Below are 57,671 nucleotides of genomic sequence, written 5' to 3' on the forward strand. Positions count from 1 at the left end.
CCATCTGTTCACTGAAGGTCAGCTTGCCATTTTCCAGGGCAACGTACCCATCTGCCAGCTTGGAGAGCAGGTCCCAGTCATGGGAAATGATGATCATCGGGATTTCCAGAGCTTGCAGGGTTGTGAGCAACCTGTTTTTGGCTGTCCTGTCCAGGTCATTGGTAGGTTCATCAAGCAATAGAACCTTGGGATTCATAGCCAGCACAGTAGCCAGAGCGATCATCCGTTTTTCCCCACCTGAGAGGGTATGGGTTATCCTCTCTATGTAATTTTCCATCCTTAGCAGCTGCAGAACTTCAAGGGCGGTAGCTTTGGCCTGTCTACTGGTTTGTCCTAGATTCAGAGGGCCAAAAGCCACATCCTCCAGGACTGTAGGGCAGAAGAGCTGGTCGTCGGCCTGTTGAAAGACCATACCGACGGAACGACGCAACTGCACCAGGTCTGTATCCGATTGTATGGGGTTTCCCTGGAAGTATACCATGCCGGTTGTAGGTTTTAAAAGGCCGACCAGAAGGTGGAGGAGGGTGGTTTTCCCACTCCCGTTGTCACCTATCAATCCCATACGGTTGCCGGGAAAAGAGAAATCAAGCTGCTCAAACACGGGTTTGGCACGTTGTTCATAGGAAAATGTGACCTTGCGCAACTCAAGAAGAGGGGCTTGTGTGGGGTTTTGCATAGGGATTACCAGAAGAAGGAAAGCAGTGTAAGGAGCAGGAAAGTACTGCTGAATAAGAGCAGTGACAAAGGCGTTGCCCCGGGAGGGGCCGGTGAGTCAGGGGACAGCATGGGATAGATTCCGGTAAACCCTCGCATAAGCATGGCCTTGTGGACCCTTTCAGCCCGTATTTTACTACGGAGAAGGGTCATGGCTATCAGGTATCCGTAGGTACGGTACGTATGGAGGTTCGTACCTGGAACAAACCCACGTAAAAGAGCTGCCTGATAAAGACGTTGGTATTCTTCCTTGATTACAGCTATGTAACGATAGGTAGCTCCCAGTAGCTGGACAAAGCGGCTTGGTACACGGAGCTGCTGAAGTCCTCTGCACAGTTCCGGTATGGAAAGAGTGCCGATGAGTGACATGAGGAACAGCATAATACCATTGCTTTTCATGGTGATGATCATGGCTAAAAACAATCCCTCTTTGTATAGGGACACCCACCCCAGGGTTATGACAGGCGGGCTGGGTGTCTTTGCAAGGGGCAGGGTCAGCCAGAGAAAGAGGATGAACAGGTTCAGAGAAAGCAGCCGTTTCAGAACCCACCACGTGTTAAGCCTTCCAAGTATACAATATACAACTGCCAGTATCAGGCCAGCCAGCAGACAGGACAGGGACTGGGAAGACGCTAGAACCAGACTGAGTAAACCTGCAGTTACTATCTTCAGGCGCGCATCTACGCGCTCCATCAATGGTGAGTTCAACAACTTGCTCTGGCTATTTCCACTGGTCAAAGTATAACCAGAGTACTGCACCCTGTTCCACCTCTTTGGGTGTTTTATCTGGTCCTGGAAGGGTGTAATCAGCTGTGGTCAGTGCTGCAAAACCCCACCAGCCGGCCTGTGGACAACTGAATGTGAAAACTCCCTGCTCATCGGTTTGTATAACCTGGGTCTCGTGATACTCTGATGGAAGGGAGAACTGCGCTTCCTGATTATACAATTCCACCTCTACTTCGGTGTTGGCAACGGGTTTGCCGTCTACCAGAACTTTACCGACAAAAGTGTTGCCCGCGTAATTGCCAAATGGCCTGAGCAGGGGGACAATCTCTGTTTTGAGTCCTATCGGGGTGTCCCAATCGGAGTCATCACCAAAGGCAGCCACCACTGTTTTTGTGTAATGTATGATATAGACGTCTTCCGCCGGTTCCCAGTAAGGTTCTGGTTCCACGACAAAAGAGTATACTCCGGGTCTGGAGAAAGAATACTCGCTTTGCCAGCCTTTGTGCTCCATGACTGTGGTTGGTTGCAAGGTACTGAGCAGATCTGTCTGTTCTCCGTTCACAAAAGAAAAAAACTGCCTGGGTTTTTCCATATCCATCCCGATGCCGGCGAAGGGATGGGAAAAGGATATCTGCAGCGAGGTTGATCGATGTTCCTGGGTGACATGGTTAGTGTCTGGGATGAGCATACCAAAATGAGCACATGCTGGATCTGTCTGAAACAGTAAACCTGCAAAAGATAACACACAGAGTGCATGCAAGGTTCCTGAACCAAGGTAACCGGTTACATGTTTGTTGCTTTTTGAGTTTGATGTCACTTTATTCACCCTTTTTTCTTTTTTTCGATTGGATAATGAATAACAGGGAAACTATGCCTATAATCCAGCCAATTCCACCGATAATTTCCTGTATTCCCGGGCCTTTGTCTTTTTCTTCCATGATCATGCGTTTGAGTGGTTCTATTTCTCTTGAAACCACCTCTTCTACAGCACGTATCAGAATTTCGTGGTTGTCATCGTCATGCATCTGTACCGAATCTGTTTGTTCTGCAGGTTGTGCTACAGAGGCAGCTGGCGGTGTGGGGCTTGCCGTTACTTTTGTTTGCGGCTCCAACAGCCATTTTGCCTGATGGCCCTGACCGGCTTTGAGAATGACCTCGAGTGCAACATGTTGCAGCTCTTCCGGGATGGGACAACGGTATTCACCTTTGCTGTCAGTTTGTCCCTTGCAGAGTACCTGTTGGTCAGATGGTTGAATAATGACGACTTCAGTGTTTTTGGCCGGACGATCCTTGCCGAAGTTCCCTTCGACAACGATTTCCTGTCCACTGGTAAAGGCAAATACCCGGACGCGATGTGCGTACGAGTTCTGACTGAATGCACACAAAAGAAACAGAGCCATGCAGAAGAAAATTCTTAAATACATTACTTTTATCCCAGGGAAGTTGCTTTTTTATAAACGTTCTGAACAGGGCGGATCAGGAGCAGGGAGAATGCAGCATGTCTGGTTGGACTTTTTCGAGAAATGAGACCGCAAACAGGGTAACACAGCCTTCAACGAGCATCAGCGGAACATGCAGCCAGAAAAGTGTTGTTGCACTGTGAATGTATGATTGTCCTGAGGCAAATAAAAAGACGCTGGCCAGGAGAGCTGAGCCGAAAATGGATCCTGCGCCGGCAAGAAAAGCACATATCATTTGTTTTTTTCCCGTCTGCTCAATGGCGTTGCGAAACAGATAGTAGACAAGTAAAGCAGGCCCGGCCATAATGACGGTATTGGCCCCCAGGGCAGTAATCCCGCCAAAACCGAAAAGCACGGCCTGGAGGACGAGAGCAGTCAGTATTACCGGAAACGCAGCCCACCCGAGAAGTAATCCCACCATACCATTCAAAATGAGGTGAATATTTCCCGGTCCTATGGGCACATGAATGAGTGAAGCTACAAAAAAAGCAGCGGAAAAAAGACCTGCAGTAATAATTTTTTCCTGGTTGAGTTGCTGTAGGCCTATGGCTGTTCCTATGCAGGCGATAACACCGCTGCCTGCGAGAATAGGAAGGGAGAGAACACCTTCTGTGATATGCATGGGAACTCCGAAATACAGTATTACTATAGCTTGGTTCGTAACACTGTATCCGTAGGCTTTGTACCAGTCAAGCATAAAAACGTATAGCAGGGAGCAGTCAATGTATCCTCCTGCACTTGTCTGTTTGACGGAAAAAAACGAAAAGCCTATACTATAAGTGTGGCTGTAGAGCACAATAAACGTCTGTTTGGCTTCAATAACATGTTTTAACAACAAGAGGAGGTCTTATATGGCAGTAAAAGTGCTTATCCGTAGAAATGTATCTCAAGACGTCGAGGGAAAACTGGCTGGTCTTCTTCGTGAGATGAGAACCCTTACCATGCAGAGAAAGGGCTATATTTCCGGAGAAACTTTTTCACGTTTTGATAAACCGGGAGAAAGTTTGGTTATCAGCACCTGGCAGTCTGCCGATGATTGGCGGGAATGGGTACTATCACCTGAACGTCAGGCTGTCCAGAAAAAGATTGATGAACTCGTCGGCACGGAAACAACATATGAAATCTTTACATATGCCTGATGGTGTACCCGTATAGAAGTAGGTTATGATTAAGTCTGTTGTATGATAAATGAAGATAAGTACCGGTTATACTGGTACTTATCTCGTTTGTGCATGCCCCATGAAACACACACTGTATCCTGTTCTGGTATCTCACAAATTACAGCGAGAGTTCCCCCAAAAGTGTTAGTAAGCTCAACTTTCTGCCAACCTTTTCTTAGACTCAAGTCTTTTCAATTGAGACAAGCATTCTTATTATTTATAGCAAGTCTGGACTTTTACGAACTATAATGTTTGTATGGTCTGAGGTGGATTTTCTGTGGATAGATCTGGTTGTTTTTGGATGTACAATGTCCGAAGCGTGCGTTGGAATATCCTGCAAATTTCCCGGAAGCTTTCAGTCTGGGTTTTCAAATTGTTACTGAAAATGCGGAGAATTACATGGCAGAAGAAAAACGTGTGAAAAACACAGGCCTTAGAGGGGTAGCTATTGCAGATTCAGCCGTCAGCTTCATCGATGGAGAAAAAGGTGTTTTGATCTATCGTGGATATCGCATAGAGGATCTTGCCGATCGTTCCACGTTTATGGAAACAGCTTATCTGTTGATTTATGGATATTTGCCATCTTCCAGTGAGCTGGAGGATTTTGATATGCGTGTTCGCTCCCAGAGGTCTCTTCCCGGACATGTAATAGAAAGCATGAAAAAAATGCCTGTGGAAGCTCATCCCATGGATGTGCTGCAGGCGGCTGTGCCCATGTTAGCCATGGCAGATGCTGATATTACTGATGTCTCCAGGGAACGGTATTATGAACGATCCATAAGTTTGCTGGCCAAATTTCCCACAATGGCGGCAGCGTGGCATCGAATTCGGAATGGGCTTGAGCCTCTGCAGCCAGATAACGATCTGGAGCACGCAGCAAATTTTCTCTACATGCTGCAAGGAGAAAAACCGGATCAGGAAACCGCGAAGGATCTGGATACCTGTCTGATTCTTCATGCAGACCACACCTTTAATGCCTCTACCTTTGCTGCCCGGGAAGTAGTCTCAACGCAGGCTTCCATTTATGCGGGGGTAAGTGCGGCCATTGGTGCTCTATCAGGAGGTCTGCATGGCGGAGCCAATGCCAGGGTGATGTCCATGTTGCTGGAATTGGAGCATACGGAGGATGTAGAAGGCTGGGTCAAAGACCGACTGGAACAGAAAAAGAAAATAATGGGACTGGGACACGCTATCTATAAAACAGGTGATCCGCGCGCAGTGTATCTCAAGCGTATGGGAGAGCGACTCCAGAAGAAAACCGGGCAACCCTGGTTTGCAATTTCTCAAAAAATAGAAGAGACGGCACTGGCCATTTTTTCAGCCCAGGGAAAAAATACCATTCTGCCGAATGTCGACTTCAATAGTGCCCCTGTTTACTATCTCATGGGTATTCCTATTGATTTCATGACCCCGGTGTTTGCCATAGCCAGGGTATCAGGCTGGTGCTCCCACATCATAGAAGAGTCTTTTGGTGATGCCCAGGGCAAACCTGCCCTGTATCGTCCAAAGGCGGAGTATGTTGGGAATTACTGCGGTTTGTTCGGTTGTACCTATATGCCGATGTCTGATCGCAAGAAAGAATAACCTCGCTGACAGACACCATGTGAGACCTGACATTGCAGGTTGGCTTTATTGTATTGGCCTTTTTGTTTTCCCTGCGGCATGCTTAGCCCGCCGCAGGGAGTGAAAACGTGTTTCACCAGGTTTGGGCAGTAAAATCAATGACCCTGCGGGTGATTATCTCTATGCAGGCATCAACGGCTTCTGCATAATATTTGATCTCCCGCCCTTCCCGAATGGTTTCCAGAGCCTTTTCCATTCCCAGGGCGGGGCGATACGGCCTGTGGGAAGACATTGCTTCCACCACATCTGCCACAGTTAGTATTTTTGCTTCCAGCAGTATTTCTTCATCATGCAATCCCCTGGGGTAACCGCTGCCATCAAGGTGTTCGTGATGCTGGTAAACTATTTCTGCAATTGGCCAGGGAAAATCAATATTCTTTAAAATTTCGTATCCCACTTCAGTGTGACACTGGATCACAGCCCATTCCTGTCTTGAAAGAGCCGAGGGCTTGGCGAGGTACTCGGCAGGCAGGGAAATTTTACCGATATCATGAAGAATTGCAGCGAAATGCAACCCTTCAATACGTTCTTCATCCAGGCCAAGTGCTCGTCCGATGGCGCAGGCTAACTGGTCCACCCGCTGTTGATGACCTGCGGTATAAGGATCACGTTTTTCAGCAGCAGAGGCCAGTGATTTCACTGTTGCCTCAAGACTTGCATGTAATTTATCACGGCTGTTTCGCAGTTCCTGAATAAACGCTATACGTTCGGTGACATCTCGGGCTACACCACGAAAAACCAGATATTTCCCGTTATCGCCGGTCACTGGAACAGCGTTGATATCAAGGATTACCTGTTGGTCGTCTTTACTACAGCAGGTAATTTCGAGCCCGGAAATAGGTGTATGAGCCTGGGTGTGATGGTGCAGGGTGCGCTCGATAATTGGTTTATCCCTTTTCAAGCAGAGAGTGTGTAAGCTCATGCCTGTAATCTCTTCAGGTTTATAGCAGAGTATATGCTCAATTCTAGGGCTGGAATAGGTGATGGTTCCCTGATGGTTGAACTCTAGAATCCAGTCGCTGGTGGCTTCAACCAGGCTACGGTAATGTTCACGACTTTTCTCAAGATCCTTTATCAGGTGGCCACGTTCTTCCCAGATACGCACACGTACCCGGTCTGCAAGGATGGTATGACGAATACTGTACAGAGCCAGGCCGATTGCTGCAGCCAGGAAAAGGGCTGAAACAGCGGTAAGTTTTTTTCGTATCTGTGCCACCTGGGCATAGACTTCTTCCAGGTAAATACCTGTACCGAGAACCCAATCCCATGGTTCAAAAAAACGAATATAACCAACCTTACGTGCAAAGCTTTCAGGCTTGTCCATATATTGCCACATGTACTCTACATAGCCAGTGCCTTGCTCCTTGGCGATGCGGACAAATTCACGGAAGATATATTTTCCTGTTGGATCCTGGAAAGAAAAACTGTTTGTCCCTTCCAGGTCCGGACGATATGGGTGAACCACCAGGGCATGGTTTAAATCGTTAATCCAGAAATAGTCTCTGCCGGAGTCACCGTAACGAAAATTTCGGATATGGGCAATGGCTTGCCGTTGTGCTTCTTCTCGGGTCAAGCGTCCCTGCAGTTCCCAGTTATGGTAGGTGTTGAGAACGTTCCAGGCAGTTCCGGTCAATTCTTTTATCATGGTTCGTTTACCGGCCATGAAGTTACGTTCAATGGAAGGCAGAATAACCATGAACACAGACACGATAAAAAGAATAAGAGTGAGCAGAGCTGGCAAGGCTATACGAATGGAAATAGCCCTGGATAATCGTCGCATCCCTCTACTTTCCATTGAGCGGCCTCAATACAGGGGAGAGGTGTAATGAAAGAGATAACATATCAAGACTCATGGTAATTGATCACTGGTTTAACAATACTGACATTTCGATTAGTTACGATTCATGATGTGTGTGCTTCAACTGCGTTATTGCAGATAGAATTCGGTAATACTACTTCCAGTATACAGTATATTGTTATGGAACCACACTGCACGGCTGATTTGTGAGTGTAAAAATGTCTTCTGCTTATAACTATATCATGAAAATAAACCGGTTCGTGCGAGTTGTTTTTTGCAGTGATTGTTATGGAGTTCCTGGAACATGGAAGGTTTTACTTCCATGTAACATAACAGCTCACCGTGCATCTGGTCTTTCCGCGATCAGCCTGGAGTACGTAGGCCCAATACGCTGAACCCGCCTGCTTGCGAAAATCTCAAGTATCCTGTAACCACTTACAAATACGGGTGTTGTTGCTTTAATAGTTTCACCCATGGGGAGTTGCCATGTAACGTTGTATTGTGTTTAGGGTCACGGAAAAAATAAATTATTCAATCTCGCTTGTCTCTCAACTCAGTAACGTCGTAGCGTCAATGGCTCAATACGACCAGTATGGAACCATTGACGCTACGACGTTACCAAACCGATATCCTATGCAATTTTTGGATATTTACTATTTTTCGCGACCCTTAATGTGTTTAACAACCTGTAATCCCCGCGAAATTATTGGTACAGGCAGTCCGGAGCAAAAAGCCTGTTTTTGCTTGACAAGAGTAAGATCTTATTGTTTTCTTGTAATAAGTTTTCAGGTTCCTTGCGAAGGAATAATATGGGAACTCCGTGAAAATCGGAGACGGGCCCGCCGCTGTGACCGGGGACGGACACTGCACAAGTCACTGATCAGTAACTGCTGATCGGGAAGACGCAGTCAGTAGGATGATCCGGAAGTCAGAATACCTGCCTGAAAAGCTGAGCTGTCTTCTCGAGGAATAGAAGGGCAGTGTCGATACGAGGAATACAGGGCATCCCCGGATCATCCAGTTGGTCCGGGGATTTTTTATTTCCGGACAGGACGAAACACCTTTAATGAACATGTCTGACCGATGGTGCATGTGCTGCTGTCGTATCGGTGAGATATTTAAAGCTGATTTCGATTTTTCTCCGTTATCTTTATTGCAGAGAAAAAGACTGGGCTCAACAAGCCACCTGCTTGTTCAGTCAGCACCAGGTTGCAGCCATGTCCGAACGGGTTGTGTTCGATTGCCGGCGAATATAGCCTCCCCCCCAAAATGCACCTGTGAAGAGCGATGGTGGTGTTTGTGTTATCCTGCGTAGTTTCTTGCATTTTTCAACAGGCTGTGTCTCTTTGTATTATCTCAAGATGTGGAGACTTCATCTCTTTGGCCATTTACGGCATGTAACCGTTTTGCGCACAGGTGACATGCCGGTGAACGATCACTCTACAGTATTTTGAATTGACCGGTTGAGCAGGTCCTCTGTGATATGATCCTTTCCCTTACTGTTGCACTGGAGAATGCTTCTGAATGACTTTCTGCTTTGATGCCCATATTCATCTTGAAGACAACTGGTGGGCGCCCGAAGAAATTATCCGCTTGATGGACAAAGGACGAATGTTTTGTGATAATACTGTGCGGGAGAAGGACTGGACAGCTGTCCTGAAACGGGCAGAGGCATCTTCTTCCCTGGTGCCGTTTATAGGTTTGCATCCCTGGTACGCTGATACGACTTCGTCAGACTGGGAGCACACCATGAGGTTTTTGCTGCATGAGTATCCCCACGCCGGTGTCGGGGAGATAGGTTTGGACAGGTGCTGTAAGATACCCTTTACCAAACAACTGGAGGTTTTTCGCCTTCAATTGCGGTTGGCTGTGGAAAATAACCGTCCGGTGTCTGTACACTGTGTCCGGGCTTGGGGAAAATTGCTGGAAGAACTTGAAAAACTGCCATTGCGCGGTGCCAGAATAATGATTCATGGTTTTGCCGGATCTGTAGAGACAATGCACAGATTGGTGAGGCATGGCATGTACTGCTCCTTTTCTCCCATGCTCTGCACAGAAAGAGGACAAAAAATTTTTCCAGCCATTGAACAGATACCGGAAGAGTATCTCTTGCTTGAAAGTGATGCTCCGGGACAGCTTCTTGCAAAACAGGAAGTTGAGGATCATATACTTACCTATGCGAATACCATGGATGCGCTCTATCAGCAGGTCGCATCCATACGCAGAATTTCTCAAGAAAAACTCAGGGAACAGATAGAAATAAATGGAGCGGTTTTTACGAACGCAACGATTACTGGGTGAAGAACGGTTTCTTCGGTTGCAGCAAGCCTTTGTCACAGTAGTGGGGATTGGCGCAGTCGGAGGGTATGTAGTGGAGGGCCTCGCCCGTGCCGGGGTAGGCCGCCTTCGTCTGGTGGACTTTGACCTGGTTCAGCCAAGCAACATAAATAGACAGATACTGGCCACAGAAAATACCCTGCATCGTCCCAAGGTGACAGTTGCAAAAGAACGTGTCCTGTCCATTAATCCCCAGGCTGAAGTTGAGGCTCTTGAGGTCTTTGCTGCAGAGGAAACTCTGGAGCACATTCTCTCTCCAAGGCCGGATCTTGTGATCGATGCCATTGATTCTTTGAACCCCAAGGTACATCTGCTCATGGAATCCTGGAAAAAGAATATACCTACGATTTCTTCCATGGGGGCTGCCCTGCGGACAGATCCAGGTAGAATATGCAGCGGTGATCTCAGTGAAACCAGAAACTGCCCTTTGGCAAGGCGAGTGCGTAAACGATTACGAAAAGAAGGGATCACCAATGGCATTGATTGTGTTTTTTCCACAGAAGAGGTGAATTTCACGTATACAGAGCCTGAGCATGACCATACAGAAGCAGTGGTAAGTGTCCATGACGACCGGGGTCGTACCCGTCGTGTTTTGGGCAGTCTGCCTACCCTTACCGGGATCTTTGGTTTGATTATCGCCAACAGGGCTATTCTACGATTATCACAGTAATCTGTTGTTTTATAGAGGTTTGCGACAGGTTGTCTTGTATGTGTACACTGAAATTACTTGCAAGCATGATGAACACGAAATCAAGGAATTACATATACCTTGATCAGTTAGGAATGAGGAGATTTCCATGCGCCAGCTGAAAACAGTTTCCGGGACTCTGGTGGATATACCCAACCGAAATATGTTTGGGGCCAGAATAGATGTGTCTGAGCAGGGAGACATTGAATCTATTACAGCTGATTCAAATCCGGAGCCAGGTTTTATCCTCCCTGGCTTTGTTGATGCCCACGTACATGTGGAAAGTTCCATGCTCGGGCCTGTTGCTTTTGCCAGGGAAGCTGTACGGCATGGTACACTAGGAGTGGTTCAGGATCCCCATGAAATAGCCAATGTTCTGGGAATTAAAGGTGTGGACTTCATGCTTGCAGAGGCCGCTCGTACGCCCCTGTTTTTTGCAACCGGCGCACCATCATGTGTTCCGGCAACTCCCTTTGAAACAGCAGGCGCTGAGTTGGACCACAATGATATTACTCAGTTACTGGCACGAAACGAGGTGACCCATCTTTCTGAAATGATGAATGTTCCAGGCGTCCTGAACCGGGAAAGTGGCGTGATGGCTAAGCTGGAAGCAGCCAGACAACATGGAAAACCCGTTGACGGCCATGCTCCAGGGCTTAGAGGAGCTGACCTGTCAACCTATGTCCAGGCAGGTATCAGTACTGACCATGAATGTCTGGACTTGGATGAGGCACTGGAAAAGGCTGCGGCCGGTCTCTCCATCCAGTTGCGTTATGGTTCGGCAGCCAGAATTTTTACTCCTCTTCTCCCTCTGATTGATCGATTTCCGCAATCCTGTATGTTTTGTTCCGATGATAAACATCCTGATGATCTGATGCGGGGGCACATTGATGAAATGGTGCGTATTGCCGTTCAGGAGGGGATAGATATTTTCCATGTTCTGCAGGCAGCATGTGTCAATCCTGTTCTGCATTATAGTTTACCGCTCGGCCTGCTGCGTGAGGGTGACCGGGCAGATTGGATTGAGGTAGAAGATCTTCAAACGTTTCACGTGAAGCGTTCCGTGCTCAAGGGGAAAGTGGTGGCAGAAAAAGGTGTTTCCGTTTTACCGATGGAAGAGCCTTTAGATCAACCGAATCAGTTTCTTCTGCAGCCAATTACATCTGGCAGTCTCCGTGTTCCTGCCAAACAGGGTGCGTGTAGACTCATCACTGTCACCGACGGAGACCTGATAACTGGTTCGGTAACCTGTTTTCCAACCATTGTTGATGGAACTGTAGTTGCTGACGCGAGTCGCGATATATTGAAACTTGTTGTCTGTAACCGATATGCAGAATATCCTGAACCTGCCGTTGCCATGGTCAGCGGTATAGGATTACAGCGTGGAGCTTTTGCTGCCAGTATAGCCCATGATTCACATCATCTTGTGGCTGTGGGATGTGATGATACAGCTCTTGAACGGGCTATAAATATGGTTATTGGCAGTAAGGGCGGCCTTGCAGCCGTAGACGGGCAAGGCAGGGAAGAACTGATGCCGTTACCTGTGGCCGGTCTCATGACTACCATGAACTGTGAACAGGCTGCTGAAAGCTATATCAGACTGAATGCACTTGTCAGAGCCTGCGGTTGTCCACTACATGCTCCTTTCATGACCTTGTCGTTTTTATCTCTGCCTGTGATTCCAAACCTGAAACTTACAGATCAGGGGTTGTTTGATGGCATCCAGTTTAGACGCGTTGGATTCTGGGTATGAGAGCAGAAAAGATAAACCCTTCCTGAAAAAGTATCTCGATATCAACACTTTCGACCTAACATTGCAACAATCATGAGAGTGAGCCGATGTGCTGTACAATTCGGTATCCCGGCCAGTATATTTACAGATACCTCGCAAAAGCACGAGCAGATCTGTTCGCAGCACTTTTGGAAACGCTTCACACCCTGAACGTCAGTATAATAGCCATTTCCGGAGGTGGCTACTAAGTATTGCACTGTGCATTACGTTATCCAGAACAGTATATTACCTTCTTGGCAATGTTTCCGGATATACTTTTTTATTGGTAAAAAAATATTATACCGAGGTGATCTGCTCTTTGAGTCAATTCCTGTGAACCAATAGAGCAATGAGTCTCGCAAATTTCAGCCTTTGGAGGCAATAGAGACCATTATGGACATTTTTGAAGCCCTGCATACGAGGAGGAGTATCCGGAAATATAAGAAACAGGAAGTTCCCGAGGGTATTGTTCAAAAGATACTTGCCGCAGCCATGATGGCACCAAGTGCCGGTAATCAACAGCCTTGGCAGTTTATAGTCATCACTGATGATGGCCAGAAAGAGAAGATGGCAACCGTACATCCCTATGTCAACATGGTTCGAACTGCACCGCTGGCTATTCTGGTCTGCGGTGATTTAACGAAGGAAAAATATGAAGGCTATTGGCCCCAGGACTGCTCTGCAGCCATGGAAAATATGTTGCTCGCTGCTCATGGTTCTGGATTGGGGGCGGTCTGGACCGGCATTTATCCCTTGGATGATCGAGTGGCCAAGTTCAGCGAGATATGCAAACTTCCCAAACATGTTATTCCCTTAGGGCTGGCTATTCTGGGATGGCCGGATCACAGTCCATCTGCAACGGATCGGTTTAATCCGGAATGTATTCATTACAATAACTGGGAGGGAAAGTAATAGCCGGGGCACGTTTCTCCCTGATTATAACGTAACGTTACATCCTTAAATGGTAACTGCTCTTGGATGATTAAATTTTGGGCATAACACAAAAAACGAGCAAAAAGACAATTTGTGGAAAGGCATTGTCAAAAAAGTGTGCGAAGATAATTGGCAAATGGAACAATATTGCTAAGCAATACAGCTACTACCCTCAGGTCTCCATCCATGTCAGTGGAACCTGAGGGGCTCTGTTGTATTTGTTATGCTGCTTCCCTACTTAATTTCTTTTGCTTTGCAGCTTTCCGGAGCTGAATAGCACCATTTTCAGCAGCAAGCATGATGTGGTAAAAGAGGGGAGAAGCTGTGAGAAGTGGATGGGTAGCATATTGCATGGTCGCAAGTTCTTCAGCGGTTGCCCCGGTTTGAATGGCAACGGCAATGGCATTCACCATATCTGCGGAGGATTCACCACCAAGAATGTGCCCGCCCACTATTTTACCGTTATCCTTTTGAAAGAGGAGTTTAGCTTTCATTTCCGTGATACAGTCCGGCAGGCTTGCAGGGTGTCTGTTAGGAGTTGTTGCTTCTCCTATGACAACCTCAATACCTTCATCGGCAGCTGCTTTTGAGGTGAGCCCTGCTGCTGCTATGGATTGACTCCCTACCTTGGTCGCAAAAGCACCTAGCGCACCAAGGTTTCTTCGTTTTGTCTCATCATACAGGTTACTGGCGGCTATCATACCCTCACTGCAGGCAACGGAAGCGAGTCTGATCCCGCTGGTTTTTCCTGTAATAAATGATGTTTTACTTGCGCAATCTCCAGCAGCAAGAATGTCAGGATCCTGGGTTTGCATGTATTCGTCTACCAAAATTCCCTTACGTGGGTCTGCAGAAAGGCCGCATTGGTTTGCAAGGTCTATGTTGGGCACAGCACCAATACTAACCAATACTAAATCTGTTTCCAGCTCAGTGCCATCAGCGAGCCGTACAGAGGTCACCTTACCTTGCCCAGCAATCTCTTTGACACCACTGTTTGTTTTGACTGTAACGCCAAGTTTTGTCAGTTCGTTTTCCGCTTGAATACAAAATTCTTCTTCACAGGCCATCATCAGGCAGTGGGGTAGCATTTCGATGAGACTCACAGTTATGCGGCTTTCCTTCATGGCCTCCTTGCCTGCCATGAGAGCTATTTGCTCAGCCATTTCGACACCTATAAACCCTCCGCCAACAACGACAACATTTTTAGCAGATTCCAATGCCGTATGAAGTTTCTGTAATTTTAGAGGATCTTTTTCAATAACAAAAACATTCTCCTGATCAACGCCTGGAAGAGGTGGGACAAATGGTTTGGAGCCACTGCTGAGAATAAGCTTATCGTAACTTAGAGATGTGCCATCCACGAAAGAAATGCTCTTATTCTCACGATCAACCGCATTTACTTCCATGTATTTGATATCAACTCCCATCTTGATAAAATTTTCATCAGGGATAATGTTTTTTTCAACTCGTTTGAGGGTTCCATAAATATAGGGAATACCACATGGAACAGGTGTTTTAACTACGTGGCGAATAACAGTAACGGATTTTTCTGGATTCCGTTTTCGCAAGGTAACAGCAGCCATGAGACCAGCAGCAGAAGCACCTACAATTGCTACGTCAGTTTTCTTCATTGTACATTCTCCAAAGGTGTGTAGTGAGTGTCCTGGCAGAAACGATTGCTATTCAGCGTACAAATCGGTGCTCGTAAATCCAAATTGTTAAATATTGTTTGAGCTTCATTGCGCTGGTGATTCTGCAAGGGCAGAAGGTAAAATATTGTTAATTGCCAAAATATAAAATGAATGTTCGTTCTATTTTGTACTGCACAATTTTACGTAGTACCTTTTTAGTTAAGGTTATACTAAAACTTTAGAATGAACATTCGTTCAAATATGTCTCAAAAAAATACTCTCACATCATTTTTTCACTGAAGCCCAGGCACAATCCCAGATTTCATCCACATAGCTGGAAAGTGGCCGTTCCAAAAAACAATCCAGATCGAGGCGTATAAGACGAAGTGCTCCTCCAATAAGACTGGCACTGGCGACAACCTGATCCATGTTGCGAATTTCTTCATTCTCAATCCCTTCCCGCACCATCTCCCTGATGATCTCAAATGGAGGGGAAGCACAGATGGATTTTTCTTCCGGCATAAATTCCTTATGCGTTGCGTAAAGCAGATAATGCATTGCATTGGGCTCATTTTCTGCCAGATCAAAGAAGTAATCGATCACTGCCCGACCACGATCATGGAGTGTGTGCCTGGAATCCTTAATCTCTTTTATGGCAGTTTCCATCTCTGTAATCAGATTGCTATAGATGGCTGTTGCAATGGCCTCTTTGTTTTTAAAATAATGATATATACTACCAATACTTACCTGCGCTTCTTTTTGGATGTCATGGACAGACGTATTAAAGTATCCTTTTTCCGTGAACAGTTTGAGTGCTGTTTCGAAAACCAGGGCTTCAATATCTTGTGATCGTTTTTTTCCAGGTGACATGGTACATCCAGTAAATAAGTAGACGTTACTTTTTAGAATGAATATTCGTTCTGGACTGGTGTGTCAAGTTTTTTTGAAAAATTTATCTGCGTTTCAGAAATAATATTTTTATAACATTTTGATATATTTTGTTTATTTTGAGATTGTTCCCTCTCGGGGAGGTTCGGATAAAGTGTCCCCATTCAAAGGGATATAATGAAAAGGCGGTTCATGCGGAATTTTATACCGAGTGTAGATATCATTATCATCATCGTTGGCCTGTATCTTTGTTTTAAAAGCATACAACCTTGGGGCGGATATATTGTGCTTGTCGGTGTTGTTCTTCTTGTTATTCGAATATTTCGAAATGGCGGCTTCACCGGCGGTGGATGGTCTGGCTTTGGTTGCGGAGGATGCTCTGGTTGCAGCGGCTGCTCGTCTGGTGATGGAGGAGGTTGCGGAGGCTGTGGCGGTGATTAAGCACAGTGGGCGCCTTTACCATGCCTATGTATCGCGGTTTATGAGAGATGCTGTCTTGTAACCCGGTTTATTCCAGGAAACATCGATATATTCTGCAATGGCATATTACGGATATCTGCAATCTACGCTGCACTCATTGTTATCAGAATGGGGAGGCTGCTCAAACCATGTCCAGGGTTGGGTTGGAAAAGGTCCTTGAAAAATTCAGCAGCTATATAGGCAACAGAGCAAATGCGTGGGGCCAGATCAATATAGCCGGCGGAGAACCGTTTCTCTGTAAGGAGCTCGAATGGTTGCTACAGCAGATCCACAGCCAGGGGAGGTCCCTTCGATATAGTATTCTCTCCAATGGTACCATTCTTTCATGGGAACATGTCGAAATGTTGCAACGCTATCCTCCTCTATTTATACAGGTAAGTATTGACGGTACAGAGAAAAAACATGACAGCATACGAGGAAAAGGCGCATATCGCAAAGCTGTTCTGGGAATGCAGAAGCTGGTTGCCAACGGTATTCGTACCATCATTTCGTTTACAGCACACCGGACGAATTATAAAGAGTTTGCAGATGTAGTTCAGCTGGGAAAAGATATAGGCGTTGCTAAAGTTTGGGCAGATAGAGTAATTCCCAGTGGAAGGGGACGGGCGTTTGCCGATACTCTTCTCTCACCGGACGAAACCCGTTGGTTTACTTACCTTATCAAATATGAGCAACTCAAGGCAAGGATGAGCCCCTGGTGTTCGACAGAAATAACCAGTAACAGGGCCTTGCAGTTTCTTTCCTTTGTTGATCCTCCATATTCGTGCTCAGCAGGAAAAAATCTTGTCGCCCTGCTACCAAACGGAAATCTGCTCGCCTGTCGAAGACTGCCCATTGTGCTGGGCAATATACACAGGCATTCTTTTGCAGAAATTTTCGAGAATAACCCTCTGGTCAGTGCATTACATGAGACGCAGGAACCTTCTGCTGGGTGTGAACAGTGCTTTTTTGCGAAGTTTTGCAGAGGAGGCTTACGTTGTTTGTCCTATGCCGTGTATGGCTCTCCAAACAGAGCTGATCCAGGATGTTGGAGAGCTCGAAATAAAAAATAAACATACAGAGTTACTGTTTAAGCGCTTCCCGCGCGGCAATGACCATTGGATCCCAGACATTTGCAAATGGAGGAGCATAGCTCAGGTCCAGATTGAGCATGTCTTCCAGGGTAAATTCGGCATGCAGGGCCACAACCAGTGTATCGATGCGTTTTGCCGATCCCGGGCCGCCAACTATCTGACCACCTAGAATTCTTGCCGTTTTTCTGTCAGCCAGAAGTTTGACGGTAAGCGGAGCTGTTTCCGGATAGTAGCCTGGCAAAGTACGGGCATCTATTTCACTGCTGACAAAATCAATGCCTGTTTTTTCAAGCGTACGTGTATTCAGCCCTGTACAGGCGCATTCCGTATCCTGAAATTTGGTGATGGCTGTCCCCAGAACACCAGGAAAAGTGGCATCCCCTCCACCAATGTTAATCCCGGCTGTACGTCCCTGTTTATTTGCTGTTGTTCCCAGAGGGATGTACACGGGCTGTCGGTTTATAAGGTGAATGGATTGACAGCAGTCGCCTGCAGCCCAGATATCAGGAGCACTGGTCTGCATGTGCTCGTTGACTTGGATACTGTCTGCTGGGCCGAGTTGCAGCCCGGCGTTCTGCGCAAGTTCTGTGTTGGGGGTAACCCCCATGCCAAGGATAAACAGGTCAGCCGGGATGGTCTGCCCACCGGCAATCACGGCGCGGGCCTTGCCTTTGTCTATTTCGAACCCTTTAACACCTGCTCCTGTCATCACTGTAACGCCATGACGCCGGATGCCGTCGGCAATTCTCTTGGACATGGAAGGATCAAAGGCATGCATGATGTATGCGCTACGCTGCAGCATGGTTACCTGAATGCCTCGCAGAAGCAGGGCTTCGGCAATCTCAATGCCTATGTATCCTCCTCCAACTATGACAGCGTGTCTGACCTGTTCCCTGTCCAGATATTGTTTGAGCGCTATACCGGAAGCAAGGCTCTTGATTATATGCAGGTTATCGAGTCCTTTTGCTTCAGCAAAAGGTTGTACAGGTCGTGATCCTGTTGCCAGGAGCAGGTGGTCGTAGGATTCTGTCCTTTCAGTTCCTGTATCCAGGTCAACGACACAAATGGATCTATTATGGGGATCTACAGATGTCACACGGTGTCGAAGATGGACATCGATAGCATAACGTTCTTTAAAGGTCTTCGGGTCCCTGGCAATCAGTTTGTTGTGATCATCGACCAACCTGCCGATGTAATAGGGGAGTCCTCAGGCAGCATAAGAGACATGCTGCCCCTGTTCAAAGACCGTAATTGCCAGATCTGGATTACCTTTTCTTGCCTGGGAGGCGCCACTCATTCCTGCAGCGTCGCCACCAACAACGACTAAATGTTTACCGGACATTGGATACCTCGTGGATGCAAAGAATATTATGTTATTGTGTAGAGTATAATCATAATAATGCGGAAATAAATATTTGTAACACTATTTTATGATTGAGGATGGTAAGTTGACATGGAGCTATAAATCTTCTTGTTGGTCTCTATACCAATTATTCAGGATGGGTATCTTGTCAAAAATTAGCTTGATTGTGAACTTGCATCTTTTGTCTTAATATCAATTAACTATAATTATTATCAGTGATATAGTGCTGTAATTCGTAGCCTGCAAACATAATCATGCTTTCAACTCTTTTAACGAGGTTTTATGAAAAAACGAATAGAGGATCTACTTACTAGAATAAGAGAGTTGGAAAATGAACTATCCATCGAACTTGAAAATGAATTAAGTGAAATTCAAAAACGATTCGAATACACTGTAGAGCGAGGCAGAGTTCGTTTTCGTAATGGTGCTCTCGCCACCCAAAAAGCTTTTAAGAAGAATCTGTATCGTTTTTTTCTTGATTCAAAAATCAGCTTTATTCTCACATCCCCAATTATATACTCGGTTCTCATCCCGCTATTATTCTTAGACTTGTTCCTGACAATTTACCAAGCTCTCTGTTTCCCTGTTTACCAAATTAAAAAAGTCAACAGAAATGACTATGTCACAATTGACAGGCAACACCTTGCTTATCTGAATTTTGTGGAAAAAGTAAATTGTATGTACTGCGGATATGCTAATGGGCTTCTTTCATACGCTTTAGAAATTGGTTCAAGAACAGAAGAATACTGGTGCCCGATCAAGCATGCTAAAAAAGTACGGGATACGCATTCCAGATATCATGGATTCTTGGAATACGGAGACGCAGAAGGGTATAAAAACAAATTAGACGAATTCAGGAAGCCCAAAAAAGAGCAAGAAGCATAAGACCGTTGGCATAAATATATTTGTAGATGATCACGGGGTTAACAACACTGATATTTCAGTTACATATATTTGGCTTGCCTGTCATAATAAGAGCCATGAGTGTGACAATCCAAGATAACTTATGGAAAATAAATGAAAAACGTGCAAGATAAGTGATGGAAGGGTGAGGAGTCCCCTCACAGAGCTCGCAAATACTCAAAGGGTGCAGCTGGTCTATATTAAAAAAACACTTTTCTATCTGACTATAATTGCGGGATTTTGAAAAAGGCATTTTCAGCAATTTGTTAAAAATGGCGATTTTAGGCATTAAAATACAGGTGTTGACAAATCATGAGAAAACGATGTTGTGTATCATGTTAATTTTCCTTGTTTTCTTTTCTCCCTGTTTTTTAGGAAGACCGGCTACACCCATACTCAAAGAGGGCTCCTGCCTAAAATACTAAGGCAGCAAATGTTACCAGAAATACTTCAATCAACTAATCTCTTTCATACCCTCCACCAGATAGATATTGATCTGGCTGCTCAGCAACAAAAGCCGGTTGCCCTTTTTGCGGTGGAACCTTGCATTATTCCAACTACCAACGCAAGCCCCGTTGAGGGCCCGATTTTCCTGCAAGCCGCTGCATACGGTTAAGTCTTTGCTGTAGTGAAGAAAAAAGTCGTCGTCGAACCTTGCCGAAATCAACTCAGTTTGGAAGATTGAATCGGGCTTTAAGGAAATCAAGTAGGAGATCGACAGTTCGAAATCGCAGACTCGAAATGATGCTGTAGAGAACCATCTCAACTTTTGTATGATGGCGACAACGCTGACATGGGTTTATGCGGCTCAACTGCAAAAGACACCCGATCGCAAATATAAAGTTCGCGGCCGTTCCGGATTTGCATTTTCCGATGTCCGAAGAATTATAGCCGAGGCCGTATTGAGCGAGGATTTTCAATGGATTTGCCCGTTGCCGAAGCAAAAGACGTAAAATTTTTTGTCAGAACACTGCTACGCATGGTCGCGTAGGGGAACCGCTATGGGTGCTGAGGTAATTTCCTGGAAACTTTAGTAACATGATACACGACTTTGTTTTCTCTTAATTTGTCAATACCCGTGTTTTGACGCCAAAAATCGTCATTTTTGACAAATTACTGAAAATACCTTTTTTCAAAATTTCGTAGTTATAGTCAGATAGAGGAGTGATTTTTTTCATATAGACCAGCTGCACCTGGGGGTGAGGCCAACTACAAGGAATGATTGGCGCATCTTTGGTCCAGAGCAGAATATAGTCGAAAACCTGACCTCAATCTAAAGGCCGAATAAGGTGGTACGATAAAGTTGCTTGAAGCATTTGTTGAGCTTGGGATGAGATATCCTGGCAACACCTGTAAGTTTGTCCAGACACGGCTGGTAATCAAGGTTCTTAACCAGGAAGTCTCCGGCATGTTCTATCACTTTTCTATCTTTCGGGTAAATTTTGTGGGGCAATAACAACTCCGGTGTCACAAGCCTGCCATATAAAATGAAAATGGTTGATTAACTGCTTACGGACAGCCTCTCGTTATTCCCTGTTTTCAAACTGATCAACACCAATCTCCACTTCAGTAAGATTTATCACAACACTCATCCAATGAGCAATTACTGCGACGTCGTCGCCCTCATATCACCCATCGTATTTGTTGAAACTCCTCAGATTCAAGATTATCCCATGGGACAATCAACTAAGCCCTGACCGGTAAGTGTATAAACAGCACAGGTGCCGTTGAGCAATTCCTTGGTATCATGGGTCACATGGACGATTGCAGCCTGCAAATCTTCAAATATGTTTTCCAAATAGGAGCGAATTGATAGTCGCAGGTTTGGATCAAGCCCGGTGAAGGGTTCATCTAGCAGGAGTAACTCTGGTGAAATTGAGACGGCACGACAGATGGATACCCTTTGTTGCATTCCCCCGGATAGCTCATCCGGATAGTATGATTCAAAGCCTGATAACTCCATCTTTTCCAGTAACTCATCGGCACGATGAAGAGCCTTCTTGCTTGAGTATCCAAGCGGATGCAGGGCTAGGGCAATATTATCCCTTGCGCTATACCAGGGCAAAAGCCGTGGCTCCTGAAAGACATAACCTACTCTGGACGTCCCTATGACTATTTTCCCGCCACCTGGCTTAACCAGCCCTGCCGCAATTTTCAGCAGGGTTGATTTCCCCTGACCGCTCGGACCTATGATGCCGATGATCTGCCCCTGCTCAAGGTATAGATTCACATTGGAGAAAAGGCTCTTGTCAGTGTATGATTTAGACAGATTCTGAAACTGCAGGATTTTCATATACTTTTCCAGACCAGCTTATTTGCCATGGGACGAAAGAGGAAAAATTCCAGCCCTCCGGCAATAGACATGCTGATTAACGCCAGAGCATAGAGCTGTGGCGTATCAAGAACTGTTCTTGCGATGGCAAGGCAATGCCCTATCCCTTCATTAGCACCAAGTACTTCAGCCAGAATAACTACTCGAATTATGTTGCCTACAGCGACCACCAGGGCGGAGAAAAACGGCCCGGCCACGGCCATGACGTATATTTTTAATAGTGTGGCTATCATCCCGAAGTTGTAGACGCGGGCGACTTCAAGCAGTTTTTTGTCAACCAGCAGCATGGCATCGGCAACGTTGATATAAATCACAGGTGCAGCCAGGGTTGCCGCAATACTAATGACCATGACGCTTCCCATCCCAAACCATAACATAAAGACAACAACGACCACCACTCCCGGAACAGTCATGAGCATCCAGCGCAGCGGATCGAGCATGGTACGGATTTCAGGAACCAGCCCGGCAATCATGCCCAAACCAACCCCTATGATTACAGCAAAAGACAACGCACCGGCTACCCTCCCCAAGCTGACCGCGCAATGTTGAATCAGAAAGGATTGATCCTGTGACAACTTGAACCCAGCCCACAGGGTATCCAATACCGATGCTACCACCAGGCCGGAATGAATCCGGGAGGCCAACTCCCAGGCCATCAGTAAGAGCAGGATACCGATTGCTCTAAAAATAAGACGGCTGGTGAATATTTCCCGTTGTGTTTCTCTTTTGAAAATCATTCACTTTCACCAGGAAACAAACCGGCTTCAGGTAGTTTACCGCCGATGGAGTCTGGAGATTGTTCATACATCCGTTCAAGGAAAAAATAGGCGGCATCAAAATCAACTTGAGAACTCAGAAGCTGAGCAGCAACAATGTTAGTTTTCAGTTCAGAGAGTTGAGCAAAAATGGCGGGGAATTTTTCCCTGGCAATTTTAATGGTTTCAGCAGGATGTTCACCAATCCAGATACGTGTTCGGTTAAATAAATCGATCAGTTCCTCTATATCGTCTGTCCGACGACGTTGGCCTCCAAATACCGAGAGTGCACTGACATAGAGAGGGGTGCCGTTAAATTTCTTCTCCCAGGCCTGGGCAAGATTGAGATTCTTTGTCAATAGAGGCTGACCGTTCACACCAGATTTTTCCTGAGCCATGGTTGCTGCCGGCTCTGCCAGCAATGCATGGTTTGCTTTACCCAGTAATAGTCGATTAACCGTTTCCAAAGGACCGCTGGTATGGACTTTGGCCAGGTCTGGGAGGTTCTTGTCATACACTGCGTTAAAGACGAGTTCCGGCATTTCTTTATGACCGAAAGGAAATAACAATGTTCCCTTTAAAGGCAATTGCCCGGAAACAGTTTGATTTGAAACAACCCACAAGGGTGTTTCAAATAACCCGGCAATGCTGACAGGTACTCCTTTATTATGGAAGGTAGCAGCACCTGATACCGTTATGATACTCGCGTTCACCTTTTTACCGATTATCAGCGCTCTTGCCTGACTGGGAGAATGCCAGGGAATAAAATGCACCTTATCCGGAACCTGATCGGCCAGTACCGCAAAAACCAGGCTTTCCATTACCGGAGGCCCTGAGATAGTAAATTTCCCAGTAGTTTCTGCCCCGGTTACTCCAGATTCTCCGCATAGCAAAAAAGCAAAGAGGAGAAATAGAGTTTGAAGATAGGAGTTCATGGCCCCTCCCTATGGTCTTGCCACAACCAGCTCGGCCTGCCCTGCCGGTAGATTGAGCATTTTAGAGTCTACCCAGCTGAAGCCCACCGATTGCAGGTCTTCGGCTATTTCTCCTTTTGAGAAAGAAACATTTTGTCCTTCCAGGGCCAGAGAAAGTCGTGAAAGAACGATATTTGCTGGTGCAGTCTGTTCACAGGTAAGCCCCTCATGCAGACAGACAAATACGCCTTTATCAGACAAAGCATTTTTGAGCCGGGTAAAAAAGGAAACCCTGTCTTTGACATAGTAGAGATTATGGCTGGCCCAGATAAGATCATATCCATTCCCTAGATCAATCTGGTTATAGTCACCGGCTAATAATGAGACCCGATCAGCCAATCCCTCTTTTTTAATTTCCTTTTCGGCAAGAGTGATAATAGCCGGGAGATCGAGCAATACCCCAACCGCTCCAGGTTTTCTCTTGAGAATCTCTGTACCGATGATTCCAGGGCCGCCCCCAAGATCGAGAATTTTTTTAACTCCAGCAAACTCAGGTAGCTCTTCAACCAGGTCGGCACAAATAGCTCCCATCCCCCCTCTTTGGTACGCGGCTAAATGCTCAACGGCTTCTACCCATTTAGCTTCACTGTTCAAAACCTGTTCAGGCGGCACTTCAGGGGGACCTTGTGTTATGATTTCAGCGATTTTAGGGAGATTCTTATGTTGCATGCCCTTCATGTTCTTTAACAAACTTCCCATGTATACCGGGCTTTCCTTGTGGAAAAAATCCTTTCCAAAATCCGTGTTGAAATATCGCCTCTCCTTTTTCTCAGCAAGCCCCAACGCAACTACACCATCAAGAAAATACATGAGGGCTGATTTTTCACCCTTGATATCAAGCTGCTTTGCAATCTCATCAAGCTCAGAGTTATCAGTGAGGATCTCGGTTATATTAAGTTCAATCGCAGCTTCAAGTACTGCCAGTTTTACCGGGGCTGCCAGTAGGTCAAATATCGGTGCCATGGATGGGTATGGCACTCTGGCTGAGCGCAGTATGGTTTTCATTTTATATCCTCCAGTTTAAGGTGAGGCCAACGGTCAGTGGCTTGCCATCTTCCAGCATGGTCCTTCCCATTGAGTCATCCACCTTCTTGTTGGCATATTTTTCATCAAAGAGGTTCTTGCACCAGAGTGAGATATCCCAGTTTTCCATGGTATATCCGGCCTTCAGGTTGACTAGGGCATAGCCGTCTTCCTCCAATGCATTTGCTGCGTCAAAGTATTGGGTACCGTTCCATGAGACGTCGGCAAGACCATAGAACCCATTGTTCCAATAATAACTTACCCCGATATTGGCGGTAAGATCCGGAGCCCAGGGAAGCTGGTTACCGCTGTAGTCAATGGCCTTACCATCGGCAGTGCCTATCCATTCATCAACCTCTGTGTAGGCGTATCCCAGCCCTCCAAAAATCTCCATATTCTTTAAAGGCATTGCCCTGAATTCAACTTCAACGCCAGTGGTATGAGCTTTAGCAGCATTGGTAAACTGCCATGCACCTACACCGCCGGAGACTTCCTCCCGTACCTGTTTATCATCAATGTCAGTATAAAAGATGGAGAGATCTGCTTGCAGCCGATTATCCAGAAACCTTGTCTTAACACCTGCTTCATAGTTCTGAGTGTATTCCGGATCGTAAGTAAAGGTGTCGTTGGAGCTTGCGGAATAGTAATTATATCCCCCTGATAACCAGCCAGTTGAATAGGTGAGATATCCTTCGACGGTATCATGAAAGGTGTAGATCAGTGCTGCCGTCGGCAACAACTCGGTCTCTGACAAATCCTGATCAAAGATTATTGTCTGCCCGCTGCGGGTTAAGTCCTGGCTCCCGGAGGAGTCGTAATGATCTAAACGCAAGCCTGCCGTAGTCTTTAACTTGTCAGTAAGTGCCCAGCTTATCTGACCAAAAAGGGCAACATTGTCAAAATCAGATTCTGTTATCCTGGTATTGGTTATTGCTGGATTCACGTGGTTCAAGGCCCAGTCATTGTCCAACTTTTCTATCCCGGCATAAAGACCGCCAAGCCATTCAAAAGCCGACACCGCCCCGGTCAGTCTTAACTCCTGACTCCAGATATCCTGTTCCAGATCCATTTCCGTGTATCCAAAACTGGCCTGGCTGCGATCAAAATCGAAAATCATTCCATAATCTGTACTCTGGTGAGCGGTAATTGAGGTTAATTCCATATCGGTAAAAGCATATTTAACGCGTAGAGTTTGGCCGAGGTTATCCAGCTCTGCCCTGTCCTCTTCGTTACTTGAGACTTCATAGGCATTGGTTGCGTATGGCCCCTCCTCATAGCGCATATATGCAATACCGTAATCCCGGTCCAGCCCGTCCAAAGAAAATGAAACATCCAGGTCCCGGGTTGGCGTCCAGCGTAAAACACCTCTTACGGACAGGTTTTGCTCGTCGGCGACATTATTCTTACCAGTTACAGCATTTTCCATATATCCCTGGCTATCCATACCGGTGGCAGTGATTCCGAAAAAAAGAAGATCCTCAACTAGGGGGCCACGCGCAGTTGCCGCACCAGAAAAAGTCTCATAACTTCCACCCTCAATATATCCTCGGGCAAAAAACTCGTTATCCGGTTCGGGAAGAACGACGTTTATAACGCCGGAAGAGCTGTTTTTTCCATACAGTGTTGATTGAGGCCCCCTCAACACCTCTACTCGTTCAACATCAAAAAAGGGTTGTGACTGCATATATGAGAGAGGATAGGCCACATCGTTAATATAAAGGCCCATGGGAGAGACTAGGGCGGTATCGATGGTGGAAATCCCCCTGGCAACAAAAGCATTGCCGGAGATAGATTTTTTAAAGGAGAGGTTGGGAACAAAACGTGTCATGTCCTCAGTTGTCCGCACTTCATGATTTTCCAGAAACGCCCCGTCTTTCACCGTCACGCTTGCAGGGACCTCCTCAACGGCGGTTTCACGTTTGGTGGCTGTCACTGTGATTGTCTGAAGCTGAAAGCCGGTGGTCTCCGGTGCGCTCTCAGCATAGACAGGAAGAACTGGAGCGGAGATAACGAGCTGTGTTATCGGCACGCTTAGTACTAAAAAATGGAGTTTCATAGGTTGCACCTATCTCGGAAGAATTCTTCTCTCTGGCCGATGGGCCTCGATTTAGGTCATACTTAAATCCGATGAAGCGCAAAATGATATCATCAGCAGAACAATAAAGAACATATCCAGAACGGTTTCTGTCATCCCACTCTGTATCTGCTGGCGAAAAAAATTAGAAGGTGCTAAGTTTACATTGAGTTGCACAGAGGAGATATAGATGCTTTCCAAAGTCCTGATAAAAAATGGTAATGGGGACTATGTTAATTACAGTCCTGCCGATAATGAAAAGAGGGGTGCAAACCTTGGCGAGGTCATCCGTCCGCTGCCGGCTGATAAAGGAAAGGGGTACTTTTCAACTATCTTAATCAGAAAGGAGCTGGAATTTGGGGTTAGTCGCTGCAAATTTGATGAGGATTATTCAGCAAAGGTAACCTGGCCCAAGCCATCTGTATGCTTTGGTTTCTGTATTTCCGGCCAAACCTTGTCCTGGAATTCCTGCCATCCAACCCAGGTAGCCATGACTCCAGGTAACTCATATGTCCATTTTTTTGAAGATCCTGTTTTGGAGCGCAGAACAAGTGGAAGACAGGATTTGCAATCGCTCGTTATCCGAGTTTCCCCCGAGTACCTTCTTGATCTTCTCGATCCAAACCGGAGGACTGATGCGCAGTCCCACGGGCAACTGGTAAAAGGCTTGAGGCGTGGCAGTCTTTTTTTCGAGAATGTGATAACACCTGAGATGAAAGCTGTACTCTTTCAGGTTTTCAATAATCCTCATAGTGGGCAAGTTGGGAGGATATATCTGGAAAGTAAGGCCCTCGAGTTGATCGCTTTCCAGCTTGAACAGATGGCCGGCGTACCGGATCAACTAAAGAACCCCTTTATGTCAGCAGAAGATAAGGATTCTATTCACTACGCCCGTGAGCTGCTTATAAATGATCTTCAGTTTCCCCCTTCTCTAACCAAGCTAGCAAAGCAGGTCGGGATGCCCCACACCCGCCTCAACAGGGGTTTTAAAAAAGTCTTTGGATGCACGGTCTTTGAATATTTACGAAAAGAACGACTGTTGCACGTCAGAAAACTTATTGAAGAGGATCCAGTGGATTTAACCCGGATAGCGCTGGAATCAGGATTTTGCAGCTCCAGTCACATGGCAACTAGCTTTTACAAAGAATACGGGATCAAGCCTTCAGAGTATCGCAGGACTCTTTGCAAGTGAATTGAGCGTACTGGAAACTTGTTAAAATATCATGATTGACCCAACTTTTTCTAACCCCGAGCTTTTCCATGCCTTAAAAAAAACAAAAATCAGGCGAAGCCTGAAAATTCTGTACTATTCAGCCCCGGAAAACATCAAAGAGTTTGAAAACATGTCCATCAGTTATCGTGATTCAATTCAATCACAATTTCTTCGTGATTCCAGTTTCTTGTTGCCCTGCTCCACCTTTCAGGGGGCCTGCATTTGGCATTTTCATAAACAGCTTTTCTCTGTTCTAGAATTGCTGCATCTTTTCCTTGGTGACGCTCTATTGGTGCCACGAACTTTAGTGCACTGTGGCGATGTTCCCGGTTGTACCATTGTACAAATTTCAATACCCAGACTCGTGCACCATCGAGGTTTTCAAAAGGTTTTGCTGGATAAGCGAGAGTATATTTCAGTGTGCCGAATAAGCTTTCAGAGTATGGGTTATCATTGCTCACCGATGGCCGGCTAAAGGAGGGCATAATGCCAAGCTTTTGCAATTTTGCGAGCATAGTCGCTCCTTTCATCGGTGAACCGTTGTCCGAGTGAAGCACCAACCCTTTTTGCAGGATACGTTCTGACCGGTAGGCTTTTTCGATGAGTAGGTCTGCATGTTCAGCCCCCTTTCTGAAACAGGTGTATTACTCGTACTCTCTCCTACCCACTACTTTTCAAAGCAATCAAACCATTAAGAGAATTTCCTCCCACCCATGCTGACAACAAGTTGAGAATGATTATTTTTTTTAGAAAGTAAACAAACTTTTACCCCATTCATCACTGCTACGTTTTACTGGAGCGAGATTCTACAACAGCCAATTCTAAGGCATAATCAAAACGATTAAAGATGTGACTGTAACAAGACTTTTTACAGGACTTGGTCGTCATCAAACAATCTCCTTATTTAAGGTGCGCTAAACACGTGATGGAGGAAACCATCTTCAGCTTATGAGACGAAAATCAGACTGACGCAGACCCTTCTGGAGGTATGTGTCTTTTGTCACAAAACGGAAAGCAAGGAAAGGGGTCGGCTTCATTAGCCCACTGTCCCTGCTATCCAAATCTTCCAATAGACTCGACTAGATGGTGGACGTTATGACCCGCTCTATGTTCTTTTTTCTCTCCATATCTCTTTCCTTATTCCCGTTTGCTGCATCTCTTTTATCCGCTCACGACAATGTTGTTGTTATACCATTATTGACAAAAAGGAGCATCGAACCCTTTGGGCCGGTTCCTATTGATACCAATATTCCGGACAGCGTTTACAGTAACAATCTCGTAACTGTTTCAGACATCGTTACCAGACTTGAATGGCAAAGAGTCGATGATAACATCCCGCGCAATTACAACGATGCCTATTCCTATTGTATTCAATTGGGGAGTGAAAATTTTGCAGGCCATAGAGACTGGCGATTACCCTCCATCTGGGAGTTACAATCCATCGTTGACTACAGGGAAGCATACCCAGCGATTAAGACCAATGCCTTTCTGAACACCAACCAGTCTGAGTACTGGTCGTCAACCATTGATGAGCGAAGTGCTGAGTATGCTTATGCTCTGGATTTTCAGGATGGTGCTATCCATGACAGTGTCATCAAAAACACGCTATATCTTACCCGTTGTGTTCGTTCCGGTGTGGAATATGACAGCAATGGTCCCTATGTGGTGGATGGGACGGGAACTGCAACTGATCTTACAACAGGATTAGTGTGGCAGAGAATAGTTGAAGATCAAACACGGACCTATTCACAGGCCATGAGCTATTGTGATCAACTCTCCCTAGCCGGTGGAGGATGGCGTCTACCGAATGCCAAGGAGTTGGCATCCCTCTTTGATTACAGATTGGATGAACCTATGTTTAACCCTTCTGTGTTTCCCCTGTCAGGAAGCCTTGCTTCTGGATTCAAGACCTTCTGGTCTCGGACCTCCTATTATATTGATGGCAGCCAGGCCTGGTATGTCAGCTTTTCCTCGGGATCTGTGCGCCCCAATGACCGTACGGAAGAATATTACACCAGATGTGTTCGGTAACTGGTCAGGCAGCCAACTACTGCAAACAGGCGTATCTGATATACATGAAAACAGGGGGGTAGAGTAAAAAATGTTGGCTTACAGCCGCAAAGTTGAACAAATGTAAAGAGAACATAAAGACAGAAAAAGAAAATATCATATAAGGAGTAGCTGATGGCACGATTAGCTGTGGTTCACCTGCAGGAATGCTGGCCCATGTTATTCAGCGAGGCAACAATACGTCAGGTATGTTTTGCGTCAGAGGAAGATTATGCCGCCTATATCGGTTGGCTGGCTGAATATGCCAAGAAATAAAATGTGGAAATCCATGCCTGGGTATTGATGACGAATCATAGCCATCTTTTTTGTCTCCCCCTCAAGAAGGGCGCATTAAGTTTCATGATGCAATCCTGAAGCTGGGGTTATGCGCTTTGTTTATTTCAATAAGGAATATAAACGAATTGGTACCCTGTGGGAAGGTCGATACAAGTCTTGTCTTGTGCAGTCGGAGCAATATCTCATGGAAGTATAGAGTATATAGAACTTAATCCTGTACGTGCGGAGATGGTGACTGATCCTGGTGAATATGCATGGTCAAGTTATTGGACGAATGCATTGGGTGTTTCGTCAAATGTATGTACGCCACATCCTGAATATTTTGCTTTTGCAAAACACCAATACAAAGCGTGAACGCTAAGATTTTTTGACCCACCCGGTTGGCGCGCGCCAACGATGGTTATTCGATGGAAAAAAAGATATTTTTTCCTTATTAGGTGTTAAGGAGGGTGGGTCAGTTTATCTTAGCAAACCCGGGTCAATTCTAATTAGCGTTGAAGCACCAATAAGAGAAAAAACGCTTATCTTGATCCAGATTTGGTTACTGGGGGGTGTTACTTTTCATTTGTTCAGCTACATCTTTGTAGTATTCGACGGTTATAACATGATCATCTGGTAATCTTTCACCGTTTTTCAAAGATAATACAATAGCTCTATTTGTAATTGCTGGCTCATAACTTGGATCTATAGTTAATGCTTGATCAAAAGATGCAATAGATTCTTCTTTCTGACCTAAGAAGGCATAACATAATCCAAGGTTACCATAAGTTTGGGCGTTGCTCTTGTTAATTTTTATCACATTTTGAAATTCAGTAATCGCTTTTTCATATTCTTTTTTTTGCATTGTTTGAAAAGCTTTGTTGAAATCATCCATTGACTTTACATATAAATCTAATGATAACCCAGTATCATTGAGGATACTTTGTCCCATGTAATCAATCAACTCTTTAGCTGTTTTTACAAATTCATCTTGTGGGGCACCAAATTCGATTACTTTTTGAAATGACTTAATGGCTTCTCCAACATTAAATAAATTTTTATACGAGTTGCCTCTATTGAACCAAGCTTCTACAAAATATGGAAAGATTTGAAGCGATTTGTCAAAATGGACAATTGATTCGGCATAGTTGCCCTTCATGGCCAAAACTGTTCCCATGCCATATTGGACAATATGAATATTCGGATGTATTTTAATTAGATCGATAAGGGATTTTTCGCCTGCTTCAATGTTTCCTCTCTCTACCATTGCTAACGCTTTATCAACAGCATCATCTATCTCCGGATCGATTATGGGCATAAAATCCTTAAATTTCGATTTTTTCATTTTCTCAAAAGAGTGTTTTGCAGCCTGAACATAATGAGAACACCCGCTACAATCTGTATTACGGATCTCGGCACAGCAGCGTGGGCAAACAAAAGATCTTTCTTGGAGTTTACATAGACGTTTGCCTTTCACTTTGAGACAAATTACACATTTACTATTATTCATTTTACGATTCCCAGCTGTTTTTGTATGTTAAATTGCTGAAGTTTCCAGAAAATTATGCAGCAAGGTTAAAAGCTGAGCAAGGAAACGCTCCTATATGAGAATAGCTATGAAAAAAGCAATTCGTTTTCTGTGCCAACCTTGAGTCGGAAATATAAATATATTACGCAATATCAACAGGATGAGAGATGAAAGGTGAGTGCAGGTATGGTATAGTTCAATTAGTTCTAAGCAATTGAAAACATACCAAAAGGAGCAACTCACCATGTTCATATTAAAAGATTTACTCTCTCCTCTGCAAGCACAATTTTCAAACACCAAGCAGGGGCAAAAGAGAAAGGTTTGGTTTGCATATACATTGCTAACGGTGGTGATACCATTCATCTCCTCAATCACCTCCACCCTGCTACGTGCGTTGCAGACTTTGATTGGTTTGGACATACAGAGTCAACGGTTTTATGCCTTCATGGCGAGCCCAACATTACCTTGCAAATCATTGTGGCGGTGGATGATTCTATAAACCCTAAGAGCGGACAAAAAATCTTCGCTTGTGGCAATTTTCATAACCGTGCCTCGGGAGGTAATCAAACGGCCTATCCTTGGTCACAGTGTATCGTTGCCATTGGTTTGCTGAATAAGGTGCAGTCACGCTGGGCGAGCCTACCGCTTGATTTCCGATTTTAGGAGAAAAAAGGGTCAGATCTCTTTGAGAACGGAAATTCTTTGTTGGTCCTGTTTTTGCGAAACTCTTTGTGTAAATCGTACGGGGCATCACCTTCAATATCCCCCCTGTGTTAGGGGCGTTGTCATAATATAACATTTGGTGGTTGTTAAAAAATCATGCGCGATTCTGGTTAAGAATGGGGGTGATTAAATGTAACATAACCACAGTTTTTCGGATAAATAGCAATAACTCTTTTCTAACCGTATTTTGTTCAAATACAAATATTCAAGGCATGTAATAGACAGGAGAAGTATGTGACCCATGTCTGTCTAGATGATGTATCATCAGCAGTATTACAACAACCTGTTTTTGTACGGTAAATATAGAGTTAATGAAAAAAGTCAAGCTTGGCGTAAAGCTTATTGGAGGCTTTATAGCAACAGTTGTCATTATTATGATTGTTGGCATCAACGCTAATCATCAACAGAATAAATTGTATAACAACACTGAGATATTGGTAGATGAATCCATCCCCGGTATGCAAAGTGTTCTGACGCTTAGAAGTGAGCTGCATCATATTGCCTCGTTAACACGAGCTCTTCTGACACCTTTTGCCACTCCTGAACAACGTAAAATATCCCATGCGCAACTTATCGATATTATGAGGAGATGTCATGAGGAAGAAGCCAAGTTTGAAAAACTTGATATCTCGGAAAATGTAAAAAGGGAATGGCAGGGATATAAATCTACTTTTCAGAAATGGGGTGAGGCCAATGGCAGGGCTGTCAAACTGTCAGAGCAGCTCATTGCCATGGATTTAACCAATCCCGTTCAACTGCAGATCGACATGGCGGGATTTGATGTTGAGCACCAGAGGATTATTCAGGGATTTCGAGATCTTTTTCTTACAGGAAAAACACTGGATGAAAATATTATCAGTCAGGAGTCTTCTTTGCAGAGCTGGCTTGAAACTTTTACGACCAGTAATCCAGATCTCAAGAAACTGGTTGAGGAATTAAAACCCCTTAATGTCAAATTTAGTGCAGCGGTAAAAGAAGTAAAACAGCTCTATGATGATGATCAGAGCTATAATGCAGAATTTGCAGCCAAGTTAGAGTTGTACCCAACAGCGGAGATGATTTTCGAAAAAAATCACGCAATGAAGCAAATTACCTCTGCAGCCTACCAGACCTTTAAAGAGATGACGCGTATCCTTTTAGAAGAGGTTGAAGAACATCAGATAAGCACATTGTCCATATTGGATGGGATTGTGGATGCGCTCTCAGAGTCTTCAAGTAAAACCGTTGAAGAAAGCCGAATGGTAAAGAAGAATGCCCAGATTATCACCCTGGCAGGAGTTGTGGTGGGCATTGTTGTGGCTATAACCCTTGGTGGAACCCTGACGGTTATAATTACAAGACCTTTGAAAAAAAGTGTTCATTTTGCAGAGGTTATGGCGAGCGGCGACCTAACGGGAAGAATTGATGTGGACAGGAGTGATGAGATAGGTGTCCTGGTGAATTCCCTTAATACAATGTCTGGAAAATTACGAGGCCTTGTCAGAGAAACCAGGTCTGGGGTGTTGAAGGTCGATACCGCCTCGGATCAACTCACCAGGGTCTCCTGCAAGATGGCAGGTGCGGCGAAAAGTACTGCTGAACGTTCCAGGCAGGTGGCTGCATCAGCCGATGAAATGAGTATAACTCAAAATTCCATTGCAGACGCGATGAAGGAAGCTTCGCTGAATGCAAATATGGTGGCTTCTGCCGTGGAAGAGATGAGTGCAACGGTCAGTGAAATCTCCGGTAATTACAGCAGGGCCAAAGATATAACATTGCGTGCTGTTGAGCAGTCTGATAAGGCATCTTTTAGAGTAGGGGAACTCGGAAGGGCGGCTGATGGGATTAATAAAGTAACCGAAGTTATCACGGAAATATCTGAACAGACCAATTTACTGGCCTTAAATGCCACCATTGAAGCTGCCAGGGCCGGTGATGCAGGTAAAGGTTTTGCTGTTGTTGCCAATGAAATCAAGGAACTGGCAAAGCAGACAGCAGAAGCAACCCGTGATATCAAGCACAAGATTGCAGGCATTCAGGATGCAACCTCGGTTACAGTGGCTGAAATACGGGAGATTGGTGTAATAATTGCCGATGTAGATGAAATTGTAGCCGGTATTGCCGGAGCTGTTGCAGAACAGACAAGTGCCACAGAGGATATTGCGAAAAATGTGGCCCAGGTTTCAACCGGAATAACAGAAGTGTGCGAAAAAGTGTCGAGGAGTTCAGCGATGTCCACTGCCATGTCCACTGACATCTCCGATGTCAGTAACCAAACAGGAGAAATACATAAAGGCATTTCCACAGTAAAAGAGAGCGCGGAAAATCTGGCAAGTATTGCCAAGGGACTTAAGGCTGTCACTGAGGCATTTCGGGTATAGTGATATATATATTCTCAACTATTTTTACCTGAAACCGGTCAATAAGAAAATGGCCGAAAGGGGGGGCATCCCTTTCGGCCGTTTGGATTGTAGACGGCAACCTACCACACAGAGTTATCCCCGGATGTCGGAGTTCCCTCGCGGACCCTTCCGTTTCACTCGGATTTGTTGAACCAGTTCGCGTCAGGGTTAATCACTTCTCTCAAAATCCAAAGAAAAACGGTAACTGCTCACAGTGCACCTGATTTTTTCCCGATCAGCCTGGCTAATGTATGATAAAAATAGGCGGCGCGAGCCTGATTGCGAAAATCTCAGGCACCCTGTAACCCGTTACAAATACAGGGGAGTTTCAAAATTATCCATTTCCTTTATAAGGAGTTACGAAAAATGAGTCAAAACATGACGAAAACAAGGAAACGGGTTGTGTATATTGATGTGTATGTGTATAGTATGGGTAAACATCCAGGTAATCTCTTACCGTGAGGTTAACACATGCAAACCGCTGAAAATCTAGTTAGAAAACAATACTTGATAGCTCCGCAACAAGTAGAAAAACTTCAACTTATTGCTAAAAAACAAAAGGTCTCGGCTGCTGAGGTGGTACGAATGGCCATTGACGCTTTCAATCCTGACGCACCAGCCGAAATGAACGAAGATGAACTCTTTGACTTGGTGTCTGCTCGGGTGAAGGAAGCAATATCGGAAACTCAAGCAACACGTAAACGGTTGAACGAAACACTAGCTGCTCTCGGTGAAAAATAATGGCCGGATGGAAGGATTTGTTGATTGATGTACTGAAGCTCACAGATGAAACTAAACGATTAAATAAAGATATAGATCGATTACAAGCTCACGTTGTAGATGTAGATAAAAGAGTTGTTCGCCTGGAAACACTTGTGGAGGTCTCTAAATACCACGCTCGCCAATCACAACTAGACGGCGAATCAAAATAACTGCCCTCCTGTGGGCCGACTTACTTTGGCCGGGCCGATTCCTGTTTGGATTTCTCTTTCATGCATCATCCCTTGTTAGCCCCCGAAGCGATAGCGCATTTGCGACTATTGTCTTGGACATATTGGTAAATACAAAATAGTGAACAGGCAGGACTGAGTACCAGTAAAGCCTGCCCCATATGCCCTTTGGCAGAAAATGCGCTGTCTGGACAAGCTGGTCAGGTTGGACGTCAAATTCAAGCCATGCTTCTCCCGGCACTTTCATTTGGGCGTGCAGCAGTAGCCGTTTACCAGGCTTCAGATCAACCACCTTCCAGAAGTCCAGGGCATCTCCCAGACGTAGTTCTGTTGCTGACCTTCTGCCCCGGTTTAAGCCGTAGCCTCCAATCAGCTTGTCCACCAGCCCGCGAAGTTTCCAAAGCGAATCGTACCTGAACCAACCATTGTCTCCTCCAATTGCACAAACTGAACGGAAGACATCTTCCTGCCGGGCGCCATTGTCATAGGAGACGATACGGACATCACGGAGAATAGCCCCTGCTGGATTGTCAAAATCCCGGATATCACAGGATTGGCCTGCGCTGCTGTCGCACCAGCGGCTGATTACCTGGTTATGCTGTAGTTCTTTCAGTGCGGTTGAAACGGATTCTTTAAAGGAGCATGGCTGTATTTCAGGAAAATAGCAGGCAGCATTATCATTTTGCAACACTGTCTCGCTTTTCAGGCCTTCCACAAGAGCTGAAGCTAGTTTGTAGGGGATTGGTGTAAACAGAATCAACCAGTAGGAAGAAAGACGCGGAGAGAGAATCGGTACTGGGAAAAGACGCCTTTTCAGCCCCATCACCGAAGCTGCCTGAAGCATCATTTCTTGAAAGCTGAGATTTTCACTCCCGATATCAACGATCAGGTTATCCCGATGTGCCAGGGTGATGGAGGTAACAAGATAGGCCAGCACATCCTCGACGCCGATGGGCTGTGTCCTGCTGCGAACCCAGCGGGGGGTAATCATGACGGGCAGCTTTTGACAGAGGTTGCGAATGATTTCAAAACTCGCACTGCCTGAGCCTATTATCACCCCGGCACGTAGCCAGATTACCTGGAGTGCATTCGGCGCTGCGGACAGAACTTCTCCTGTTTCAATACGGCTCAGCAGATGTTTGCTGGCACTATTTTTAACGCCCAACCCACCTAGATAAATCAGCCGTTTTACTCCTGCGGCTATGCAGGCATCACGAAAATTTTCAGCACTGATCCGGTCAAGGTCACGATAGTCATCCCTGGCTCCCATGGAGTGGATCAAGTAAAAGGCAACATCAACGTCTTGCAAGGCATGTTGCAGTGTGTCGGCCCGCAAGGTGTCTCCTTCGCGAATATCCACCTTTTCGGCAATGGCAGCCTGAACTTTATGGCTGTTGCGTACAAGGATACGGATATCATACTTTTGCTCCTGCAGCAGGCGGTTGACCAGACGACGGCCGATATATCCCGTGGCACCGGTTACAAGTACGGTCTTTTTTGCATGTGTCTCAGGCATGGTTCCGAAGTTTCAGTTCTGTGGGATGAGGGGTGAGATAATGCTGCTGCATGAGGTATTGCTCGTTATATTTGCGAACATAATGGTTAAAAAGCGTGATAGGTACGATTAAGGGGATATGCTGGTTTCTGAACTGTTCGATGATTTCCAGCAGTTCCTGCTTTTCATCGCTGGAGAGGAGTTTTTTGAAATATCCCATCATGTGCATGAGAACATTGACATGTTTTTTCACTGTGGGTTTGAGTTTCATGCATGCCATGAGCGTATCCTGATACGCAGCAAGTAACTCTTTTGGTGCGTCGGAACCAGCTTTTGCAGCTATTCGGCCCAGTTCTCTGTAATGTTTTTCACTGTGAGCTCGTAATAACAGCTTGTGATCTGTATGGAACGTGACCAGTTTTTGAGGGGTGAAATCGCTCACCGTATCTCGCCAGCGGCGATAGACAAAAACTGATTCAATAAAATTCTCACGCAGCTTCAAATCATGTAATCGTCCCTCTTCCTCCACTGGAAGCAGGGGAAATCTGTCCATAAAAATTTGGGCAAACAGACCAACACCAACCGATTGGGGAACATTGTTGGTATCATACACTTTGACCCGTTCCATTCCTGAAGAAGGCGATTTGCTTTTGAAGATAAAGCCGCACAAATTCTCAGATGCCAGCTGTTCAACTCGTTTTTTGGCCCAGGACTGCATTTTTTCAGTGTGATCTACGCCACTTTTGTTGGTGACAAGGCGGGGCGTTTGTGGGTCTCCAATCAGGCGCATAGCTTCCCTGGGTATGGGGAGCCCGCATTCCACTTCCGGACAGACAGGGACAAATTCAAAAAAGTTTCCCAACGTATCAGTAATGTATCTGTCCCGTTTATGTCCGCCATCATAACGGACCTGGTTCCCAAGCAGGCAGGAACTGATGCCGATGATAATTTTTTCGTCTTCGTTCATAGGGGTGCCTTGTAACGATTTCCCTGGGTGGAGTGTCGCATTTGACAATGATAATCATAATATTACTATGTATCACAAAGAGAGTGATTGCCAGCCCTAAATACAGAAACAGACCAGGAAAGGTGATATGGAAAGAAGAAACAGTGATATGGAGCGAAGGTGCAGGCGTCTGAAAAATGGGCGCCCTGGCGAGGGGCCTGTTGTCTACTGGGTTTCCCGTGATCAACGGGCGACCGATAACTGGGCATTGCTCTGGGCACAACAGGAAGCCATTATTCAGCAGAAAGGCTTGCTGGTAGTTTTCTGTCTTATTCCGGAATATCTCGGTGCGACATCTGTTCATTATGCTTTTATGCTTAATGGTATGGCTGTGATGCGTGAAAAATTAGCGGAGCTTCAGATTCCATTCGTGCTGTTGGAGGAGTCACCGCATGAGATACTCCCACGTTTTCTACGGCAGATCGATGCCCATGTGCTGGTCACAGATTTTGATCCCCTGCGTATAAAGAGGCAATGGAAACAGCAGCTGCTGAAAGATGTTGTTGCTCCAGTGTATGAAGTGGATGCCCATAATGTTATTCCTGCATGGCTTGTTTCTGACAAAAAGGAATACGCAGCCTATACGCTGCGCCCAAAAATACAACGACTGCTGGATGACTATCTTACCGAACTCCCTGAACTGCGGGTTCATCCTTTTGGATTAGGCTATTCTGGGGATTTTTCCCAGTTGCCGTGCCGTACTGAACTTGGAATAACACAGCAAAAAGTGTTGGATTTGATTGCAGGAGAGGTCGCAGGCCTTGATGCAGCACAGCTATTTGTCAACTCCAGGTTGGCTGAGTACGCAGAAAATCGAAACAATCCCTGCATAGATGGTCAGTCCGGCCTCTCTCCATACCTGCATTTTGGTCATTTGTCTCCCCAAAGACTGGCTCTATTGGCATCCCGGTCTGAGTTATCAGGGGAGAAGATAGAGCCTTTTCTTGAAGAGCTGATTGTACGGCGGGAACTCTCAGATAATTTTTGTCTGTATGAACCGCAGTACGATGCTTTTGCCGGATTTCCCGAGTGGGCCCAAAAGACATTGAACGAACACAGAAATGATCCACGGGAATATGTGTATTCATTGCAGGATTTAGAAGCTGGAGAGACCCATGAACAGCTGTGGAATGCCTGCCAGATTGATCTCGTCCGGCACGGTAAGCTGCATGGGTACCTGCGAATGTATTGGGCTAAAAAGATTCTGGAATGGACGTCTGATCCTGAAACAGCGATGGAATATGCCATTACGCTCAATGACCGTTATTCCCTGGATGGGCGTGATCCCAACGGGTACACAGGTATTGCCTGGTCCATCGGTGGAGTACACGATAGAGCCTGGCGTGAACGCCCGGTGTTCGGTAAAATACGATACATGAATGAAGCAGGATGCCGACGCAAATTCGATGTGCCCGGTTATATTGCTTCCGTGCTATCAAAATGATTCCCCTCTTATTGCATTGATGCAATTGCTATATCGCATTGAAGAGCAGTATTTCTTCTTTTAGTGATAGTTGTCACTATCAATTATCCATCACTTGTTAACGATTGTTTCTCTCTCCAAGCATCTTACCGTATAGGTATTGCGATGCAACAACCGGAGGGAGTCATGAAAACAACGTTTATACTGCCATTTATACTGCTTCTGCTCACTGGATGTTCAGAGATTAATATGGAAGCATATCAAGAGAATAAGCCCAGGTTTGAATTGATGGAGTATTTCTCCGGACACACCAAGGGGTGGGGCATTGTTCAGGATAGAAAAGGTGTCTTACTTCGTAGTTTTATTGTGGATATTGAAGGGGAAATCAGCCAGGGCGGCCAGCTCGTCTTACATGAAGAATTCAACTGGAGCGACGGAGAACAGTCAGCCAGAACCTGGATACTCAGCAAGAAGGATGACCACAAATACGTGGGGACAGCGGCTGATGTTATTGGGGAGGCGGATGGCGTTTTGTTCGGTAATGTTCTGAACTGGCAATATCAGCTGGATCTTAAGGTTAAGGAGAGCAATTGGCAAATAACCTTTGATGATTGGATGTTCATGGTTGCCGATGAAACTGTGATCAACAGAGCAACCATGTCAAAGTTCGGATTTCGTGTGGGTGAAGTGACAATCGTCTTTCAAAAATGAATCCTGTTTGGGTACAATAGTATGAAACTGCCAATAACAGCATGTATGCTCGTCGGGTTATTTTTCTCTCTTCCCGTTCATCTGGGAGCTACAACTATCCCAGAATCATATCAGAAAATTGGGGAGGGAGCGGCCTATTATCTTGCCTTTATCAAAGTATATGATGCTGAGCTGTTCAGCACTGAAAATGCAGTACAGGAAGGTATACTCAGTGCTAATGTTTCAAAATGTTTACATCTTGAATACACCGTTGGTGTAAAAAAAAGAGATTTCATAGAAGCTGCTGATACAATTATTTCCAGACAGGTTACCCCTGATCAACTGCAGGAGGTACAACCATATATCACCAGGTTTCATGAGCAGTATAAAGATGTTGAAGACGGAGACAGCTACACACTCTGTTACGAGAGCCAGAACAGCAGGACAACACTATTGCTCAATGGCACTGAGCAGGTATCTGCTGATTCTCCTGATTTTGCCCGAATATATTTCAGTATATGGCTTGGTGAAAAGGAGCCGTTGGATGAAAAACTCCGCGAAGATTTGCTAAGCGGCTTGTCGAACATCTAAATACATGGCAACCCAGTGCCTGGGGTTGAATACTTGACTGTATTCTTTGATGTACTTGCGAGGTGGACCCTAATTCAATGATATAACAAGATCAAGGTCTGAAAATATGAATGCCTTTTTTGAAATATACAACCAACTGCATAAAGATAATCTGGAACTTCTCAGGGATGTGTATAGCAAAGATGTGGTGTTTGTTGACCCTGCCCATGAAATACAAGGCATTGAAGAGTTGATCACCTATTTCAGTGCCCTGTATTCCAACGTTGATTCCATTTCTTTTGATTTTACAGACCACCTGCTTGTTGAAGATAGCGGCTATGTGCGCTGGAAAATGACATTCAGCCACAAGCGATTGAATCGCGGACTCCCTGTTATGGTGGATGGTGTTACATACCTGCAGTTTGATTCTGCAAAAATGGTTGATTATCACAGGGATTATTTTGATTTAGGGGCCATGCTCTACGAGCAGATTCCAGTTCTTGGAAAGGTGATACGAACAATTAAAAAAGGGCTTGGGACATGAAAATCCTGATTACTGGGGCGACATCTGGAATAGGGAAACAACTGGCTCTTGATTATCATGCTGAAGGTCACGAAGTATGGGCCCTGGGAAGAAATGAAAGGGCGTTGGCGGAACTCAGTGATGCAGGTCTGCATACAGGCCAACTGGATCTCACTGACAGAGAAGCCGTTCTTGCCTGGTTTTCCAGGCTCCAGGTAGTGGACCTGGCCATACTCAATGCAGGTACATGCGAGTATATCGACCTTCCTGCATTTGACAGTGCGCTGATACAGCGGGTCATGAGGGCGAATGTGGAGACCGTCGCCATTTGCCTGGAAGCTGTTTTACCGGTGCTGCGCAAAAGCAGTCATGGCCATCTGGCTGTAGTTGGCAGTTCAGCCGCCTATCTGCCTCTACCTCGAGCAGAAGCATATGGTGCATCCAAAGCGGCTGTAGCCTATATGGTGGAATCATTGCGAATGGATCTCCACAAGGAGCACATTTCAGTCAGCCTTATCAGTCCGGGCTTTGTGAAAACACCTTTAACAGATCGCAACGATTTTCCCATGCCGTTTCGTGTAAGCGTTGAACGTGCCAGTGCATATATCCGTAAGGGGCTGCATAAAAGACGGGCTGAAGTTCACTTTCCAAAACGTTTTACTTATGTCATGAAGTTTTTTTCTCTGCTTCCTGGAGCACTGTGGAGCCGAATCGGTCAATGGATGGTGAGATCATGAGCACACAGAAGATCGCAATCATTGGTTCTGGTATCTCTGGTTTAAGTTGTGCCTACACGCTTGCCTCGCAACATGACATAACCGTGTATGAAGCTGCAGGGTATATCGGAGGACATACACATACTGTCCAGGTAGACAAGGGGGGCGAGATTACTGATGTTGATACAGGGTTCATTGTGTTTAACGACCGGACATATCCCCATTTCATTGGCCTTATGGAAAAGCTGGGAGTGGAGTACCAGCCGACGGAGATGAGCTTTTCCGTGCGAAATGATGCCGCAGACCTTGAGTATAATGGTAACAATCTGAACAGCCTGTTTGCCCAGCGTAGAAACGTGATTCGACCTGCATTTATCAGGATGGTGGCTGATATTGTTCGTTTTAATAAAGAGGTGTTGGCTGCTGCAGCAAAGGGTGAGATGCAGACCATAGGAGAGTTTCTGGCAACGAACAGGTATTCCACCCTGTTCAGGGAAAATTATCTCCTGCCCATGGTCTCGGCAATATGGTCCATGGGATTGGAAAGCTGCATGGATTTTCCTTTGGATTTTTTTGTTCGATTTTTTGATAATCACGGTTTGCTTAACATAACCAACAGGCCTCAGTGGTATACCATTGTTGGAGGGTCAAGCAGCTACATCAAACCGTTAACAGCTTCTTTTCAGGACCGTATCCGCCTGAACTCGCCGGTTCTCCGTGTGGAGCGTAACGAAAACAAGGTGAGCGTTGTGACTGACAGGGGGAGTGAGGAATTTGATCAAGTGGTCTTTGCCTGCCACGGTCCGCAGGCCCTTTCGCTCCTCAGTCAGCCCACCCAGGATGAACAAAATGTTTTGCAGGAGTTTACAACCTCAGAAAATACGGTCATTCTCCATACAGATATTTCCTTTTTGCCAAAGAGAAGACTTGCCTGGGCAAGCTGGAATTACAACATGGTCGATGCGGCGCAGGAACAAAGCACATTGACTTATCACATGAATATTCTGCAGCGACTGGATACGCGCCATAACTATCTGGTGACCCTGAATCAACACGTGCCCGAGCAACATATCCTTGGTACCTATACATACAGCCATCCGGTATATACCCAGGGTGCCATTCAAGCCCAGCAGCAGTGGGATCGTATTTCCGGGAAGAATCGCACCCACTTCTGTGGTGCCTATTGGTTCAACGGATTTCACGAAGATGGGGTCAGGAGTGGGCTGCGGGTTGCTGCTGCACTGGAGGACTCATAATGGAATCCTGCATGTATGTTGGTACTATCAGTCATCAGCGTCGTATACCTAAACAGCACAGGTTCCAGTATCCTTTTTTCATGTGGTTTCTGAACCTTGACACACTGGATAGTCTGCCTGATATGGGCAGATGGTTTTCCACATCAAAAGCAGCACTCAGTCGTTTTCACAGACCTGATTATTACGGCAATCCAAATAGTTCCCTTGCTGACGCCATTCGAGAACGCATGGCAGAATTAACCGGAAAGCCGGTTGAAGGTCAGGTGTTTGGTTTGCTGAATGTGCGAACCATGGGACTGTATTTCAGCCCGGTTAATTTCTATTATGGGTATGATCGAGCAGGGCATGTAAGCCATTTTCTGGCTGAAGTTTCAAATATACCCTGGAATGAGCGGCATCAATATGCACACACTGTTGAAAGCAGTCAGCTTACGCCTGATAATCCAAAACAATTTCACGTCTCTCCCTTTAATCCCATGGACCAGCACTATTCCTGGCAGCTCACTGTTCCCGGTGAAAACCTGACTGTACAGATAGATGTGAAAGATGAAAGGGGACACATTTTTACGGCGCGACTGCAGCTGGAACAACAGCCGCTTACCTTGCATTCAGTTCGCAGGGTTCTGTTGAAAAAACCATCCATGACACTGTTTATTGTGGCTGGTATTTACTGGCAGGCATTGAAACTCTATCTGAAGGGGGTTCCTTATATCCCATACGGAAAGGAGGTTACATGAGTGGGGACATAAAAATCACAGGGCATGAAACCATAGGGACACATCCGTTTTCTCTTACTCTCTGGATTCGGAATATATTCTTCAAAATGTTATCTCGCTTGGAGTATGGCCAAATCATCATTGAAGATCAAGGTAATCAGTGGAAATTTGGTAAAGAGTATCAGCTCTCTGCCCGGATTATAATCAACGATCCAGCTGCCTACAGAAAAATAGTCTTTGGCGGTTCCATAGGAGCCGGTGAAGCCTATGTGAATGGATTGTGGGATGCGGACGATTTGACCAATCTTGTACAGATCATGGCGCGCAACATGTTTCTGGTGGATAAAATGGAGCAGGGCTTTGCCTGGCTGCTCAGGCCTGTGGATTTTATTCAGCACTTCCTGAATGGCAACAGCAAAAGAAAAGCAAAACAGAACATCCTGGCCCATTATGACCTGGGCAATGAGCTGTATGAGGCCTTTCTAGACCATACTCTGTTATACTCTTCTGCGATATATCCTACAGCGGAATCTTCTCTGGAGGAAGCACAGCAGCATAAACTTGCAGTGCTCTGTGACAGGCTGGATCTGAAACCCGGAGACTCTGTGCTTGAAATAGGCACAGGGTGGGGTGGATTTGCCCTGTACGCTGCAGAGCACTATGACTGCCATATAACCACCACAACCATTTCCGATGCCCAATATGAAGAGGCGTCCAGACGGGTCGCAGATGCCGGGCTGGAAAATCGTGTAACCCTGCTGCAGCAGGATTACAGGGATCTCACCGGCCAATATGACAAGCTGGTAAGCGTGGAGATGATAGAGGCCGTGGGGCACCGTTTTCTTCCAGGATTTTTCAAAAAATGCGGGGAATTATTAAGGCCAGGCGGCACGATGGTTCTGCAGGCGATCACTATCAGAGATCAGAAATATAACCAGTACCGCAGGGGAGTTGATTTTATTCAACGTTATGTATTTCCAGGGGGATGTCTGCCATCGATCAGCAGAATGGTGGAACTGCTTGCAACAGAGACAGATATGGTAGTTCGCAAAATTGATGATTTTGGACATGATTATGCCAGAACTCTGGAAGATTGGTTGCAGCGTTTCCGGGAAACCTATCCTGAGTTAAGAAAAAAAGGCTATGATGAAACCTTTAAGCGACTTTGGGAGTTTTACCTCTGTTATTGCCGGGGAGGCTTCCTTGAACAGACTATCAGTGTTGCACATGTCGTTGCGACCAGACCTTAATGGCAGCATGTTCGGGTTCCATGAAAAATTTGCTCAACGTGCTCCTCTATCAATGTATTTGGTTTCTCTCTGTCCTGGGAGGAACCACCGGTGCTGGCTGCAGCCTGGTGCTGGTTATGTTGCATCTTGTTTTCACGGATAAAAAGTGTACTGATTTGTGCCTGATGGGGTTCATGCTGGTGACAGGTTTACTGGTTGACGGCATATTGACCTGGGTTGATTTTTTCACCTTTTACGCTCCGGCATACCCTATCCCTTTCTGGCTTATGGTGCTGTGGATTGGGCTGGCTATTACACCCGGGCACAGTCTGGCCTGGATGCAGAATAAACCCCTGCTTTCCCTGTTTTTTGGTGCTGTTGGAGGGCCTGCTGCGTACTGGGCAGGCGTTCGGCTTGATGCAGCTGCATTTAACTGGCCGCTATCATATTCACTGGTGACATTGGCTATCATTTGGGGATGCCTGTGGCCACTGGTCATGCGGATGACAGTACTCATTGAAGGGCGTTGCCGCAGGTATACCTCATCTTTGTGATAGTTTTCATTATCATTTTTCAGACTTTCTCCTCCTGTTGTCTGTTTGCTTTACAGGCTTACAGTGTAGACATGATAACAGTACTTGAATACAACAAGGAGAGAACATGAACTTGCATACCTATTTTTCAGACCAGACAGGGTTAGGCGTTTTATCCACCACAAATGCAAGGGGCGAAGTTAATGGTGCCGTTTACGCCACACCCCATGTAACAGGACCAGACACCATAGCCTTTATTATGAGGGATAGATTGACCAGGGCAAACCTGAAAGAGAATGCCAGGGCGCATTATCTCTTTGTGGAAAATGGACAGGGATTTGCCGGTGTCCGTCTGCATTTGACCATGATTGAGGAAGTGCAGGATGACGAACTGATAGACTCTCTGTCTCGAAGAAAATTAAGGACAGCAAAAGCAGACGGCGAGAGGTTTTTGGTTTCGTTTAAGGTAGATAAAGCCCTTGAGTTGATAGGAGGGGATGAGATAGGGATTCCAGAGGAGGCACATTAATTGTAACCATCCACTATGTACGGTAGCCAGGTCATGTATATACGCAGTCTTGGCTACCGGTTACCATCAATGTATTGTTCTGGCATATCGAGGAGTAAAGAGACCGGGGGATTACCCTCGGTCCAGTACGTAATACGGTTGTAGTTTCCTTTGCAGTTGTTTGTACAGATCAGCCACCCATGGAGGATGCTGTTTCAGCAACGGTTCAAGATTGGCCTCTATACCAAGATTGGTGGGTGCTATAAGCACTTCTATGTTGTCAATCCCAACAGTATTGGCAAGAATAAACAGTTCTTCTATGGCCTTGTCTCCCATGGCCAGACAACCGACGGAAAGAGTCTTGCCATGTATGAAAATGTTGGACCCTGGCGTATTTCTGCCTTCCATTTTGGCATATTTCCAATCAAAAGAATTGGGGTAATTCAGTTTCATGGAAAGGTGGTAGCTGCTGTTGGGGTTAAGGCCTTCGATGGTGTAGATTCCCTCAGGAACCTGTTTGTCACCTTCTCGCAGTTTGGGACCCAGGTGACCACTGGCCCCCTTGATAGGGTAGGAGTGAATCAGGTTGAATGGCTGGCTGTCTGGTGATGCCCAGAGGTCGAGCGTCTTGGTATCCTTAAAGGCAATCAAGGTTATCCTGGCTGGAGGATAAACACTGCCTGCCCGCTGAAAGTATTCCTGTAAACGTGTTTCTGCCTGTTCCCCATAGAGATCCACTACATCTTCAATAGATCGTTTTCCTTTTAACTCAAGGTATTTAGGGTGCCAGATGGAACGTCCGTATTGATAAAATAAAAATGAAGAGCATATTAGTGTAGCGATCAGTGTTTGTATCATGATGCGTACGTTCTTGTTAGCCAAGGAAATGAACCTCTTGTTAGTTATGGACAGACACTATGTAAGATGTTTTGCCTGCCTCTTACCCGGAGTTGCCGCAGTTTTTTTCTGTAATGAACCGTGGCGCACAGTGGTGTTTTCCGCTATGACAGCAGGCAGGGAACGCCCTTTTATTTTAAGAATATCTGCTGCCATGGTGTTGGCCACTTCACTCTTTGGGAAACCGCATTCCTCGCTGAGGTAGGTAAAAAGCAATTCAGCCATACGTTTGAGCGAGATCTGCCAGGTAGACAGTGTTGCCTGGTACAGCCATCTGGAAAAGCGGAGAAAGCCTCCATAAACATCTTGATCCGGCCATAGTAAGCGGACACTTTCATTAAAGTTACCGCTATTATACAGGAGATCCCAGAACCTGGCCATGCGTTTCAGATCCTGCATGGCAGTAAAATCAATCATATCGTTTGCCAGTATTTCATAAGGAGGATAGGGCAGGTATTTCATGCCGTGCCTGGCATCATGGCGATCAAGGGTGGTGCCGGAGAGTTTTTTCAATACCCCAAGCTGGATCTCCGCCCTGGTGAGACTGGCCAACCGATTCAGGTTGTGGCCAAAGCTTTCCGCGCTTTCACCGGGCAACCCGATGATAAGGTCCACATGGAGATGGGCATGGGTTTCTGTCTCAAGAAAATGAAGGTTTGTCTGTATTTTTTCCATGTCCAGACGGCGGTGGATGGAAGCTGCAACGTCGGAATTCAAGGTCTGAATTCCAACTTCCAGTTGCAGGGTGCCTGGAGGAAATTGCCTGAGTTTTTTCCGTAAAGTGTTGGGGAAATGTTCTGGAACTACTTCAAAGTGGACAAGGTAGGGAGGTTCTTTTTCCAGAAAAAAGTCCAGAATCGGTTCGACCCGCTGAATGCTCAGGTTAAAGGTGCGGTCAATGAATTTGATATTACGGGCTCCCCGCTGCCAGAGCGTTTCCAATTCTGCCAGAAATTGGTCCAAGTCAAAATAGCGTACCCGTTTGTCCATGGAGGATAGGCAGAACTCGCAGGAAAAGGGACAGCCCCTGGAAGCTTCAACATAGATAACTCGATGGGCAATATCCTGGTCAGTATAAAAGGCATACGGCATTTTCAGGGTATCCAGCGCGGGTGGTTCAGCCATAAGAACTCTGGGAAAATTGTTTTCACCCGCAAGCTGTGCTGCGCATAATTCGAAAAAAGCCTGCTCCCCTTCTCCGCAGACAATGTGATCAGCCAGGGAAAAATCCAATCTGTGAGGAAAATGGCTGACCTCGGGGCCACCAAGGACGAGCAGCACCTCTGGAGCAATGGCCTTGAGGATTCTGACCAGTTGCTCACATTCCCGTCCATTCCAGATATAAACACCCAGGCCGATTATGGCAGGGTTTTGCGCCAGTATTTTTTCGGCAATATCTGTGAGTTGATCGGAAACGGTGAATTCCTGGATAACGGTTTGATCCTGCAGTTGCTGGAGGTTTGCGTAGAGATAGCGTAAGCCGATATCAGCATGGATATAACGGGCATTCAGAGTGGTGAGAACAATAGCTGGCATGGGGGAGTTGACTCTCTGCTCCCGGAAGATATCTTTCCGGGAGCAGGGGTGATTATTAGTGTTTGCTGAGAATCTGGCGCAATACCTTCTGCAGAATACCGCCATGGCGATAGTAGTCTATCTCCATGTCATTATCCAGGCGGACTGTGGCAGGAAATTCAAAGGTCGACCCATCAGCTTTATTTACCAGGACATCAACTGTACAACATGGGGTGATCTCCTGGTTTAAGCCAATGATAGAGATCGTCTCTGAGCCGGTAATACCCAGGGATTCGGCAGAGCTTTCTTCTGCAAACTGTAATGGCAGGACGCCCATGCCGATCAGATTGGAACGGTGAATACGTTCAAAAGAAACAGCAATGACAGCCTGTACACCGAGCAATTTGGTGCCTTTTGCAGCCCAGTCCCTGGAACTGCCTGTGCCATAATCTTTACCGGCAAGAACCACCAGGGGAACGTTTTTTTGCTTGTATGCCATGGCAGCATCGTAGATGGACATTTCCTGGTCTTCAGGCATCAGCCTGGTATACCCGCCAATACCTTCGACCATGGTATTGTTGATACGGATATTACCAAAGGTACCGCGCATCATGACTTCATGGTTGCCGCGTCTGGAGCCGAAGGAGTTAAAATCCTCAGGCTTGACACCTTGGTCCTGTAGGTATCTACCAGCAGGACTGTCCGGGCCGATGGCACCAGCAGGAGAAATATGATCCGTGGTGATGGTGTCTCCAAAAAGAGCGAGGATGCGCGCATTGTCGATATCGCTTATGGGTTCTGGTTCCACAGGCAGGTCAACAAAAAATGAGGGCTCACGGATATAGGAAGATTCAGGGTCCCATGGAAACAGGCTGGAATCACCGCCATGGAGATTTTGCCAGTTTTCATCGCCGTCAAATACCGAAGCATAGCTGTTGATGAAAAGATCTGGTGTTACTGCGCTGCTCACCACGTCATCAATTTCTTCGCGGGTGGGCCAGATGTCTTTCAGGTACACCGGATTGCCATCCTTGTCTTTGCCCAAAGGATCAGCATCCATGTTGATGTTGATAGATCCAACCAGGGCATAGGCGATTACAAGTAGAGGCGAGGCCAGATAGTTGGCCTGGATGAGGGGGTGGATGCGGGCCTCAAAATTGCGGTTACCACTGAGAACTGAGGCGGTTATCAGGTTTTTCTCATTGATGGTCTTGGCCACCTGGTCATCCAGTGGCCCGCTGTTGCCTATGCAAGTGGTACAGCCATAGCCGACTACATTGAAACCAAGAGCTTCCATGTCTGTGAGGAGTCCGCTTTTTTCCAGGTATTGGGTAACAACCCGTGAACCTGGTGCCATACTGGTTTTTACCCAAGGCTTGGTTTTCAGACCCAGTGCGGCTGCTTTGCGTGCCAGCAGACCTGCACCAATCATGACATCCGGGTTGGACGTATTGGTGCAGCTGGTAATTGCCGCAATGACCACCGCGCCATCTGTGAGGCAATCTTTGTCTCCAAGTTTGAGCGAGCACTCCACAGGCTTGGTGCCACAGGTAGGACAGCCGTCCATATTACCGGCATCAATGGATTCCTCTTTTTCAGAAAGTTGACCGGAAAACTGTTTGTTGAAATCCGGTGAAACCTCTGAAAGCAGTAGCAGCTCCTGCGGTCTTCTTGGACCGGAAAGGGCAGGTTTGACCGTGGCAAGATCGATTTCATAGGTTGTCGAGTATTCCGGCTCAGGTGCGTCCGGGGTATAGAACATGCCGGCTGCCTTGAAATAATCTTCCACCAGCTGAACCAGCTGCGGATCGCGTCCACTGTTCTGCAGAAAACGAACAGTGACTTCATCAACAGGGAAAAAACCCATGGTAGCGCCGTATTCCGGGGCCATGTTGGCAATGGTGGCTCGATCAGGGAGACTCAGGGTCTGAAGTGCTGGGCCGAAATATTCCACAAATCTGCCGACAACTCCTTTTTCTCGTAGAAAACGGGTAATGGTCAGCACCAGGTCTGTGGCGGTTGTTCCGGCTGGCAAGGTACCACTCAGACGCATTCCAACAACATCCGGGATTTGCAGGGTATATGGTTGTGCCAGAAGCACGGCTTCTGCTTCGATACCGCCTACACCCCAGCCCATAACACCCAAGCCGTTAATCATGGTGGTGTGGGAGTCGGTACCCAGAACACTGTCTGGATAAACAATGTCCTGTCCGTCCAGGTTGCCGGTTTGAGCAACTGAGGCAAGATATTCCAGGTTGACCTGGTGGACGATGCCCGTTCCCGGAGGGACAACACGAAAGTTTTTGAACGCCTTTTGTCCCCAGTGGAGCATGACATAACGTTCCACATTACGCTCCATTTCTCTTTGTACGTTGAAAGCAACGGCTTCGTTATTGCCATAGCGATCTACCTGGATGGAATGGTCAATGACCAGATCAACGGGGATAAAGGGGTTCATGTCTGCCGGATCGCCTCCATTACGGGCAACAGCTGAACGGAGTGCGGCCAGATCAACCAGCGCAGGAACCCCGGTGAAGTCCTGAAGAACTACACGGCTGGGCATAAAAGGAATCCCGCGTTGCGGGGTGGCTTCAGGTCTCCAGGAGAGCAGGGCAAGCAGGTCATCCCGGTCCACCAGGCCCTGGTGGGAATAGCGCAGAAGATTTTCCAGCAGAACCCGGAGGGAGTAAGGAAATCTGGAGATGGGTCCAAACTCACTTTGATCCAGGGCAGAAAGTGCGAAATGGGTATATGTCTTTCCCTGGGATTCGAACTGTTGCCGGGTATCAAATGAGGATAAATCAATCTGTTGGGCCATGGATGTACCTCTTATGTGGTGTTCTCCGAAAGAGGGGATACGCAGATCCCCCAGGATTGTTTTTACATTATTGGCTTTGGCTGAAACGACTGGTTAAGCTACGTATACATTATACGCGTGAGTACACCTAGTGTGTACTACAAACCTAAAGGAATATGAACGTTCACTTTAACAGGATGCTATTTTTTGTAACCAAAGCCAGGAACTAGAGTAAACATTCCGAAACTGATCACTGGGATATCTGCAGCCATATTTTCGTGTACATGATAATTGTAAGTGATTTCTGGTACCCCTGGTTCGTACAAGCGTGATTGTTCGCGGGTAATCACGATCATGCAAATATAGGGTGCCTGTAATCACTTACAACATTCCCTCAGGCTCAGTCTTCCTGGTTAAGAAAAGGGTAATCGGTGTAACCTCTATGATCACCGCCATAAAACGTTTCTCGATCATATGGCGTTAACGCTACGTTCTGGGCAAATCGTTCAACCAGATCAGGATTTGAGATATAGTGACGGCCATAGGCTACCAGATCACACTCGTTGTTTTCCAGCCATTGGATACCAGAGGCCCGGTCATGTCCACCAGCCGAAATGATGGCCTGGTTAAAATACGGTCTGAATTTTCCTGAAGTCAGGTCGGTATTTGGTTCCTCCAGATCTTCGTTTCCCATGACTCGAGGTTCAACAATGTGGAGGTAGCAGATATTCAGCTTGTTCAGCTCGGTGGCTAAAGTTGAAAATGTGCGAAGTCGGTTGGACTCTTCCATGCCGCCGAACATACCGCTTGGCGACATACGGTAGCCAACACGGTCTGCTCCCCAGACAGAAGCCACTGCTTTGGTAACTTCCAGAGGAAATCGCAGGCGGTTTTCCAGGGATCCTCCATACTGGTCATTTCGTATATTGCTGCCATCGCAGGTAAACTGCTCTAGAAGGTAGCCGTTGGCACCATGGATCTCAACACCGTCAAAGCCGGCTTCCAGTGCAAGCTGTGACCCTATCCGGAATTCTTCGACAATAGCCGGAATTTCAGCTGTCTCCAGGGCCCTTGGTAACGGGTGCTCTTTAACGCCTTCTGCGGTAACAGCAAAACTACCGGAAGAAAGGGCTGAAGGTGCGACAGGTTGGGCGTTGCCTGGAAGCAGATCAGGATGGGATTGTCTACCCACATGCCACAACTGCAGAAAAATACGCCCGCCGGTGTCATGAACTGCCTGAGTTACCGGCAACCATCCTTTGGCCTGTTCTTTGGTATGAATGCCCGGAGTCGCATAATACCCATATCCCATGGGGGAGACTGGGGTTGCTTCAGCAATGATCAAGCCCGCAGTCGCGCGCTGTCTGTAGTATTCTGCATTGAGTGGCTGAGGTACGTTGCCGGGCATGGAGGCTCTCATTCGGGTGAGCGGCGCCATGACAACGCGGTTGGGCAGGGTAAGAGGACCAAGTTGAAAAGAGGTGAGTAGCGGATTATTGTTCTGTGTGTGTGCCATAAAACCTCCTGAAGAGAGACGATATTCCGTGGGAATCGTTGAGTTATGTCGGCGTATGCCATGGTTTTCAGGGGTGCATGCTCTTATGCAAAGTCATGTACAATGTGAACCGGTATTTTCTCGTATGTACCCGGAAACTGGTTGTTTGCGAACATCTTTCTGGTAAGCTTCCGGGCACATACAAGCCAACCTCGTTCAGGAAGTTGCCTTGTGATGCTAGTTGGCAAAAGCAATAACACCGGTGCAGATAAGGCAGCACCGGTGTTTTTCATTAACAAAATATACCGCAGCTTATTCGGACCGCAGAACCACGTAATGGCTGTATTCACCCGCACGTACCCGGAACAGAACCTGGTTTTTGTTGCGGGATGCATCCAATGCTGCTTTCAGTTCATCCATACTGTGAACGCGTTTTTTGTTTACCTCTTCAATGAGTTGGCCGGACTGCAGTCCAACCCGAGCTGCTGCACTATCTGGGTCAACATCGGCAATAAGTACACCCTGGCCTTCTTCGTAACCGAACTCTTTGGCTACTTCCGGGGTAAGGTCCTGAAGGCTTAAGCCAAAGGTTTTATAAGCGTCTTCTTTTGCAGGAGAGCTGCTTATCTTGGCCATGTCAGAGGGTTGTTCCCCTATGGTGACTGTTATGTCTTTGTTTTTACCATCCCGGATGAGGCCAAAGGTAACGTCGGTCTCTGGAGCGGTCATGGCCACTTTGTTTCGCAGATCTGCCACATTGTGCAGTGGTGCACCATTGAGAGAAACAATGACATCTCCCTGCTTCAAACCTGCCTTTTGAGCTGGGGAGCCGTCGGTGACCTCTGAAACCAATACACCTTTTGTGTTATCCAGATCAAAAGATTTGGCCAGGTCTTCATTCATATCCTGAATCATGACACCCAACCAGCCTCGAACTACCTTGCCTGAGGATATCAGCTGTTCTTTAATGGATTTTGCCATATTGATAGGAATGGCGAATCCGATTCCCATGTAACCGCCACTTCGGGAAAAAATCGCTGTGTTTATACCCACGACCTCACCGCGGATATTAAGAAGAGGCCCACCGGAGTTGCCTGGGTTGATGGCTGCATCGGTCTGGATAAAGTTTTCATAGTCAGCAATGCCAACCCTGTTCCGGCCTTTGGCACTGACAACGCCAACAGTAACAGACTGGCTAAGCTCAAAAGGGCTGCCTATGGCAATCACCCACTCTCCAACCTGTAGTTTCTCAGAATCTCCAAGAGGGAGAACAGGTAAGTCCTTGGCATCGATTTTTATCAATGCAACATCAGATTGAGGATCGGTACCTATGACTTTAGCTGGAAATTCCCGTTCATCATCCAGGCGGACAGTTATTTTATCTGTGTCTGAGACAACATGGTTGTTGGTAAGTATATAGCCATCAGAGGCAATGATAAAGCCGGATCCGGCACCTTTTTGATGATACTGACGTGGCTGTTGCTTGTTGTGCGGTTGTTGACGGAACTGAGGGCCGAAAAAACGTTCAAATAAAGGATCGTTAAAAAAATCAAGAGGATTGGTTTGTTGACCTGCTACTGATTTTTCAACGCCAATGTAGACCACTGCCGGTGACGCCTTTTTAACAACGGAGGTGAAAGCCTTGGCGGAGCGGTCGAGGAGGGCGATATCAGCATCGTCCTGTGCAACAGCTGATAGACTGCTTCCAATGAGCAGTGTGAGACATACAAGGATGGACGTCCAGATGTTTCTCCTTCTCAGTGCTGGTTGTTGTTGGTTCATGAGATAGTTCTCCAATAGATACGTTGTGATTTCCTTATTGTGGTTTGATAAGTATATGCAAACCACATACTTGTCCGGTGCAACAGGCGAACAAAAGCAAATACTGCTCATATAATTATACCGCTCCAGGGGTTCGTCAAGGTGCGTCGTCTGAACAGGGATGGCCTGGCAAGCCATAGCCATCCTTGCACGGTAGCTAAGAGCTGAGGAAAAAATACATTTTCCAATCTTGTTGGTCTCTCAGTTCATCCTGAACAATTTTTGGCTAGTGTCTGTCCTGAAATGAGGATTTTTGCTTAAAGTTTAGGTAAGCGAGGAACGAGACTCCGAAAAGACCATTGATGGACAGGCAATGGCTAATTGTTCTTTTCTGCGCCCTCATGACATGCTCAGAGCAAGTGACCTGGGGGAGTTACCTCGGTAGGCAGATGAACGATCACAATAAACACGATTCTCCCGTGATTCTTCCTTCTTCAATATCAACGAAAGCTTTGGATGATCGAGAGTGTCATATCCAAAATCAACAGGATAATGTTGCAGCCAGGTGCAGCATCTTTCCAACGCGCTTATTTCTTCATTGTGGCGCAAATGGAATTCGGCAACTCCTGTTTTGGGCATTGTACAAGTTTGACAACAGCTTAATTATTCAGTATTTTTTAAGGTTCTTTGCTATGAAAGCAGAGTGCTCAAAGAGCCTGTCATTTGCCTCCTGTCATGCATGCTTTTTGGAATGCCAAGAGGTGTTGCATTATTATACATTGTTATGTGTTTGCTTGAAAGAGTCAGGAAAATGCGGGGTAGTATTGAAGCCGGTATAAAGATATATCAGAGATATAAGAGCGTTATGAAATATTTTACCTTTTTGGTTGTGTGCGCAGTACTTGTCGCAAATGTTTATGTGAAACAAGCAGCAGGTGCTGGCCAGGAGCCGTATTTTGATGAGGCTTATAATATACGCAAGGTTAAACCTTATGATAATGATAGGCTGGCGTATTACATAGAAATACCAAAAATATGGACTGCTGATAGGGTTTCATCCAAGAGCAAAGAGCTCGCAGCAGAACTCAAACCACTTGGATTGTATAATCATGTCGGTAAGGTACCTAACACCCTCTCTCAAATCCAGGTGGTTGCGGCAGCCCTTGAATCAGATGTAACGCCCTTGAAATTCATTCAGTTTTATCTCAGGCAGGTTTCAAAAGTTAACAAGATACATATCCATTCAATCACGCCAATAGATGACTATCGTGCCAAGGCTTCCCTGAATTGGGAGGTACAGGATACCCCTTTTAACGGTGAGGTGTTCATAACTATCAGCAACGATCGCAACCGTGTTTTTATTGTTCAAGGGATGAGCAATGAAAAAAGTATGGAAGAATGGAGCTTGCAATGCGATTATATCTTTCGTTCGTTTCAAATCATCAATAACGCAGCCGTTTGAAACGTGGTAAAAATTGCCGCAATGATACTCTATTTTGAAACCTGCCATGACGGTGCTTTATAGATACTGCCAAACAAGGGCCGCGGGAAAAATCATTTTCCAATCCTGTTGATTTTTTAACTCATCCTGCGCGATTTTGGGCTAATGAGTATTTCCCGCGGTCCTGAGACTCTGGACCTGTGAACAGGACCGGTTCTCCAAGATTATTAGAATTTATAGCTTAACATGGCACCTGCTGTGATTGATTCAGTGTCAAAAAAATCAATATTACTATCCCCTTTGCTCAAGCTCACCAGGATGGTGGCTGCCCAGTCTTTGAAGTCAAATGGGGCCATATAGGTGGTTGCCAGCTCGAAGCCGTATTCGTTGTTTTCTCTGGTTTCATTGAAGATCGGATGGACCTCGTCATATTCGCTGTAGCTGTAATGAACTCTTGGAGTAATCATGACACGACCTGTCAGGTACCTGGCTTCCAGATCGAACTTGTACTTACTAAATGAGTTTGCGTCGCCATCGTACTCACCTTTTCGCAGGCTGATCCGAGGGCGTATCTCAAGGTGCTGGGTAACCTGGATGGAGTAGTTGGCGTTGATGGCGTAGACTTCTCCGTCTCGCGCGAGGCTTGGCATGATTTCCCCTATAAGGTCATCGTCTACATTATCCTGCATGTAAACCATGTTGACTCGCAGGCCGGTGCCTGCGATGCGGTTGAATCCCATCTTTATACCGTATTTGGGGCTTGCGGTTTCCTCCCGACTGACTTCAGTAAGATAAGGGTTTTCCCAGGCTTCTTCGAAAGGGGAGACGAACAGACTGGTATCCAGAACACCGCCGGGAATGGACTGGGAGAAGCCGAAATTGAGGGCCATGCTACCTGCTTCGTCTATGGGGGCATCAGCATTGAAATAGAGCTTGGTTCCTTCTGTTGCGCCGATTGTCCAGGTGGCCTGGGGCAACAGTACCAGTATCACTGTGGTTTCCTTGTCTGCAGCATTATCGAGAGAATCAATCCTGCTTTCAGAGCTGTTGGGGTTGAGGTTGTTGGCACTGTTGATGAAGATGGTACCCATGTTTATGGAACCGGTGAAAGAATTAGTTTCTTCTGCAACTGCGTAACTTGTGAGGGCAAGAAAGCCGCAGCTGAGCGCAAGGATAAGGTCTCTTTTTCTCATGATACATTTCATAGGTTTTGTCATTAGTCAGTGGTGGGCTGGAAAATATCCTGTAAGTAATCAAACGTTCCCTTGGGCGCA

General features: G+C 46.2%; 52 protein-coding genes, 2 pseudogenes and 1 riboswitch (2 of these 55 cut by a window edge). Of the genes and pseudogenes, 28 read left to right on the forward strand and 26 right to left on the reverse strand.

What is annotated here, in order from left to right:
- The 5 genes in view from G493_RS0109160 to cbiM are tightly spaced (at most 58 nt apart) and all read right to left on the reverse strand, a layout consistent with a single transcriptional unit that may run on beyond the window.
- A protein-coding gene (locus G493_RS0109160) for an energy-coupling factor ABC transporter ATP-binding protein (RefSeq protein ID WP_028580132.1) crosses the window boundary here: on the reverse strand, positions 1-676 show its 5' portion. The gene continues 65 nt to the left of window position 1, outside the view; only the first 676 of its 741 coding nucleotides appear in the window; the start codon lies at positions 674-676; its stop codon lies beyond the left edge, outside the window.
- Between the two features lie 5 nt (positions 677-681).
- A complete protein-coding gene (gene cbiQ / locus G493_RS0109165) occupies positions 682-1,473 on the reverse strand; it encodes a cobalt ECF transporter T component CbiQ (protein WP_153306462.1) in 792 nt (263 codons plus the stop codon).
- Positions 1,436-2,200: a DUF4198 domain-containing protein gene (locus G493_RS0109170; protein ID WP_028580134.1), complete on the reverse strand. Its 765-nt coding sequence runs from the start codon at positions 2,198-2,200 to the stop codon at positions 1,436-1,438. The genes cbiQ and G493_RS0109170 overlap by 38 nt, the downstream gene beginning before the upstream one ends.
- 58 nt (positions 2,201-2,258) lie before the next feature.
- On the reverse strand, positions 2,259-2,864 hold the full coding sequence (locus tag G493_RS0109175; protein ID WP_035274072.1) for a hypothetical protein: 606 nt from the start codon (positions 2,862-2,864) through the stop codon (positions 2,259-2,261).
- A 52-nt stretch (positions 2,865-2,916) separates the two neighbouring features.
- Positions 2,917-3,522, reverse strand: coding sequence for a cobalt transporter CbiM (gene cbiM / locus G493_RS0109180; protein ID WP_028580136.1), 606 nt, complete (start codon positions 3,520-3,522; stop codon positions 2,917-2,919).
- A gap of 229 nt (positions 3,523-3,751) precedes the next feature.
- On the opposite strand from cbiM, the gene G493_RS0109185 reads away from it, so the two are divergent.
- Positions 3,752-4,039 (forward strand): antibiotic biosynthesis monooxygenase family protein, encoded by a 288-nt coding sequence (locus G493_RS0109185; protein WP_028580137.1) that lies wholly within the window; start codon positions 3,752-3,754, stop codon positions 4,037-4,039.
- A gap of 420 nt (positions 4,040-4,459) precedes the next feature.
- Complete coding sequence (locus G493_RS0109190) at positions 4,460-5,644, forward strand: citrate/2-methylcitrate synthase (RefSeq protein WP_028580138.1); 1,185 nt, start codon at positions 4,460-4,462, stop codon at positions 5,642-5,644.
- 112 nt (positions 5,645-5,756) lie between these two features.
- On the opposite strand, the gene G493_RS0109195 is transcribed toward G493_RS0109190, so the two are convergent.
- Entirely contained in the window at positions 5,757-7,478 is a 1,722-nt protein-coding gene (locus G493_RS0109195) for an HD domain-containing phosphohydrolase (protein ID WP_028580139.1), read from the reverse strand.
- A 773-nt stretch (positions 7,479-8,251) separates the two neighbouring features.
- Positions 8,252-8,440, forward strand: a riboswitch (cobalamin riboswitch).
- 565 nt (positions 8,441-9,005) lie between these two features.
- On the opposite strand from G493_RS0109195, the gene G493_RS0109205 reads away from it, so the two are divergent.
- The 4 genes from G493_RS0109205 (at position 9,006) to G493_RS0109225 (ending at position 13,189) form a co-directional block, all read left to right on the forward strand.
- The gene (locus G493_RS0109205; RefSeq protein WP_028580141.1) at positions 9,006-9,782 is read left to right on the forward strand and encodes a TatD family hydrolase; all 777 of its coding nucleotides are present in this window, start codon (positions 9,006-9,008) and stop codon (positions 9,780-9,782) included.
- Complete coding sequence (locus tag G493_RS0109210; RefSeq protein WP_028580142.1) at positions 9,745-10,488, forward strand: tRNA threonylcarbamoyladenosine dehydratase; 744 nt, start codon at positions 9,745-9,747, stop codon at positions 10,486-10,488. The genes G493_RS0109205 and G493_RS0109210 overlap by 38 nt, the downstream gene beginning before the upstream one ends.
- Before the next feature lie 127 nt (positions 10,489-10,615).
- Positions 10,616-12,259, forward strand: a complete 1,644-nt coding sequence (ade, locus tag G493_RS0109215; RefSeq protein ID WP_028580143.1) for an adenine deaminase — start codon at positions 10,616-10,618, stop codon at positions 12,257-12,259.
- Between the two features lie 411 nt (positions 12,260-12,670).
- The gene (locus tag G493_RS0109225; protein ID WP_028580144.1) at positions 12,671-13,189 is read left to right on the forward strand and encodes a nitroreductase family protein; all 519 of its coding nucleotides are present in this window, start codon (positions 12,671-12,673) and stop codon (positions 13,187-13,189) included.
- A 242-nt stretch (positions 13,190-13,431) separates the two neighbouring features.
- Here G493_RS0109225 and G493_RS0109230 read toward each other — a convergent pair whose 3' ends face one another.
- On the reverse strand, positions 13,432-14,841 hold the full coding sequence (locus tag G493_RS0109230) for an FAD-dependent oxidoreductase (protein WP_028580145.1): 1,410 nt from the start codon (positions 14,839-14,841) through the stop codon (positions 13,432-13,434).
- Between the two features lie 285 nt (positions 14,842-15,126).
- Positions 15,127-15,711, reverse strand: coding sequence for a TetR/AcrR family transcriptional regulator (locus G493_RS0109235; RefSeq protein WP_028580146.1), 585 nt, complete (start codon positions 15,709-15,711; stop codon positions 15,127-15,129).
- 210 nt (positions 15,712-15,921) lie between these two features.
- On the opposite strand from G493_RS0109235, the gene G493_RS33965 reads away from it, so the two are divergent.
- Together G493_RS33965 and G493_RS0109245 are read left to right on the forward strand one after the other, a co-directional pair.
- A complete protein-coding gene (locus G493_RS33965; RefSeq protein ID WP_205623656.1) occupies positions 15,922-16,170 on the forward strand; it encodes a hypothetical protein in 249 nt (82 codons plus the stop codon).
- Positions 16,171-16,217: 47 nt separating this feature from the next.
- Positions 16,218-17,261, forward strand: a complete 1,044-nt coding sequence (locus G493_RS0109245) for a radical SAM/SPASM domain-containing protein (RefSeq protein WP_028580147.1) — start codon at positions 16,218-16,220, stop codon at positions 17,259-17,261.
- 10 nt (positions 17,262-17,271) lie between these two features.
- Here G493_RS0109245 and G493_RS28605 read toward each other — a convergent pair whose 3' ends face one another.
- Positions 17,272-18,465, reverse strand: coding sequence for an FAD-dependent oxidoreductase (locus tag G493_RS28605; protein ID WP_051309170.1), 1,194 nt, complete (start codon positions 18,463-18,465; stop codon positions 17,272-17,274).
- A gap of 24 nt (positions 18,466-18,489) precedes the next feature.
- Positions 18,490-18,624 (reverse strand): NAD(P)-binding protein, encoded by a 135-nt coding sequence (locus G493_RS34630; protein ID WP_084813499.1) that lies wholly within the window; start codon positions 18,622-18,624, stop codon positions 18,490-18,492.
- Positions 18,625-18,927: 303 nt separating this feature from the next.
- Here G493_RS34630 and G493_RS0109255 point away from each other — a divergent pair, with 303 nt between their 5' ends.
- The 3 genes and pseudogenes from G493_RS0109255 to G493_RS34990 form a co-directional block, all read left to right on the forward strand.
- The gene (locus G493_RS0109255; protein WP_028580148.1) at positions 18,928-19,530 is read left to right on the forward strand and encodes a hypothetical protein; all 603 of its coding nucleotides are present in this window, start codon (positions 18,928-18,930) and stop codon (positions 19,528-19,530) included.
- Positions 19,531-19,981: 451 nt separating this feature from the next.
- Positions 19,982-20,164 carry a hypothetical protein gene (locus G493_RS0109260; protein ID WP_028580149.1) on the forward strand — a complete coding sequence of 61 codons (183 nt, stop codon included), beginning with the start codon at positions 19,982-19,984 and terminating at the stop codon, positions 20,162-20,164.
- Between the two features lie 58 nt (positions 20,165-20,222).
- A pseudogene (locus G493_RS34990) lies at positions 20,223-20,539 on the forward strand (IS701 family transposase); the annotation flags it as partial.
- Positions 20,540-21,214: 675 nt separating this feature from the next.
- On the opposite strand, the gene G493_RS28610 reads toward G493_RS34990, so the two are convergent.
- From G493_RS28610 to G493_RS0109295, 5 genes are read right to left on the reverse strand one after another with little or no spacing between them, the layout of a single operon-like run.
- On the reverse strand, positions 21,215-21,841 hold the full coding sequence (locus G493_RS28610) for an ABC transporter ATP-binding protein (protein ID WP_051309171.1): 627 nt from the start codon (positions 21,839-21,841) through the stop codon (positions 21,215-21,217).
- Positions 21,838-22,617, reverse strand: coding sequence for an ABC transporter permease (locus G493_RS0109280; protein ID WP_035274075.1), 780 nt, complete (start codon positions 22,615-22,617; stop codon positions 21,838-21,840). Before G493_RS0109280 ends, G493_RS28610 begins: the two co-directional genes overlap by 4 nt.
- On the reverse strand, positions 22,614-23,570 hold the full coding sequence (locus tag G493_RS0109285) for a hypothetical protein (protein ID WP_028580152.1): 957 nt from the start codon (positions 23,568-23,570) through the stop codon (positions 22,614-22,616). The genes G493_RS0109280 and G493_RS0109285 overlap by 4 nt, the downstream gene beginning before the upstream one ends.
- A gap of 9 nt (positions 23,571-23,579) precedes the next feature.
- Positions 23,580-24,614: a class I SAM-dependent methyltransferase gene (locus G493_RS0109290; RefSeq protein WP_028580153.1), complete on the reverse strand. Its 1,035-nt coding sequence runs from the start codon at positions 24,612-24,614 to the stop codon at positions 23,580-23,582.
- Position 24,615: 1 nt separating this feature from the next.
- Positions 24,616-26,688 carry a TonB-dependent receptor gene (locus tag G493_RS0109295; RefSeq protein ID WP_028580154.1) on the reverse strand — a complete coding sequence of 691 codons (2,073 nt, stop codon included), beginning with the start codon at positions 26,686-26,688 and terminating at the stop codon, positions 24,616-24,618.
- Between the two features lie 208 nt (positions 26,689-26,896).
- On the opposite strand from G493_RS0109295, the gene G493_RS32015 reads away from it, so the two are divergent.
- On the forward strand, positions 26,897-27,898 hold the full coding sequence (locus tag G493_RS32015; protein WP_051309172.1) for a helix-turn-helix domain-containing protein: 1,002 nt from the start codon (positions 26,897-26,899) through the stop codon (positions 27,896-27,898).
- Positions 27,899-28,101: 203 nt separating this feature from the next.
- Here the strand turns inward: G493_RS32015 and G493_RS32975 are convergent.
- Positions 28,102-28,533 (reverse strand): annotated as a pseudogene (locus tag G493_RS32975) (transposase); the annotation flags it as partial.
- Between the two features lie 481 nt (positions 28,534-29,014).
- On the opposite strand from G493_RS32975, the gene G493_RS0109310 reads away from it, so the two are divergent.
- Both G493_RS0109310 and G493_RS33970 read left to right on the forward strand, forming a co-directional pair.
- On the forward strand, positions 29,015-29,950 hold the full coding sequence (locus G493_RS0109310) for an Lcl C-terminal domain-containing protein (RefSeq protein ID WP_028580156.1): 936 nt from the start codon (positions 29,015-29,017) through the stop codon (positions 29,948-29,950).
- Positions 29,951-30,103: 153 nt separating this feature from the next.
- The gene (locus G493_RS33970) at positions 30,104-30,244 is read left to right on the forward strand and encodes a hypothetical protein (protein ID WP_205623657.1); all 141 of its coding nucleotides are present in this window, start codon (positions 30,104-30,106) and stop codon (positions 30,242-30,244) included.
- A 562-nt stretch (positions 30,245-30,806) separates the two neighbouring features.
- Here G493_RS33970 and G493_RS0109320 read toward each other — a convergent pair.
- Positions 30,807-31,754 carry a tetratricopeptide repeat protein gene (locus G493_RS0109320; RefSeq protein WP_084813502.1) on the reverse strand — a complete coding sequence of 316 codons (948 nt, stop codon included), beginning with the start codon at positions 31,752-31,754 and terminating at the stop codon, positions 30,807-30,809.
- Positions 31,755-32,806: 1,052 nt separating this feature from the next.
- Between G493_RS0109320 and G493_RS32020 the strand changes: the two genes are divergently transcribed.
- From G493_RS32020 to G493_RS0109340, 3 genes are all read left to right on the forward strand, one after another.
- A complete protein-coding gene (locus tag G493_RS32020) occupies positions 32,807-34,855 on the forward strand; it encodes a HAMP domain-containing methyl-accepting chemotaxis protein (protein ID WP_051309173.1) in 2,049 nt (682 codons plus the stop codon).
- A 492-nt stretch (positions 34,856-35,347) separates the two neighbouring features.
- Positions 35,348-35,617: a hypothetical protein gene (locus G493_RS0109335; RefSeq protein ID WP_028580159.1), complete on the forward strand. Its 270-nt coding sequence runs from the start codon at positions 35,348-35,350 to the stop codon at positions 35,615-35,617.
- Positions 35,617-35,808: a hypothetical protein gene (locus tag G493_RS0109340; RefSeq protein WP_028580160.1), complete on the forward strand. Its 192-nt coding sequence runs from the start codon at positions 35,617-35,619 to the stop codon at positions 35,806-35,808. The genes G493_RS0109335 and G493_RS0109340 overlap by 1 nt, the downstream gene beginning before the upstream one ends.
- A gap of 58 nt (positions 35,809-35,866) precedes the next feature.
- Here the strand turns inward: G493_RS0109340 and G493_RS0109345 are convergent, their stop codons facing one another.
- Positions 35,867-37,342, reverse strand: coding sequence for an SDR family oxidoreductase (locus G493_RS0109345; protein ID WP_028580161.1), 1,476 nt, complete (start codon positions 37,340-37,342; stop codon positions 35,867-35,869).
- A complete protein-coding gene (locus G493_RS0109350) occupies positions 37,335-38,288 on the reverse strand; it encodes a YbgA family protein (protein ID WP_028580162.1) in 954 nt (317 codons plus the stop codon). Before G493_RS0109350 ends, G493_RS0109345 begins: the two co-directional genes overlap by 8 nt.
- Positions 38,289-38,415: 127 nt before the next feature.
- On the opposite strand from G493_RS0109350, the gene phrB reads away from it, so the two are divergent.
- The 10 genes from phrB to G493_RS0109400 all read left to right on the forward strand — a co-directional run bounded on the left by phrB (position 38,416) and on the right by G493_RS0109400 (position 46,512).
- On the forward strand, positions 38,416-39,771 hold the full coding sequence (phrB, locus tag G493_RS0109355; protein WP_028580163.1) for a deoxyribodipyrimidine photo-lyase: 1,356 nt from the start codon (positions 38,416-38,418) through the stop codon (positions 39,769-39,771).
- A gap of 165 nt (positions 39,772-39,936) precedes the next feature.
- Complete coding sequence (locus tag G493_RS0109360) at positions 39,937-40,461, forward strand: DUF3833 domain-containing protein (protein WP_028580164.1); 525 nt, start codon at positions 39,937-39,939, stop codon at positions 40,459-40,461.
- Positions 40,462-40,482: 21 nt separating this feature from the next.
- The gene (locus tag G493_RS28630) at positions 40,483-41,031 is read left to right on the forward strand and encodes a chalcone isomerase family protein (protein ID WP_084813504.1); all 549 of its coding nucleotides are present in this window, start codon (positions 40,483-40,485) and stop codon (positions 41,029-41,031) included.
- Between the two features lie 106 nt (positions 41,032-41,137).
- On the forward strand, positions 41,138-41,554 hold the full coding sequence (locus G493_RS0109370) for a nuclear transport factor 2 family protein (protein ID WP_028580165.1): 417 nt from the start codon (positions 41,138-41,140) through the stop codon (positions 41,552-41,554).
- Positions 41,551-42,270 carry an SDR family NAD(P)-dependent oxidoreductase gene (locus tag G493_RS0109375; protein WP_028580166.1) on the forward strand — a complete coding sequence of 240 codons (720 nt, stop codon included), beginning with the start codon at positions 41,551-41,553 and terminating at the stop codon, positions 42,268-42,270. The genes G493_RS0109370 and G493_RS0109375 overlap by 4 nt, the downstream gene beginning before the upstream one ends.
- The gene (locus G493_RS0109380) at positions 42,267-43,505 is read left to right on the forward strand and encodes an NAD(P)/FAD-dependent oxidoreductase (RefSeq protein WP_028580167.1); all 1,239 of its coding nucleotides are present in this window, start codon (positions 42,267-42,269) and stop codon (positions 43,503-43,505) included. The genes G493_RS0109375 and G493_RS0109380 overlap by 4 nt, the downstream gene beginning before the upstream one ends.
- Positions 43,505-44,242 (forward strand): DUF1365 domain-containing protein, encoded by a 738-nt coding sequence (locus tag G493_RS0109385; protein WP_028580168.1) that lies wholly within the window; start codon positions 43,505-43,507, stop codon positions 44,240-44,242. The genes G493_RS0109380 and G493_RS0109385 overlap by 1 nt, the downstream gene beginning before the upstream one ends.
- Positions 44,239-45,471, forward strand: coding sequence for an SAM-dependent methyltransferase (locus G493_RS28635; protein WP_084813505.1), 1,233 nt, complete (start codon positions 44,239-44,241; stop codon positions 45,469-45,471). The genes G493_RS0109385 and G493_RS28635 overlap by 4 nt, the downstream gene beginning before the upstream one ends.
- Before the next feature lie 20 nt (positions 45,472-45,491).
- Positions 45,492-46,004, forward strand: coding sequence for a DUF2878 domain-containing protein (locus G493_RS28640; RefSeq protein WP_232363738.1), 513 nt, complete (start codon positions 45,492-45,494; stop codon positions 46,002-46,004).
- Between the two features lie 106 nt (positions 46,005-46,110).
- A complete protein-coding gene (locus G493_RS0109400) occupies positions 46,111-46,512 on the forward strand; it encodes a pyridoxamine 5'-phosphate oxidase family protein (RefSeq protein WP_028580169.1) in 402 nt (133 codons plus the stop codon).
- A gap of 111 nt (positions 46,513-46,623) precedes the next feature.
- On the opposite strand, the gene G493_RS0109405 is transcribed toward G493_RS0109400, so the two are convergent.
- The 5 genes from G493_RS0109405 to G493_RS0109425 form a co-directional block, all read right to left on the reverse strand.
- Positions 46,624-47,349: a L,D-transpeptidase family protein gene (locus G493_RS0109405; RefSeq protein ID WP_153306463.1), complete on the reverse strand. Its 726-nt coding sequence runs from the start codon at positions 47,347-47,349 to the stop codon at positions 46,624-46,626.
- Positions 47,350-47,406: 57 nt separating this feature from the next.
- Positions 47,407-48,924 carry a B12-binding domain-containing radical SAM protein gene (locus G493_RS0109410; protein WP_028580171.1) on the reverse strand — a complete coding sequence of 506 codons (1,518 nt, stop codon included), beginning with the start codon at positions 48,922-48,924 and terminating at the stop codon, positions 47,407-47,409.
- Between the two features lie 55 nt (positions 48,925-48,979).
- Positions 48,980-51,721, reverse strand: a complete 2,742-nt coding sequence (gene acnA, locus G493_RS0109415) for an aconitate hydratase AcnA (RefSeq protein ID WP_028580172.1) — start codon at positions 51,719-51,721, stop codon at positions 48,980-48,982.
- Between the two features lie 379 nt (positions 51,722-52,100).
- Complete coding sequence (locus tag G493_RS0109420) at positions 52,101-53,216, reverse strand: alkene reductase (RefSeq protein WP_028580173.1); 1,116 nt, start codon at positions 53,214-53,216, stop codon at positions 52,101-52,103.
- Between the two features lie 291 nt (positions 53,217-53,507).
- Positions 53,508-54,977 (reverse strand): DegQ family serine endoprotease, encoded by a 1,470-nt coding sequence (locus tag G493_RS0109425; protein WP_051309176.1) that lies wholly within the window; start codon positions 54,975-54,977, stop codon positions 53,508-53,510.
- 844 nt (positions 54,978-55,821) lie between these two features.
- On the opposite strand from G493_RS0109425, the gene G493_RS0109430 reads away from it, so the two are divergent.
- A complete protein-coding gene (locus G493_RS0109430) occupies positions 55,822-56,418 on the forward strand; it encodes a hypothetical protein (RefSeq protein WP_153306464.1) in 597 nt (198 codons plus the stop codon).
- A gap of 206 nt (positions 56,419-56,624) precedes the next feature.
- Here the strand turns inward: G493_RS0109430 and G493_RS0109435 are convergent, their stop codons facing one another.
- Together G493_RS0109435 and G493_RS0109440 are read right to left on the reverse strand one after the other, a co-directional pair.
- Positions 56,625-57,590 carry a DUF2860 family protein gene (locus tag G493_RS0109435; protein WP_161629815.1) on the reverse strand — a complete coding sequence of 322 codons (966 nt, stop codon included), beginning with the start codon at positions 57,588-57,590 and terminating at the stop codon, positions 56,625-56,627.
- 23 nt (positions 57,591-57,613) lie between these two features.
- On the reverse strand, positions 57,614-57,671 hold the 3' end of the coding sequence (locus G493_RS0109440) for a TetR/AcrR family transcriptional regulator (RefSeq protein ID WP_028580177.1). Its footprint extends 581 nt past the window's final position; only the last 58 of its 639 coding nucleotides appear in the window; its start codon lies off the right edge, out of view; the stop codon is at positions 57,614-57,616.

The sequence above is a fragment of the Desulfogranum japonicum DSM 18378 genome (assembly GCF_000429945.1).
GTDB classification, from domain to species: domain Bacteria; phylum Desulfobacterota; class Desulfobulbia; order Desulfobulbales; family Desulfobulbaceae; genus Desulfogranum; species Desulfogranum japonicum.

Bases quoted from the DNA above. Each gene is read 5' to 3' on its own strand.
- G493_RS0109175 (WP_035274072.1), bottom strand. From the start codon at position 2,864: ATGTATTTAAGAATTTTCTTCTGCATGGCTCTGTTTCTTTTGTGTGCA.
- cbiM (WP_028580136.1), bottom strand. From the start codon at position 3,522: ATGCATATCACAGAAGGTGTTCTCTCCCTTCCTATTCTCGCAGGCAGC.
- G493_RS0109185 (WP_028580137.1), top strand. From the start codon at position 3,752: ATGGCAGTAAAAGTGCTTATCCGTAGAAATGTATCTCAAGACGTCGAG.
- G493_RS0109190 (WP_028580138.1), top strand. From the start codon at position 4,460: ATGGCAGAAGAAAAACGTGTGAAAAACACAGGCCTTAGAGGGGTAGCT.
- G493_RS0109195 (WP_028580139.1), bottom strand. From the start codon at position 7,478: ATGGAAAGTAGAGGGATGCGACGATTATCCAGGGCTATTTCCATTCGT.
- G493_RS0109205 (WP_028580141.1), top strand. From the start codon at position 9,006: ATGACTTTCTGCTTTGATGCCCATATTCATCTTGAAGACAACTGGTGG.
- G493_RS0109210 (WP_028580142.1), top strand. From the start codon at position 9,745: ATGGAGCGGTTTTTACGAACGCAACGATTACTGGGTGAAGAACGGTTT.
- ade (WP_028580143.1), top strand. From the start codon at position 10,616: ATGCGCCAGCTGAAAACAGTTTCCGGGACTCTGGTGGATATACCCAAC.
- G493_RS0109225 (WP_028580144.1), top strand. From the start codon at position 12,671: ATGGACATTTTTGAAGCCCTGCATACGAGGAGGAGTATCCGGAAATAT.
- G493_RS0109230 (WP_028580145.1), bottom strand. From the start codon at position 14,841: ATGAAGAAAACTGACGTAGCAATTGTAGGTGCTTCTGCTGCTGGTCTC.
- G493_RS0109235 (WP_028580146.1), bottom strand. From the start codon at position 15,711: ATGTCACCTGGAAAAAAACGATCACAAGATATTGAAGCCCTGGTTTTC.
- G493_RS33965 (WP_205623656.1), top strand. From the start codon at position 15,922: ATGCGGAATTTTATACCGAGTGTAGATATCATTATCATCATCGTTGGC.
- G493_RS0109245 (WP_028580147.1), top strand. From the start codon at position 16,218: ATGCTGTCTTGTAACCCGGTTTATTCCAGGAAACATCGATATATTCTG.
- G493_RS34630 (WP_084813499.1), bottom strand. From the start codon at position 18,624: ATGTCCGGTAAACATTTAGTCGTTGTTGGTGGCGACGCTGCAGGAATG.
- G493_RS0109255 (WP_028580148.1), top strand. From the start codon at position 18,928: ATGAAAAAACGAATAGAGGATCTACTTACTAGAATAAGAGAGTTGGAA.
- G493_RS0109260 (WP_028580149.1), top strand. From the start codon at position 19,982: ATGTTACCAGAAATACTTCAATCAACTAATCTCTTTCATACCCTCCAC.
- G493_RS28610 (WP_051309171.1), bottom strand. From the start codon at position 21,841: ATGAAAATCCTGCAGTTTCAGAATCTGTCTAAATCATACACTGACAAG.
- G493_RS0109280 (WP_035274075.1), bottom strand. From the start codon at position 22,617: ATGATTTTCAAAAGAGAAACACAACGGGAAATATTCACCAGCCGTCTT.
- G493_RS0109285 (WP_028580152.1), bottom strand. From the start codon at position 23,570: ATGAACTCCTATCTTCAAACTCTATTTCTCCTCTTTGCTTTTTTGCTA.
- G493_RS0109290 (WP_028580153.1), bottom strand. From the start codon at position 24,614: ATGAAAACCATACTGCGCTCAGCCAGAGTGCCATACCCATCCATGGCA.
- G493_RS0109295 (WP_028580154.1), bottom strand. From the start codon at position 26,688: ATGAAACTCCATTTTTTAGTACTAAGCGTGCCGATAACACAGCTCGTT.
- G493_RS32015 (WP_051309172.1), top strand. From the start codon at position 26,897: ATGCTTTCCAAAGTCCTGATAAAAAATGGTAATGGGGACTATGTTAAT.
- G493_RS0109310 (WP_028580156.1), top strand. From the start codon at position 29,015: ATGACCCGCTCTATGTTCTTTTTTCTCTCCATATCTCTTTCCTTATTC.
- G493_RS33970 (WP_205623657.1), top strand. From the start codon at position 30,104: ATGGCACGATTAGCTGTGGTTCACCTGCAGGAATGCTGGCCCATGTTA.
- G493_RS0109320 (WP_084813502.1), bottom strand. From the start codon at position 31,754: ATGAATAATAGTAAATGTGTAATTTGTCTCAAAGTGAAAGGCAAACGT.
- G493_RS32020 (WP_051309173.1), top strand. From the start codon at position 32,807: ATGAAAAAAGTCAAGCTTGGCGTAAAGCTTATTGGAGGCTTTATAGCA.
- G493_RS0109335 (WP_028580159.1), top strand. From the start codon at position 35,348: ATGCAAACCGCTGAAAATCTAGTTAGAAAACAATACTTGATAGCTCCG.
- G493_RS0109340 (WP_028580160.1), top strand. From the start codon at position 35,617: ATGGCCGGATGGAAGGATTTGTTGATTGATGTACTGAAGCTCACAGAT.
- G493_RS0109345 (WP_028580161.1), bottom strand. From the start codon at position 37,342: ATGCCTGAGACACATGCAAAAAAGACCGTACTTGTAACCGGTGCCACG.
- G493_RS0109350 (WP_028580162.1), bottom strand. From the start codon at position 38,288: ATGAACGAAGACGAAAAAATTATCATCGGCATCAGTTCCTGCCTGCTT.
- phrB (WP_028580163.1), top strand. From the start codon at position 38,416: ATGGAAAGAAGAAACAGTGATATGGAGCGAAGGTGCAGGCGTCTGAAA.
- G493_RS0109360 (WP_028580164.1), top strand. From the start codon at position 39,937: ATGAAAACAACGTTTATACTGCCATTTATACTGCTTCTGCTCACTGGA.
- G493_RS28630 (WP_084813504.1), top strand. From the start codon at position 40,483: ATGAAACTGCCAATAACAGCATGTATGCTCGTCGGGTTATTTTTCTCT.
- G493_RS0109370 (WP_028580165.1), top strand. From the start codon at position 41,138: ATGAATGCCTTTTTTGAAATATACAACCAACTGCATAAAGATAATCTG.
- G493_RS0109375 (WP_028580166.1), top strand. From the start codon at position 41,551: ATGAAAATCCTGATTACTGGGGCGACATCTGGAATAGGGAAACAACTG.
- G493_RS0109380 (WP_028580167.1), top strand. From the start codon at position 42,267: ATGAGCACACAGAAGATCGCAATCATTGGTTCTGGTATCTCTGGTTTA.
- G493_RS0109385 (WP_028580168.1), top strand. From the start codon at position 43,505: ATGGAATCCTGCATGTATGTTGGTACTATCAGTCATCAGCGTCGTATA.
- G493_RS28635 (WP_084813505.1), top strand. From the start codon at position 44,239: ATGAGTGGGGACATAAAAATCACAGGGCATGAAACCATAGGGACACAT.
- G493_RS28640 (WP_232363738.1), top strand. From the start codon at position 45,492: ATGAAAAATTTGCTCAACGTGCTCCTCTATCAATGTATTTGGTTTCTC.
- G493_RS0109400 (WP_028580169.1), top strand. From the start codon at position 46,111: ATGAACTTGCATACCTATTTTTCAGACCAGACAGGGTTAGGCGTTTTA.
- G493_RS0109405 (WP_153306463.1), bottom strand. From the start codon at position 47,349: ATGATACAAACACTGATCGCTACACTAATATGCTCTTCATTTTTATTT.
- G493_RS0109410 (WP_028580171.1), bottom strand. From the start codon at position 48,924: ATGCCAGCTATTGTTCTCACCACTCTGAATGCCCGTTATATCCATGCT.
- acnA (WP_028580172.1), bottom strand. From the start codon at position 51,721: ATGGCCCAACAGATTGATTTATCCTCATTTGATACCCGGCAACAGTTC.
- G493_RS0109420 (WP_028580173.1), bottom strand. From the start codon at position 53,216: ATGGCACACACACAGAACAATAATCCGCTACTCACCTCTTTTCAACTT.
- G493_RS0109425 (WP_051309176.1), bottom strand. From the start codon at position 54,977: ATGAACCAACAACAACCAGCACTGAGAAGGAGAAACATCTGGACGTCC.
- G493_RS0109430 (WP_153306464.1), top strand. From the start codon at position 55,822: ATGAAATATTTTACCTTTTTGGTTGTGTGCGCAGTACTTGTCGCAAAT.
- G493_RS0109435 (WP_161629815.1), bottom strand. From the start codon at position 57,590: ATGAGAAAAAGAGACCTTATCCTTGCGCTCAGCTGCGGCTTTCTTGCC.